The organism is Lysinibacillus macroides, assembly GCF_001281525.1.
Lineage (GTDB): Bacteria > Bacillota > Bacilli > Bacillales_A > Planococcaceae > Lysinibacillus > Lysinibacillus macroides.
This window is the reverse complement of record NZ_LGCI01000011.1, coordinates 200,406-258,076: the sequence shown is the minus strand read 5'-3', so window position 1 is coordinate 258,076 and position 57,671 is coordinate 200,406. Positions and strand designations below refer to the sequence as shown.

The 57,671-nt window shown below is 36.9% G+C and carries 53 protein-coding genes (2 of these 53 cut by a window edge); 12 read left to right on the top strand and 41 right to left on the bottom strand.

The features are described 5' to 3' along the window. Nucleotides 1–913, top strand: partial view of an IS110 family RNA-guided transposase gene (locus ADM90_RS21610; RefSeq protein ID WP_053995080.1) — the 3' portion only. It extends 326 nt beyond the left edge of the window; only the last 913 of its 1,239 coding nucleotides appear in the window; the start codon falls outside the window, past its left edge; the stop codon is at nt 911–913. A 411-nt stretch (nt 914–1,324) separates the two neighbouring features. Here ADM90_RS21610 and ADM90_RS21605 read toward each other — a convergent pair whose 3' ends face one another. From ADM90_RS21605 to ADM90_RS21595, 3 genes are all read right to left on the bottom strand, one after another. Next, nucleotides 1,325–2,080 carry an exodeoxyribonuclease III gene (locus ADM90_RS21605; protein WP_053996937.1) on the bottom strand — a complete coding sequence of 252 codons (756 nt, stop codon included), beginning with the start codon at nt 2,078–2,080 and terminating at the stop codon, nt 1,325–1,327. Nucleotides 2,081–2,133: 53 nt separating this feature from the next. Next, nucleotides 2,134–3,048: a UDP-N-acetylmuramate dehydrogenase gene (gene murB, locus ADM90_RS21600; protein ID WP_053996936.1), complete on the bottom strand. Its 915-nt coding sequence runs from the start codon at nt 3,046–3,048 to the stop codon at nt 2,134–2,136. 188 nt (nt 3,049–3,236) lie between these two features. Continuing rightward, nucleotides 3,237–3,542 (bottom strand): winged helix-turn-helix transcriptional regulator, encoded by a 306-nt coding sequence (locus ADM90_RS21595; protein WP_053996935.1) that lies wholly within the window; start codon nt 3,540–3,542, stop codon nt 3,237–3,239. Nucleotides 3,543–3,972: 430 nt separating this feature from the next. Here ADM90_RS21595 and ADM90_RS21590 point away from each other — a divergent pair, with 430 nt between their 5' ends. Then, nucleotides 3,973–4,500: a YceI family protein gene (locus tag ADM90_RS21590; protein WP_053996934.1), complete on the top strand. Its 528-nt coding sequence runs from the start codon at nt 3,973–3,975 to the stop codon at nt 4,498–4,500. Nucleotides 4,501–4,619: 119 nt separating this feature from the next. On the opposite strand, the gene ADM90_RS21585 is transcribed toward ADM90_RS21590, so the two are convergent. The 4 genes from ADM90_RS21585 to ADM90_RS21570 form a co-directional block, all read right to left on the bottom strand. Continuing rightward, complete coding sequence (locus tag ADM90_RS21585) at nt 4,620–4,811, bottom strand: hypothetical protein (protein ID WP_053996933.1); 192 nt, start codon at nt 4,809–4,811, stop codon at nt 4,620–4,622. A 161-nt stretch (nt 4,812–4,972) separates the two neighbouring features. Continuing rightward, the gene (locus tag ADM90_RS21580) at nt 4,973–7,333 is read right to left on the bottom strand and encodes a bifunctional 2',3'-cyclic-nucleotide 2'-phosphodiesterase/3'-nucleotidase (RefSeq protein WP_053996932.1); all 2,361 of its coding nucleotides are present in this window, start codon (nt 7,331–7,333) and stop codon (nt 4,973–4,975) included. Between the two features lie 302 nt (nt 7,334–7,635). Continuing rightward, a complete protein-coding gene (locus tag ADM90_RS21575) occupies nt 7,636–8,262 on the bottom strand; it encodes an FMN-dependent NADH-azoreductase (protein WP_053996931.1) in 627 nt (208 codons plus the stop codon). 137 nt (nt 8,263–8,399) lie between these two features. Further along, nucleotides 8,400–9,107: a DsbA family oxidoreductase gene (locus ADM90_RS21570; protein WP_053996930.1), complete on the bottom strand. Its 708-nt coding sequence runs from the start codon at nt 9,105–9,107 to the stop codon at nt 8,400–8,402. 122 nt (nt 9,108–9,229) lie between these two features. Between ADM90_RS21570 and ADM90_RS21565 the strand changes: the two genes are divergently transcribed. Continuing rightward, nucleotides 9,230–10,609, top strand: a complete 1,380-nt coding sequence (locus tag ADM90_RS21565; RefSeq protein ID WP_053996929.1) for an FAD-dependent oxidoreductase — start codon at nt 9,230–9,232, stop codon at nt 10,607–10,609. A gap of 34 nt (nt 10,610–10,643) precedes the next feature. On the opposite strand, the gene ADM90_RS21560 is transcribed toward ADM90_RS21565, so the two are convergent. Continuing rightward, nucleotides 10,644–11,570 (bottom strand): manganese-dependent inorganic pyrophosphatase, encoded by a 927-nt coding sequence (locus tag ADM90_RS21560; protein WP_053996928.1) that lies wholly within the window; start codon nt 11,568–11,570, stop codon nt 10,644–10,646. Nucleotides 11,571–12,148: 578 nt separating this feature from the next. Here ADM90_RS21560 and ADM90_RS21555 point away from each other — a divergent pair. Next, nucleotides 12,149–12,955, top strand: a complete 807-nt coding sequence (locus ADM90_RS21555; protein WP_235473780.1) for a GNAT family N-acetyltransferase — start codon at nt 12,149–12,151, stop codon at nt 12,953–12,955. 108 nt (nt 12,956–13,063) lie between these two features. On the opposite strand, the gene ADM90_RS21550 is transcribed toward ADM90_RS21555, so the two are convergent. Together ADM90_RS21550 and ADM90_RS21545 are read right to left on the bottom strand one after the other, a co-directional pair. Beyond that, nucleotides 13,064–13,930, bottom strand: a complete 867-nt coding sequence (locus tag ADM90_RS21550; RefSeq protein WP_053996926.1) for a MurR/RpiR family transcriptional regulator — start codon at nt 13,928–13,930, stop codon at nt 13,064–13,066. Nucleotides 13,931–14,193: 263 nt separating this feature from the next. After that, nucleotides 14,194–15,423 (bottom strand): MFS transporter, encoded by a 1,230-nt coding sequence (locus ADM90_RS21545; RefSeq protein ID WP_053996925.1) that lies wholly within the window; start codon nt 15,421–15,423, stop codon nt 14,194–14,196. 204 nt (nt 15,424–15,627) lie between these two features. Here ADM90_RS21545 and thrC point away from each other — a divergent pair, with 204 nt between their 5' ends. The 3 genes from thrC (at nt 15,628) to ADM90_RS25475 (ending at nt 17,959) form a co-directional block, all read left to right on the top strand. Next, nucleotides 15,628–16,680 (top strand): threonine synthase, encoded by a 1,053-nt coding sequence (thrC, locus tag ADM90_RS21540; protein WP_053996924.1) that lies wholly within the window; start codon nt 15,628–15,630, stop codon nt 16,678–16,680. Further along, entirely contained in the window at nt 16,677–17,594 is a 918-nt protein-coding gene (gene thrB, locus ADM90_RS21535) for a homoserine kinase (RefSeq protein WP_053996923.1), read from the top strand. The genes thrC and thrB overlap by 4 nt, the downstream gene beginning before the upstream one ends. 92 nt (nt 17,595–17,686) lie before the next feature. Continuing rightward, a complete protein-coding gene (locus ADM90_RS25475; protein ID WP_053996922.1) occupies nt 17,687–17,959 on the top strand; it encodes an HAD family hydrolase in 273 nt (90 codons plus the stop codon). A gap of 240 nt (nt 17,960–18,199) precedes the next feature. On the opposite strand, the gene zupT is transcribed toward ADM90_RS25475, so the two are convergent. From zupT to ADM90_RS21495, 7 genes are all read right to left on the bottom strand, one after another. Continuing rightward, nucleotides 18,200–19,009, bottom strand: a complete 810-nt coding sequence (zupT, locus tag ADM90_RS21525; RefSeq protein ID WP_053996921.1) for a zinc transporter ZupT — start codon at nt 19,007–19,009, stop codon at nt 18,200–18,202. 144 nt (nt 19,010–19,153) lie between these two features. Continuing rightward, nucleotides 19,154–19,762: a phosphatase PAP2 family protein gene (locus tag ADM90_RS21520; protein WP_053996920.1), complete on the bottom strand. Its 609-nt coding sequence runs from the start codon at nt 19,760–19,762 to the stop codon at nt 19,154–19,156. Nucleotides 19,763–19,995: 233 nt separating this feature from the next. After that, nucleotides 19,996–20,895 (bottom strand): hypothetical protein, encoded by a 900-nt coding sequence (locus tag ADM90_RS21515; protein ID WP_053996919.1) that lies wholly within the window; start codon nt 20,893–20,895, stop codon nt 19,996–19,998. Between the two features lie 411 nt (nt 20,896–21,306). Further along, complete coding sequence (locus tag ADM90_RS21510; RefSeq protein ID WP_235473777.1) at nt 21,307–21,894, bottom strand: response regulator transcription factor; 588 nt, start codon at nt 21,892–21,894, stop codon at nt 21,307–21,309. Nucleotides 21,895–21,904: 10 nt separating this feature from the next. Then, nucleotides 21,905–24,151, bottom strand: a complete 2,247-nt coding sequence (locus ADM90_RS21505) for a sensor histidine kinase (RefSeq protein ID WP_053996993.1) — start codon at nt 24,149–24,151, stop codon at nt 21,905–21,907. Nucleotides 24,152–24,198: 47 nt separating this feature from the next. Then, the gene (gene comX / locus ADM90_RS21500) at nt 24,199–24,357 is read right to left on the bottom strand and encodes a competence pheromone ComX (RefSeq protein WP_053996917.1); all 159 of its coding nucleotides are present in this window, start codon (nt 24,355–24,357) and stop codon (nt 24,199–24,201) included. A gap of 15 nt (nt 24,358–24,372) precedes the next feature. After that, a complete protein-coding gene (locus tag ADM90_RS21495; protein ID WP_053996916.1) occupies nt 24,373–25,275 on the bottom strand; it encodes a polyprenyl synthetase family protein in 903 nt (300 codons plus the stop codon). A 312-nt stretch (nt 25,276–25,587) separates the two neighbouring features. Here ADM90_RS21495 and ADM90_RS21490 point away from each other — a divergent pair, with 312 nt between their 5' ends. Continuing rightward, complete coding sequence (locus ADM90_RS21490; RefSeq protein ID WP_053996915.1) at nt 25,588–26,136, top strand: hypothetical protein; 549 nt, start codon at nt 25,588–25,590, stop codon at nt 26,134–26,136. 175 nt (nt 26,137–26,311) lie between these two features. On the opposite strand, the gene ADM90_RS21485 is transcribed toward ADM90_RS21490, so the two are convergent. The 12 genes from ADM90_RS21485 to putP all read right to left on the bottom strand — a co-directional run bounded on the left by ADM90_RS21485 (nt 26,312) and on the right by putP (nt 40,011). After that, nucleotides 26,312–26,626: an antibiotic biosynthesis monooxygenase family protein gene (locus ADM90_RS21485; protein ID WP_053996914.1), complete on the bottom strand. Its 315-nt coding sequence runs from the start codon at nt 26,624–26,626 to the stop codon at nt 26,312–26,314. 1 nt (nt 26,627) lies between these two features. Beyond that, nucleotides 26,628–27,656: a siderophore ABC transporter substrate-binding protein gene (locus ADM90_RS21480; RefSeq protein WP_053996913.1), complete on the bottom strand. Its 1,029-nt coding sequence runs from the start codon at nt 27,654–27,656 to the stop codon at nt 26,628–26,630. Between the two features lie 61 nt (nt 27,657–27,717). After that, a complete protein-coding gene (locus ADM90_RS21475; RefSeq protein ID WP_053996912.1) occupies nt 27,718–28,479 on the bottom strand; it encodes an iron ABC transporter ATP-binding protein in 762 nt (253 codons plus the stop codon). Then, nucleotides 28,476–29,429 (bottom strand): iron chelate uptake ABC transporter family permease subunit, encoded by a 954-nt coding sequence (locus ADM90_RS21470; RefSeq protein WP_053996911.1) that lies wholly within the window; start codon nt 29,427–29,429, stop codon nt 28,476–28,478. Before ADM90_RS21470 ends, ADM90_RS21475 begins: the two co-directional genes overlap by 4 nt. After that, nucleotides 29,422–30,372: an ABC transporter permease gene (locus ADM90_RS21465; RefSeq protein ID WP_053996910.1), complete on the bottom strand. Its 951-nt coding sequence runs from the start codon at nt 30,370–30,372 to the stop codon at nt 29,422–29,424. The genes ADM90_RS21470 and ADM90_RS21465 overlap by 8 nt, the downstream gene beginning before the upstream one ends. Nucleotides 30,373–30,634: 262 nt before the next feature. Then, nucleotides 30,635–31,690, bottom strand: a complete 1,056-nt coding sequence (locus ADM90_RS21460; protein ID WP_053996909.1) for a YkvI family membrane protein — start codon at nt 31,688–31,690, stop codon at nt 30,635–30,637. 18 nt (nt 31,691–31,708) lie between these two features. Next, the gene (gene menC, locus ADM90_RS21455) at nt 31,709–32,827 is read right to left on the bottom strand and encodes an o-succinylbenzoate synthase (RefSeq protein WP_053996908.1); all 1,119 of its coding nucleotides are present in this window, start codon (nt 32,825–32,827) and stop codon (nt 31,709–31,711) included. Nucleotides 32,828–32,849: 22 nt separating this feature from the next. After that, nucleotides 32,850–33,674 carry a GNAT family N-acetyltransferase gene (locus ADM90_RS21450; protein WP_053996907.1) on the bottom strand — a complete coding sequence of 275 codons (825 nt, stop codon included), beginning with the start codon at nt 33,672–33,674 and terminating at the stop codon, nt 32,850–32,852. Continuing rightward, nucleotides 33,674–34,822: a M20 peptidase aminoacylase family protein gene (locus ADM90_RS21445; RefSeq protein ID WP_053996906.1), complete on the bottom strand. Its 1,149-nt coding sequence runs from the start codon at nt 34,820–34,822 to the stop codon at nt 33,674–33,676. The genes ADM90_RS21450 and ADM90_RS21445 overlap by 1 nt, the downstream gene beginning before the upstream one ends. Nucleotides 34,823–35,026: 204 nt before the next feature. Next, nucleotides 35,027–36,514, bottom strand: a complete 1,488-nt coding sequence (locus ADM90_RS21440) for a peptide MFS transporter (protein WP_053996905.1) — start codon at nt 36,512–36,514, stop codon at nt 35,027–35,029. A 585-nt stretch (nt 36,515–37,099) separates the two neighbouring features. After that, complete coding sequence (hflX, locus tag ADM90_RS21435) at nt 37,100–38,386, bottom strand: GTPase HflX (RefSeq protein ID WP_083448653.1); 1,287 nt, start codon at nt 38,384–38,386, stop codon at nt 37,100–37,102. Nucleotides 38,387–38,523: 137 nt separating this feature from the next. Continuing rightward, the gene (gene putP / locus ADM90_RS21430) at nt 38,524–40,011 is read right to left on the bottom strand and encodes a sodium/proline symporter PutP (RefSeq protein ID WP_053996904.1); all 1,488 of its coding nucleotides are present in this window, start codon (nt 40,009–40,011) and stop codon (nt 38,524–38,526) included. Nucleotides 40,012–40,164: 153 nt separating this feature from the next. On the opposite strand from putP, the gene ADM90_RS21425 reads away from it, so the two are divergent. After that, nucleotides 40,165–41,328: a class I SAM-dependent methyltransferase gene (locus ADM90_RS21425; RefSeq protein ID WP_053996903.1), complete on the top strand. Its 1,164-nt coding sequence runs from the start codon at nt 40,165–40,167 to the stop codon at nt 41,326–41,328. A gap of 44 nt (nt 41,329–41,372) precedes the next feature. On the opposite strand, the gene ADM90_RS21420 is transcribed toward ADM90_RS21425, so the two are convergent. Together ADM90_RS21420 and ADM90_RS21415 are read right to left on the bottom strand one after the other, a co-directional pair. Continuing rightward, nucleotides 41,373–42,683, bottom strand: a complete 1,311-nt coding sequence (locus ADM90_RS21420) for an ABC transporter permease (RefSeq protein ID WP_053996902.1) — start codon at nt 42,681–42,683, stop codon at nt 41,373–41,375. A 2-nt stretch (nt 42,684–42,685) separates the two neighbouring features. Continuing rightward, nucleotides 42,686–43,372 (bottom strand): ABC transporter ATP-binding protein, encoded by a 687-nt coding sequence (locus tag ADM90_RS21415; protein WP_053996901.1) that lies wholly within the window; start codon nt 43,370–43,372, stop codon nt 42,686–42,688. 294 nt (nt 43,373–43,666) lie between these two features. Here ADM90_RS21415 and ADM90_RS21410 point away from each other — a divergent pair, with 294 nt between their 5' ends. From ADM90_RS21410 to ADM90_RS21400, 3 genes are all read left to right on the top strand, one after another. After that, a complete protein-coding gene (locus ADM90_RS21410) occupies nt 43,667–44,287 on the top strand; it encodes a DUF47 domain-containing protein (RefSeq protein WP_053996900.1) in 621 nt (206 codons plus the stop codon). A 21-nt stretch (nt 44,288–44,308) separates the two neighbouring features. Then, entirely contained in the window at nt 44,309–45,325 is a 1,017-nt protein-coding gene (locus ADM90_RS21405; protein WP_053996899.1) for an inorganic phosphate transporter, read from the top strand. A gap of 105 nt (nt 45,326–45,430) precedes the next feature. Beyond that, a complete protein-coding gene (locus tag ADM90_RS21400; protein WP_053996898.1) occupies nt 45,431–47,545 on the top strand; it encodes an MMPL family transporter in 2,115 nt (704 codons plus the stop codon). Nucleotides 47,546–47,593: 48 nt separating this feature from the next. Here ADM90_RS21400 and ADM90_RS21395 read toward each other — a convergent pair whose 3' ends face one another. From ADM90_RS21395 to ADM90_RS21350, 10 genes are all read right to left on the bottom strand, one after another. Next, nucleotides 47,594–48,202, bottom strand: a complete 609-nt coding sequence (locus ADM90_RS21395) for an alpha/beta hydrolase (protein ID WP_053996897.1) — start codon at nt 48,200–48,202, stop codon at nt 47,594–47,596. An 18-nt stretch (nt 48,203–48,220) separates the two neighbouring features. Then, entirely contained in the window at nt 48,221–48,412 is a 192-nt protein-coding gene (locus ADM90_RS21390) for a hypothetical protein (RefSeq protein WP_053996896.1), read from the bottom strand. 23 nt (nt 48,413–48,435) lie between these two features. Then, complete coding sequence (locus ADM90_RS21385; protein WP_053996895.1) at nt 48,436–48,900, bottom strand: hypothetical protein; 465 nt, start codon at nt 48,898–48,900, stop codon at nt 48,436–48,438. A 130-nt stretch (nt 48,901–49,030) separates the two neighbouring features. Then, the gene (locus ADM90_RS21380) at nt 49,031–49,654 is read right to left on the bottom strand and encodes an NUDIX hydrolase (protein ID WP_053996894.1); all 624 of its coding nucleotides are present in this window, start codon (nt 49,652–49,654) and stop codon (nt 49,031–49,033) included. Nucleotides 49,655–49,665: 11 nt separating this feature from the next. After that, nucleotides 49,666–50,754, bottom strand: a complete 1,089-nt coding sequence (locus ADM90_RS21375; RefSeq protein WP_053996893.1) for an AI-2E family transporter — start codon at nt 50,752–50,754, stop codon at nt 49,666–49,668. 303 nt (nt 50,755–51,057) lie between these two features. Then, on the bottom strand, nt 51,058–52,755 hold the full coding sequence (locus tag ADM90_RS21370) for a M3 family oligoendopeptidase (RefSeq protein ID WP_053996892.1): 1,698 nt from the start codon (nt 52,753–52,755) through the stop codon (nt 51,058–51,060). Between the two features lie 137 nt (nt 52,756–52,892). Then, nucleotides 52,893–53,468 carry a YdcF family protein gene (locus ADM90_RS21365; protein WP_053996891.1) on the bottom strand — a complete coding sequence of 192 codons (576 nt, stop codon included), beginning with the start codon at nt 53,466–53,468 and terminating at the stop codon, nt 52,893–52,895. Between the two features lie 131 nt (nt 53,469–53,599). After that, nucleotides 53,600–55,342 carry a methyl-accepting chemotaxis protein gene (locus ADM90_RS21360; protein ID WP_053996890.1) on the bottom strand — a complete coding sequence of 581 codons (1,743 nt, stop codon included), beginning with the start codon at nt 55,340–55,342 and terminating at the stop codon, nt 53,600–53,602. Between the two features lie 286 nt (nt 55,343–55,628). After that, nucleotides 55,629–57,362: a methyl-accepting chemotaxis protein gene (locus ADM90_RS21355; protein ID WP_235473775.1), complete on the bottom strand. Its 1,734-nt coding sequence runs from the start codon at nt 57,360–57,362 to the stop codon at nt 55,629–55,631. Between the two features lie 210 nt (nt 57,363–57,572). Continuing rightward, nucleotides 57,573–57,671: the 3' end of a YebC/PmpR family DNA-binding transcriptional regulator gene (locus ADM90_RS21350; protein WP_053996888.1), read on the bottom strand. The gene runs 621 nt beyond the window's last position; only the last 99 of its 720 coding nucleotides appear in the window; its start codon lies off the right edge, out of view; the stop codon is at nt 57,573–57,575.

Sequence of the window (57,671 nt, the reverse complement as noted above, 5' to 3'; positions counted from 1 at the left end):
ACCGAAAAACGACAAAATAGACGCCTGGGTTATTGCGGATCATCTACGCTTTGGACGATTGCCACATGAAATGCAAGAAACCTTAATTTACGATGCACTTCGTCGATTAACACGCACGCGCTTCCATTTAGTCCATGAAATTGCCCGTAATAAAACATACATGTTAAATCAACTGTACTTAAAATTTAGTGGCTTACGCCAAGATAATCCGTTCTCCGATACATTCGGTGCGACAAGTGTCGCGGTGATAGAAGAACTAGATCCAGGTATCATTGCCGATATGCCTTTAGAGGAGCTCGTAGAGTTCCTACAAGAGAAAGGCAAAAATCGTTTTGTGGCGCCAGAGGAGATGGCGAAATATCTCAAGCAGCTCGCTCGCAATTCCTATCGTTTAGATAAAGTGATGGCGGATCCCGTCAATCTTTCTTTATCAGTCATTCTGAGCACGATTCAGCACATGGAAACCCAAGTAAAGCGTTTAGATAAAGAAATCGAACGCATGATGAAAGGTATTCCGCAAACATTAACATCAGTAAAAGGCATCGGTCCCGTGTACGCAGCGGGCTTAATCGCAGAGATTGGCGATATCCATCGTTTTGATGATCACCACGCTTTAGCGAAATACGCAGGTTTCGTATGGACACAGCATCAATCAGGTGAATATGAGTCTGAAAACACCAGTCGGATGCGAACCGGCAATAAGTATTTACGCTATTATCTTGTACAAGCTTCAGACGCCATACGAAAACATGACACCGAATATAAAGCCTTTTATCAAAAGAAATATCAAGAAGTAACCAAGCATCAACACAAACGCGCTCTCGTCTTAACCGCTAGAAAACTTGTACGGCTCGTGCATTCGCTACTACGCACGAAACAGCTGTACACGCCCAAAGAAGAAAGGAGAGAATAACGAACACTTTCTCGCTTTTCTTTAGTTAATTTGTAACTTCCATTTTTTAACTTTTTAAGTTGGAAAACGTGAGGTTTATTTGAGTGCGCCTTAAAGTGGCGATGAATAAGCTTTCGCACTTAGGAATTTCCAATTTTGATGTTTTTTATGGTTGACATTTCACCACTGGGCTTTTTGCACTATATTCCCATACAACCTTGCTAAATCCTTTACACAGACCTCAAACAGCGAATTTTACTATGTTATGTAAATAAAATTGTCTTTCAGCATAAAATTTTATGCTTATCCGCTATGAAAATAGTATAAATAATAAAAAATATAGGGACTACTGAGCAATGTTAAAAAATCGTATTTTCTTGTTGAAAATACGATTTTTTTCAGGTGAGACACTTTCTTCAGTGAATTCGCCTGCTAGATATGCAATTGTAATTCAATTGGACAATGATCGCTGCCCATAATATGAGGATGAATTGTGGCTATATCAATTTGTGCCTTTAAGCGTTCTGACACAATAAAATAATCAATACGCCAGCCAATATTACGCTCCCGCACTTTATTCATATAAGACCACCATGTATAATGATCCGTTTCCTCAGGATATTTATAACGGAAGGAATCTACAAAGCCACTTGCCAATAACGCAGACATTTTTGCACGCTCTTCGTATGTAAATCCTGAATTGCCGATATTCGACTTAGCATTTTTTAAATCAATTTCTGTATGTGCTACGTTTAAATCACCACAGTAAATAACAGGCTTCCTGCTATCAAGCTCTTTTAAATACATGGCTAAGCGATCCTCCCATTCTAAACGTAATGGTAACCTCGCTAAATCACGCTGTGCATTAGGCGTATAAACATTTACCAAATAAAAATCATTATACTCTAATGTAATAATTCTGCCCTCCTCCTGAGCATCCTCATCGCCCACTCCATAGCGAACAGATAATGGTGTGTGCTTGGTAAATATAGCCGTTCCTGAATAGCCCTTCTTCTGTGCATAATTCCAATATTGCTGGTATCCATCAAGCGCAAGCTCTACTTGTCCAGCCTGACATTTAATTTCTTGCACACAAAAAAAGTCAGCATCTATCTGATGAAAAAACTCTAAAAAGCCTTTACTGATACAGGCTCGTATCCCATTGACATTCCAAGATATAAACTTCATCCTATCTCCACTCCTTAAAAAAACGCCCTTCGACAATAGCGAAGGGCGTTATATTATAGATCATCACCAACAATTTTCACTTCTGTCTCTAAATCAATGCCAAACTTCTCCTTAACAACACGTTGAACCATTTGAATTGTTGCAATATAGTCAGAGGCAGTGGCATTTCCTTTATTCACAATAAAGCCAGCGTGCTTAGTAGAGACTTCTGCACCGCCTACACCCTTACCTTGTAGGCCGCTATCTTGAATGAGCTTACCTGCAAAGTGACCTGGAGGGCGTTTAAAAACACTACCTGCCGAAGGATATTCTAATGGCTGCTTAGACTCTCGCTGAAATGTTAAATCAGCAATCTTTGCATCAATTTCCTCCTGTACACCTGGTGCTAACTGAAATTCAGAAGACAGCACATAGTAGCCTTTTTTAGCAATAATACTTTGTCGATAGCCAAGCTCAAGCTCATCTTTGGCTAATGTTAAAATATCGCCTTCTTTTGTTAACACTTTAGAAGACACAATAATATCTTTAATTTCACCACCATAAGCACCGGCATTCATGGCCATCGCTCCACCAATTGATCCAGGTATACCACAAGCAAATTCAAAGCCTGTCAAAGAGGCCTGTGCAGCAAGCTTTGAGACATCCTTAATAAGTGCCCCACTTTGTGCATAAACATGTGCATCATCGATGCGAATGGCAGCTAAGCGTGAAAATGTAACAACGATGCCTCGATGACCGCCATCGCGTACAACCAAATTGGACCCGTTACCTAACATTAATAAAGAAATATTATTTGTATATGCATAGCGAATAACGGATGCTGCTTCTTCCTCTGTTTCGGGAAGCACAAAAACATCTGCTTTGCCACCTAATTTTGTCATTGTGTATTGTCGTAATGATTCATCCAGCTTAATATTGGCAGGATTAATGCTCTTCGCTAAATCCTTAACCCATTGTTCTTTTGTCATAAGAGCTAATTCCTTTCTAACGTCCTTCTTACTCTACACTAGTATGGATTTAGAACCCCAATTTGACAAGTAAAATGAAGGGTATTTTTATCGCTTATTATCGCTCTGTGTAGAGGCGATACATAATTACTAAAGAAAATGGACAGTCCTTCCAATTTCAAGGGCTATGTTGGCACAATTAGCTTACATTAGAGCCAGTTCGTTGCCCATATTTCAATATTGCGTATAGCTCCCTCTAATGCCTGCCCTTTATCCGTTAAGGAATATTCAACACGTACAGGAACCTCAGTGTACACTTTTCGTTCAACAATCCCTTCCTTTTCAAGCTCTTTTAGACGCTCGGATAATAAACGTCCACTTACAGGTAGTGCAGATTCTATTTCATTGAAGCGCTGTGGGCCATCAAGTAATTGATATAATATTAATCCGGTCCATCGTTTTCCGATTAAATCCATTGCTTTTGCTAGACGAGGACATAAAGTTGTCTCATTCATGATTTTTCACCTCTATATAACCTATTGTAACGATTATTATAACAAATGTAAATTTAGCGTAACTTATGTATCTATTATAATTTATATACCTTTATTTATTTAATTACTAAAAGTAACTAATCAAAATATAGACTGGTTAATGTGTGAAAGTTGTTGATAAAATACAGTTCTTTTCTAGCATATGCCCCATTTATCACGATATACATCTTTAAATAGAAAAAAAGCCTACTGTTCTTATATAATGGAGAACATCTATGCAAGCATATTCCCTACATATAGAAAGAGACGGAAAGCTGTTCTCTATCAATAGAATGTCAATAAATGTTTTGGCATTTGCTGATTGTGCGTTTATTTTGTAAAAACTCATTGAATATATAAATTTTTTAATTTATTATTCGTTGTAGAGTGCTGTTTTTAGGGAGGTTTTCTAATGAAGAAATATGCGATTGATTATAGCCATTCTACTATTGGCTTCTCTGTACGTCATATGATGGTTTCACGAATACATGGTACGTTCGAATCGTACAGTGCAGAAATAACAGCAGCTGATATTGTAGAAATGCAGGATGCTGCTGTCACTATTATCATTGCTGTAGCTAGTGTCTCCACAAAAAATCTTGATCGTGATGTCCATCTTGTATCTCCTGATTTTTTTGATGCAGATGTCTATCCAAAGATAGTATTTACCTCTACATATATTGAAAAACTAGATGATCGAAAGTTTGCCATTCACGGAGATTTAACAATTAAAAATGTCACAAAGCCAATCGTATTTACAGCCGTGTATACAGGAAACGGTATTAATCCGTGGACACAGGAAGTATATGCTTTCCAAGCAAAGACGAAAATTAACCGCCGAGACTTTAATTTACTTTATAATACAGCTCTTGAAACAGGTGGTGTATTAATTAGCGAAGATATAGATGTTGTTGTAGATTTGGAGTTAAACCCTCTTTAAGTAAATATTTATCCATATAAAAGGAGAGCAGGGATGGATTCGCACTCTCCTTTTTAAAACTTATAAGCATGTTATAAAATACCTTTTAGAGAAATAAACAACAAAATATATGGATTTTTTCATTCCTTTGACTGTGGAAAAAGCAGCTTCGATAAGCCTCCACCGAGGAACATAGCCATACTATTAAATATCGTAACAAACAGATGCAGATTCTCACCCACAGGTAATAGGATTAACATGAATAGGGTTGTAATAATGATGCAAACAGACGTAAAAATAGCCTGCTTCGTATCTAGTTTCATTAAGTTCATAATACACCCAGTCTCCGTATATTACATGTTTTGGTAATTTTACTTTAGTTAATTTTATCATACTATCTTTGTCTCATGCGTATTAAGTGATGCTAAATGTCCTAAACAAAAGCCCCTCTTTTAAAAAATTCATTAAAAGAGAGGCTTAGATATTGCTTACATTATTTAATTAAATATTTAGCAAATCCAGCTTCTGTATCTTCTAAATATTCAATACCACTACCTGCTGGTATGAACTTTTGTGCATCTTTTGCAGATAGGTAGATAACCTTTGTATTGGCTGGGAACGGTACAAATGACCAGTTATTATCCGCAGCTGGGTTAATTGTTTTATTCGCCATAATATAATCTACAACAGCTTGTCGATTTTCATAAGCATAGCTAGTTATGTTAGAGCCTTCTGCATTTTTAAATGTCGCCCCATATGATCCACCAACACGATAATTGTTTGTAATGATGATGAATTCTTGTTTTAAATCGATTGGTTTACCATTATATTGTACATTCTTAATACGATTTGCCTTTCCATCAGTAAGATTACCGCGGCGGTCATATTTTGCTGGCGATGTGACATCAATTTGATATGTTAAGCCATCTAACACATCAAAGTTATAAGAACGTGCTTCTGCATCGATAATATTTTGCTCTTCTGTTTTAGTCGGATCAATTGTTGCAAAAATACCAGCAGCCATCTCTAACCACTCGATTGCTTGTGCGCCTGTCACTTTAATCGTAGCAACAGTATTGTCATAATGATAAATGTCGGCCATATTTTTAATAGCAAGCGGTCCTACAGGAATATTTGTATAATCTAATGGATTATTACGAGATCCTGCTTTGAAAGGTGCTCCTGCTGAAAGAATTGGTGTCTTTTCATCAGCCGTACCTTTTAGCTCTTGTTCGATAAACCATTTTTGAGCTTGCGTGACGATTTGAATGGATGGATCATCTTGCACCATTGAAAAATAACTATGGATTGGTGCAGTTGTTTCTCCAACAGGCTGACGGATATACGTTAATGTGCCATCATGTGCCTCTTTAATAGCCGCTAAAACCGTTGTGGATGGTTGTAAACCTTCTTGCTTGATCGATTGCAATGAACCTTTACCATCTACCACTACCCACTCTGATCCTTGTTGTTCTAGTTTTAAATCAATTACACCAAGATGACTACCATAGCTACCTGCCATAACAGTAGGAACACCGTGAATTGTACCCTTCTCTTGGTCAACATCTTTCAAATCCTTATAGTCACCAGGGAATGTTAAATGAGAGTGCCCTGTAATTAAAGCATCAATACCATCAATTTCTGCTAATTGGTAACCAACATTTTCAGCACCCTTCACATAAGTATCTTCACCGATACCTGAATGTGACAGAACGACAATCACGTCTGCTCCAGCCTTTTGCATTTCTGGTACTACCTCTTTCACAGCTTCTACTGGCTCTTGCATTTCCACTTTACCTGCTAAATGAATGGCATCCCATTCAACAATTTTCGTTGGAACAATCCCTGTTACACCAACTTTAAGTGTATGCTTTTTGCCTGAACTATCTACCACTTCTTTATCAAGAATGACATAAGGTGTAAACATACGCTCTTTTGTTTTTGTATCATAAGTATTAGCATTTACGACTGGATACTTTGCATCGTTTAATACTTCATCTAAAAAGTCTAGACCATAGTTAAATTCATGATTCCCTAAAGTTCCACCATCGTATTTTAATGCATTAAGTGCAGCAATAGCTGGATGAACTTCACCTGGCTTTAATACGCTTTCTAATGCTTTATATGAGCCAAGTGGTGTCCCTTGAATTAAATCACCATTATCAAAAAGTAATGTGTTTGGATTTTTAGCTCTTGCTTGCTCAATTAGTGTTGCTGTATTAGCCAAACCAAGCTCTGATGATGGAGCATCTAAATAGTAATTGTAATTAGCTAAATTGGTATGAATATCTGTTGTCCCTAAAATCTGAAGATCTACTGATACGCCAGTTGAAGGTGCTTTGTATTCTGCTACAAAGCGCTCCACAATACTCTCCATCTGTTCCTTTGTCACATAGTCACGAGGGCGAATAGTGTTATCCTCAAATGCTTGTAAAATGTTTGCTGCAACAGCATTCGCTAAATCTTGTTTATATGCCGCTGCAATTTGATCTGCATCCTTAAATTGCTCTAAAACTGTGAGGGAAGCGTTTTCACTCACTAGTCCGCGAGCAGAAATAACAAATGCTTGTTGACGTGTTAATTTGTCATATGGACCAAATGTCGTTGCTGTTTTACCTTTAATTAGTTTTAATTGAACAGCTTTTTCTACATAAGGTGCTAAATCCTTGGAAACATCTTTAAAGGCTAGAGAAGATCCATCGCCTATCTCTACATCTAAGCTTTCTACCAATTCCTTTACATAATCTGCACGTGTTACATCATTGGAAGCAGCATCAGCAGAAACTCCAAATGGTATAAACGCGAAAAGGACTAGTAACATCACTAAGAAATTAGTTATTAATTTCTTATTCATACAACAACCCCCCTGATAATCTATTATTTCCCTACAAATCCTATTATATTAAAACCATATTAATTTTTACTGAATAAATAGTCCTGATTATATGTATTTTTAAAAGAATGGTTAATTACTTTCCCTCAAAATCACAGATTGCTATCATTTTTCATTTTTCTATCTAATAGGATGTTAGTAAATGTAAATTCTAAATAATAAGTTAATGTCAATATGCCCGACCTCCATACCACACCATACATCTGTTCATAAAATAAAAAAGTCCTCCCAAAAATGAGAGAACTTTTATTAAAAAATATTTTTTATGCATTCACAGTTTGTAGTGATTGAGCAACTTTTTTCACTTCTTCTAGGCCATTTGCAATAATTTCTTGTGCTTTATCTGGTGAAGCATTGTGCCCTTCAATAATGACTTCTTCGATAATTTCCATACCGAATACGCCACCTACTACGTTTTTAATATAGTTTACTGACATTTCCATTGGTTGAGCTTCTGGTGATGAATAGTAGCCACCACGAGCATTTAAAATAATTGCTTTTTTGTCAGTCATTAAGCTAATTAGTTGACCATTTTCACCATATTTGAATGTGAATCCCGCTTGGTATACATAGTCAATAAATGTTTGTAAAGGTGCTGGAATTGTTAAGTTCCATAGTGGGAATGCAAATACAACTAAATCAGCTGCAGTTAATGCATCCATTGCTTTTTGTTTTGCAGCTAATAGACGTGATTCGATGTCTATTAACTCTCCACCATTTTGTACTTTACCAAAAGCATTGAAAAGATCTTGTCCAAAATAAGGCATATCTTCTGCAAATACATCAAAAGTTGTGACATTCACGCCTTGGACATTTTCCATAAATGTATCATACATTTTTGTTGAAATACCGTCTGGACGGTTGTTAGCTTTTATTACTAAAACGTTCATTATATAAATTCTCCCTTAAAGTGCATAATTTAATATCTCGAATTCGAGATGTATATTTATCTTAAAAAATTTCATGCAAAATGTCAACGCTCCCTGCCTCATACTTTTGGCTGAAATGCGATGCTAATATACGATTTCTAAAATTTACAGCTATCATCTGTACAAATACCACTATCTTCGGAACCAGCCATTGTTAACTTTGGTTTTAAGCCCTCTTCCTCAGCTACTTTGTGCAATGTTTCCTCAAAAACCTGTTGTGGCTGTGCACCTGATATACCGTATTTACGATTTAAAACAAAAAATGGTACACCTCGTACTCCTAGCTGGAGCCCTTCCTGAATATCCGCTTCTACTTCCTCTTTAAACGTATCTGCTACAAGAATCTTTGCTACCTCCTCACGTTGTAGACCCACCTGTTCAGCGATAGTTAGTAATACCTCGTCTTGTCCAATGCGCTTACCTTCAATAAAGTGACTGTATAAAAGTGACTCTACAAGCGCTGTAACATCCCCTTGCTGTTCTGCCCATTTTACAAGTCGATGAGCTTTTAGGGTATTCTCTTCCATCAAATTACTAAAATTGTAGTTTAAACCCACCTCTTTAGCACGAGCTGTTACGCCTTCTGTCATTTCTTGTGCTTTTTCAAAAGATATCTCGTACTTTTTCGCCAATGATTCATAGACCGAAACATTTGAATCTACTGGTGTTGTTGGATCAAGTTGATAGCTTTTATAAATGAGCTCTACCTGCCCATCATAGCCTGTATCCTGAATTGCCTTTTCTAGCTGTTTTTTACCAATATAACAAAATGGACATACATAGTCAGACCAAATTTCAATTTTCATCATCCACACTCCTTTTGTTACATTGTAACGATAGAGCAAAACGCAAGGCAATTTTTATGCCTCTTGCATAAATCTTCAAGCGAACCTACATACTGAACATAAAAACATTGTGAGGATTATCTATGACACAGTCTCTTTGGATCGCAACATCTGAATCTGTCTCCCTATCGTCACTGACTTCATCCATTACTTGTGATGTCTGTATTATCGGTGGCGGTTTAACTGGACTATACACGGCCTATACTTTAGCAAAGGCAGGCGTTGATGTAGTATTACTTGAAGCAAATACTCATTTTGGCCACGGTACAACTGGTCATTCAACAGGAAAATTAACAGCGCAGCATAGCCTTATTTATGCAAATCTTTTAGAAAAGCTTTCATTGGAGGAGGCAAAGCTTTATTATCAGCTCAATCAGCAAGCCATTGAGCGAGCAAGACAATTACTTCCTCAAGAAAGTGTGCGCCAAGTAGATTCATTGCTATATTGTCAAACAAAGGAAGGCTATGCGCAATTATTAAAAGAGTGGAATGCCTATAAGGTATTAAATATCAAATCAACACTTACTTCTGAGACTGAGCTGCCTTTTCCTATTACAAAAGCGTTAAGCATGTCTCAGCAAGCTCAAATAAATCCTATAGAGGTTAGTAACTTCCTTGCCAAAGAGGCACAATCAATGGGGGCAAGACTATATACAAATACACGTGTACAGCAATTAAACATCTCACAAAATAACTTATATACCGAAAAAAACATGTCGGTTCAATACAGTAAGCTTATTTTGTGCTCCCATTATCCAATTGAGGCATTTAAAGGGCTTCAACTTTTTAAACTATCCAATAGTCGCTCTTATATGGTAGCAAGTAAAATCTCTGAAACCATGCAGGGTCAATATTTATCTGTCGACTTTCCTTCACGTTCTATTCGAACGACTACTATTAAGGATGAGCATTATTTAGTGTTAGGAGGAGCCAATCATATTGCGGGGGAAACAGTTCATACAGAGCCCTATTATGAAGGGATTACGAATGAGCTAAAAGAACATTTTGAGCAACAGCCACTTTATCGCTGGTCTGCTCAGGATATTGAAACACCTGATATCGTGCCGTATGTGGGGAGAATTACAAATTCCTTACCAAATGTACTAATTGCCACGGGCTATCGCAAATGGGGTATTTCCAATTCCTTTGTGGCTGGTGATATTTTATCCTCATTAATCACCGGTGCACAAAGTGAGGAGGGCGCTATTGCTCTTTATTCACCATCACGTACAAAATTCGGTGCTCAATTTATGCAAATGCTGAAAGTCGGTGGCTTTGTCGCAAAGGAATATATCGCTGGCTACATGAAGCATGCTGCTGCCCCTACCTGCACGCATTTAGGCTGTAAAACAAAGTGGAATAAGGCTGATGAAACCTGGGATTGTCCATGCCATGGCTCACGCTTTAATGCCAAAGGCGAGGTGCTGGAAGGTCCTGCAGTACAACCATTAAAGCTAGATTAAAAAAGAGGTTGCCCTATAGACAACCTCCTTCACATTATTTTAAAGCTTCTGTTAATACTGGTACGATTTGCTTTTTACGAGACACAACGCCTGGTAATACAACACGGCCCTGGCTAAGCTCAGCACCAAAGCCTTTCGCTGCTGCTTCTGCTACTTGCCCAATAGCAATAGCTGTAGAATCATTGTTTAAAATATCTGTTACAACGAAGAAGAATAAATCTAAACCATTGTCAGCAACATTTTTATTTAATAATGCCTCTAGTTCCTCTTGACGATGTAGCACATCATTAATATCCACTGCATTCACTTGCGCCACAACGGATTTGTACTCACCAAATTGGAACTCTTTAGCATCTAATGATAAGAGATCTTCTAAAGATTTATCAGATAGATCAGCACCTGCTTTAAGCATAGCTAAACCATACTCAGCAGTATCTACCCCAGCAATTTTTGCTAACTCTTCACCAGCTTTTACATCCTGCTCTGTGCAAGTTGGTGATTTGAAAAGCAATGTATCTGAAACAATTGCAGATAGCATTAAACCTGCAATATTCGCTGGGATTTCAATATTATTTTCTTTAAAAATTTTATTTAATATAGTAGCTGTACAGCCCACTGGTTCTGCGCGATAGTATAGCGGGTCTGCTGTTTGGAAGTTGGCAATACGATGGTGGTCGATTACCTCTGTAATTTGAACCTCCTCAATGCCATCCGCTGATTGTTGGAATTCGTTATGGTCCACAAGTATAACCTTGTCCGCTTCTCCTGCTATAGATGCGATTAAACGAGGTGCTTCAAAGCCGAATTTATCCAGCGCAAATTGTGTTTCATTATTAACATCTCCAAGACGTACTGCCTCAGCCTCTTCACCTAGTTGCTGCTTTAAATAGGCATATACAATAGCAGATGTGATTGTGTCTGTATCTGGATTTTTATGTCCAAAAACTAAAACTTTACTCATTGAATCAATTCCTCCTAAAGTGACACTTACATTTATATTTTATTTTATCATACATATTATTGAAATACGATGGGATCAATGGCAGAAAGATGTCTTTTGTCAAGCAAGTGATTTCCATTATAATGAGGCACGCCCATTTTTTATTTTCCTACAAATCTGTGACCTCTTACCCTGTGCACAAAGATAGCCATTCACTGTCTGTGTTATCTTTTAATAACAAAGTCATAATAGACAAAACGAAAATAGTAGCATAGCATGAGCCCATACAAATAAGGTGTAAAAGCTTCATCTCGATACTCTAAAATCTTTATCTCAAAGCTACTTTAATATCCTAGTTTGCAAATAAACTATATATATATTATAACTTATTTGAGTACTATTTCATATATCTTTCTTTCAATTTATGATTTCCCTAATTATCTATCCTTTATTTAACATTTAATAGTAAAAAATGCATCTTTTTTTTTAGTAAATTAGTATATATAGATATTTAGTTGGGTTTTATATTTAAGTAAGCATAATTTTATGCTATCATCAAATAGTCTATATTTTTAGATATACAAGAAATGGGGATTACGATGATAAAAAAGATGGAAAAAAAGTATATTCCTTTAGCAAATTATTTTGAAGTAGCCTTACAACAAGAAATCACACTATCCTTTAATGAATTAGAAAATATTATGGGACAATCCTTACCAAATGCTGCATACTTAAATAAAAGCTGGTGGAAGAAAACCAAGCCCCCTCTTTCACACTATTTGTCATGGACAAATGCAGGTTATTATGTCATTGAAGTGAAACTCGGTAATAGTGTAACATTCTCACGTACACAAATGAAGTCTACTGAAAGCAATGCTTCTAAAAATGAAGAAAATCCATCTGCATATATAATTCGAGGGATTGAAGCATCTGACGCTAGATCGTTTATTCACTTACAGGAAGAAATTCTTCAACAAACCGACTTCATGTACAATGTACAAAATGAATTAAATTTAACAGTGCAGCAGCTACGTAAAAATTTAACCTATTGGAAACAACTAAAAAATCGCACAATATTACTTTGTGTATTAAATGGTATTTTTGCAGGCTATGCTGTGATACATGGCTATAAGCAATCAAAGGTACAGCACGTAGCCTCTGTGCGCGTAGCAGTAAAAAAAGAATATCAGCAAAAAGGCATTGGTTCTGCCTTGATGAAAGCAGTTGAAAACTGGTCTAAACAACGTGATATTTCGCGACTAGAACTATCTGTTATGGAGCATAATGAAATTGCCTTACATCTCTTTAATAAACTAGGCTTTCAGCAAGAGGGTATTCGACAAAATGCTATAAAATTAAATGATTATACCTATGTTAATGAGTATAGCTTAAGTAAAATGATATAATTCACTCTTCCTAGCTAGATGTCTAAATCATATTTGGACATCTTTTTATTATATAAAAAACGCATAGAGCTGTGTGGATCACACGTTATCTATGCGCAGTTGTTTGTATTAAAATATCTGCTTCTCTCTAGCAGCGTCAAGGAATAGTACATTACTCTCTACTTGCTCATAGGATTGTTGATATTTTTCATATTGAGCTTTGTCTTGACTGATCATTTCCTCTATCAAAGCATGCAAAAATGACACTAAAACAGGAGCGATATCTAGGGAAGAATGACTTTTTGTGCCAAGCGCAAATAATGCACTAGCATATTCTCGAATAGGTGAAAATGCAGAGCCTGTGATGACAATAATTTTTACTTTTTTCATCTTGGCAATTTCAACAATTGTTTGAATATCCTTTATCTGTTTATCAAAAGTGAATACAATGAATGTTGTATGTTCACCCATATTATTTATTTGTTGTAAAATATCATCAGAATTTAAACGCAGCTCCTTAATATTGGAACGTAACGTTTTTAATGTATGTGATAGCCAATCTGCCATAGATGCCACGTGATGAGTACCTAAAATATAAATATTGTCTGCCTCATGCATCCATTTTGAACTTTTTTGAATAAGCTTATCATTAATAAATTGAATCGCTTCCTGGATATTTTGACTATCACCTTGCATAACCTTTCCAAAGCTAGATTGACTTAACTTATTAGCAGCATGTGAACGTTGTAAATGCATTCCATCATTTTGAGACATCACATAATTTCTTACCTCTTCCTGCAGTTCTACATAACCCGAAAGATCCATCGCATAACAAAAACGAATAACAGTTGACTCACTTACATTTGCCATCCTCCCTACTTCTGCTGCACCATTAGCAATAACAGTTGTGGGATTGTCCATTACAAATTGCGCTACCTTACGCTGCCCCTTTGACAGCCTTACAAATCTTTTCTTTATATCCTCTTGAATACTCATATCTAACAACCCTTCTTTCAATGACCTTATCACGAACAGGAGATTGTTTCCTACTGCCTCAAAATTCGATTAGCAATACAGTATCACGATTACAATTTGAATACAATGACTTTTCTGAAAAAACTTTAGCGCTTCAACCTGCTAATACGATAATACGTTTTAATCCTTGTTTTATACGCATTTGTAATTTCAACAAATTTATGAACGAAATAAAAAATGCCCTGAATCATCTATTTATGAGCCAAGGCATTTATGATGTATGACTATTCTAATTCTAGTTGTTTGGTTTCTTTTCCTAAGAAAACTACGCCTATAACCCCAATCATGATTGCTACACAGAAAATGGCAAAAATAAAGCCAATTGTATAGCCTGCTGTTAATAAAAAGCCAACTAACAGTGGTCCAAAGATACCACCAATACGTCCAACGGCTGCTGCCATCCCCGCACCAGTTCCACGAATAATAGCCGGGTACTGTTCAGGTGTATAAGCATAAAGGGCACCCCATGCACCTAAGTTAAAAAATGATAAAAACATGCCTGAAGCTAAGAGTATACTGAGCGTTTCTGCATTACCAAAAATAGCAGCACTAATTGCTGTACCTATTAGATAAGAAACTAGCACAAATTTCCGTCCAATTTTATCAATAAACCATGCTGCTGTAAAATACCCTGGTAATTGAGCTAATGTCATAATAAGAACATATTTAAAGCTAGTGATCATATCAAAGCCCTTACCAACCATCACACTTGGTAGCCATAAAAACATGCCATAATAGGAGAATACAACCGTAAACCATAATACCCATAGCATTAGCGTGGAACGCGCATATTTCTTCGACCAAACATCCTTTATATTTTGACCAATACTACGCTTCTTGGATTCTTCCTTCACCGTAAATTGCGGTGAATCAGGGAGATGCCAGCGAAGATAAATGGCATAGAAGGCTGGAAGTGCTGTTAATATGAGGGCTACTCGCCATCCCCATGTTGGAATAACAAAATAGGAAATCAATGCCGCAATTAACCAGCCTGCTGCCCAAAAGCTTTCCAGTAAAACAACGACACGTCCTCTTTCCTTTGCTTTTACACTTTCAGATACTAATGTCGATGCAACCGGCAATTCTCCGCCTAATCCCATCCCTACTAAAAAACGTAGTAGTAAAAAGGCTACTAAGGTCGTTGTAAAGGCAGATAAACCACTTGCTACTGAAAAAAGTACAAGTGTCCACATAAAAATTTTCTTTCGCCCTACTTTATCAGCAAAAACACCGAATACTAGCGCTCCTACAGCCATTCCGATTGAATTAACACTACCAATCCAACCAGATTGACTCGGCGATAGTCCCCAATCAGCTGCCAATGCAGCAATCACAAAGGATAATATCCCAACATCCATTGCATCAAAAAGCCAGCCTATTCCTGCTACACCTAAAAGCTTATTTCTCGAAATAGGTTGTTGAGATTTATTTGTTCCTATAGTATTTGTTGTCATCCTAACCACCTGTCTTTACATTTGACATTACAATGTATAATTACTATACAGTTGTTTCAAGAAAGTGACAAGTAAAATTCAAATTACCAAATTGTTTCGACAATTTATGAAATGCTATTGAAATTACAGGGCTGTTTGCGTTAAAATGTCTTTTATACAAAAACAGCTGTTCTTTCTATAAGAACAAAAGGAGATCATACTATTATGTGGAAAGGCCTTATTGAAGAATATAAACAATTTTTACCCGTAACAGACAACACACCTGCATTAACGTTAAATGAAGGCAATACGCCTCTTATACATTTAGTGAATTTATCTAAAAAATTAGGTATTGAGCTTTATGGAAAAATTGAAGGTGCAAATCCAACTGGTTCATTCAAAGACCGAGGCATGGTATTTGCTGTGGCAAAGGCCATAGAAGATGGTAGTAAATGCGTTATTTGCGCTTCTACTGGAAACACTTCTGCTGCTGCTGCTGCCTATGCAACACGAGCTGGTATCCAGTCTATCGTTGTAATTCCCAAAGGAAAAGTCGCTCTTGGTAAGCTTGCACAAGCAACAATGTATGGTGCAAAAATCATTGAAATCGATGGTAACTTTGACGACGCTTTAAATATCGTTCGCCAGGTAAGTGAAACAACACCTGTCGCTCTTGTTAACTCAGTCAATCCATATCGCATTGAGGGACAAAAAACAGCATCCTTTGAAATTGTTGATGCGTTAGGTTCAGCACCTGATTATCTCTGCATCCCTGTTGGTAACGCGGGAAATATTACAGCATACTGGAAAGGCTTTAAAGAATATCATGCTGCAAAAGATAGCGGTCTTCCAAAAATGTACGGCTTTGAAGCCGAAGGTGCTGCTGCAATTGTAAAGGGAGAGCCAATTGCAAACCCTGAAACAGTGGCAACAGCTATTCGAATTGGTAATCCTGCTAGCTGGAAACTTGCAGAGGCTGCTCGCGATGAGTCTGGTGGTATTATTGATTCCGTTACAGATGAAGAAATTCTAGCTGCCTATAAACTAATTGCAAATACAGAGGGCATTTTCGTTGAGCCAGGTTCGGCTGCTTCATTAGCAGGTGTCATTAAATCAGTGGAAAATGGCAAAATTTCAAAGGGCGCTAAAGTAGTAACTATTTTTACAGGCAACGGACTAAAAGATCCTGATACAGCGATGGACACATCTACTGTAGAGGTTGTAGCCCTAAAAAATGATGAACAAGAAATTCGCACGTATATTGAAGGTGTACTATGAGTAAAATGTGGCAAATCTCAGTTCCTGGAAGCACAGCCAATTTAGGGCCTGGCTTCGATTCAATAGGACTTGGCTTGTCTCTTTACTTAAAGCTTACAGTTTCTTTGCAAGATACATGGGAGATTATTCACCTTGATGACAACGGTCCTAAAGAGTTTGAACTTGAAGAGCATTTACTATACGTGATTGCTAAAAAAATTGCAGATCAATATGGCAAACAGCTACCTGCCTGTCGGGTTGAGATGGCGAGTGAGCTCCCATTAGCACGTGGTCTTGGAAGCAGTGCAGCCGCTATCGTTGCAGGTATTGAACTGGCAAACCAAGTATGTGAGCTTGGCTTAACCGTTCAAGATAAGCTTAATCTATCTTCACAAATTGAAGGTCATCCTGACAACGCAACAGCCTCTGTCTTAGGCGGTTTAACTATTTCTTCGATGGATGAAAACGGCATTGTCGATACATTTCATATAAATGATATCCATGCATCCTTTGTTGTATATGTGCCAGATATTGAGCTTAAAACAAGCGAGGCACGCTCTGTATTACCAGAGAAATTCGACCGAGCTTATGCTGTGAGCGCTTCAGCAAATGCAAATATGTTAGCAGCCGCTTTAATGGCACGTGATTTTGAACGTGCTGGTCGTTATATGGAAGCTGATTTATTTCATGAGCCATTTCGCGCCAAGCTAATTCCTGCCTATACAGAGATTCGCACGGCTGCAAAGGAAAATGGGGCTTATGGAACAGCACTAAGTGGAGCAGGCCCAACATTAATCTCTATTATTCCTACTACCATTGCTGATGAATTCGTACAAACAATGAAAACTAAATTCCCAACGCATCGAATTATTCTAACAAAAGCGGATGAACATGGGGTACAAATAAATGAAACAGGAAAACGTCTGCTATCATAGTAGGCGTTTTTTCTTGAATGCTTATCCATATACATCTATCATTGTAACGCAGCATGATTGGAATGGATGCTTCACTTAAAAGGGGAATGATCTTGAAACCAATTATTTTCTGTGATTTCGATGGCACGATAACAGAAACGGATAATATTTTTTCCTTGATGACTCAATTTGTGCCAGAAGAGTCTCAAAAAATTGTAGAGGCTATGATAACACAAACACTCTCATTTAAAGATGGTCTCTCAGCTATGTTTCAGCTACTCGCTACACAACAAAAAGATGACATCATTCAATATCTTACGGATACAGCAAAAATTCGTGAAGGCTTTGGAGAGTTTGTTCGCTATGCGCAAGGTCGCCACAGATGATCATTTTAAAATTGTGATTGGCGATTCTCTATCGAATTTTGAGGCAGCCAAACAAGCAGGCTAGAGATCACCTTATTCATCGCTGTGAGGAGCTTCAAATTCCTTATAAACCCTTTACTACTTTCTATAATTGCTTACAAGCTACACAGAAAATTATAGAGTCACACAAGACAATGGCTACATCCTAAAAAAACAGGAAAGGGAACCGACTTTTACGTAGTTGGCTCCCATTCTTCTTTATTATGCAAGTAATACTAGACTAATGGCCATAACCGCCATTCCTCCTACCAAACCATACATCGATAAATGAGTTTCATCATATCGCTGTGCTGCTGGTAATAATTCATCTAATGAAATAAAAACCATTATACCCGCAACACCTGCAAAAACAATTCCGAACATGACATCCGTTAAAAACGGCATAAGGATTAAAAATGCTACTAATGCACCGACAGGCTCTGCTAATCCTGATAAAAATGATAACTTAAAGGCTTTTCGCCGATTACCCGTGGCAAAGAAAATCGGAACAGATACAGCGATTCCCTCTGGAATATTATGAATAGCTACTGCAATGGCAATTGCTATACCTACATTTGGATCATTGATCGCTGACATAAATGTTGCAATACCCTCTGGGAAATTATGAATGGCAATCGCAAGGGCTGTAAAAATCCCCATCTTCATCAAATGATCCTCATTGACCTCTGGCTTAATCGCATTTACCTCTTCAACAAGCTTTACCTCATGTGGATTAGTAGCCTTTGGAATAAATTTATCAATAAGCGCAATAAATAGCATGCCGCCAAAGAATCCAAGAATGGTCATCCAATAACCATTAGTTGTGCCTAATGCATTGGTTAAAGCATCTTTTGCTTTTACAAAAATTTCAACAAGTGATACATAAATCATGACACCCGCTGAAAAGCCTAGTGCTAATGACAAAAATTTTGTATTTGTTCTTGAGGTGAAAAAGGCTATTAAACTGCCCACACCTGTTGCCAGCCCAGCAAAAAGGGTTAGCCCTAATGCTAGTAAAACGTTTCCTTCCATTGCCTTCTTCCTTTACTCTTTTTCTTATTGTACTCATCTTAACGCAAAAGTTTCCTATACGCAATTCTCTTTTATAAGGCAAATATCGTTCTTTACAATATAAAAAGCAGTATTGATTCATGTGAATACAAATACTGCTTTGACTTATTGATGATTTGATTGAAACAATTTCTTGCGACGTTCATACCAAATAACACAAATGATAAACCAAGTATAGCCCATACACCAGCCAGCGAGAACATCTGACGCAAAATGCCTAGCTCCTGCAACACGAGATAATCCAATAAGCATTGTTAATATGATTGCTCCAAGCCATAATAATACTTTACGACCTTTACTATTATGCTCAGCTAAAATATAGGCTGTGGTGAATAAATATAAAATACCCGTCATAGCATGTCCCGATGGAAAACTAAAGGATGTTAGCTGGTCTTCAATTTCAGGTCGTGGTCGTTGAATCCATTTTTTTAATAGCTGATTTAAAACATTCCCTGCTGCAAATGTGAAAACAACCAATAACATGGCACGGTAATTTTTTACCCGCCAAGCTAAATACGCCAGTAAAACTACCGCTACAGCGACCACAAATTCAGGTTCACCTATATAATGAAAAACATCAATTAAACGATTACCAAAAAGCACCTCTGCTATAGCAGCATCTAATTTATTCACAAAATTACCTTGATAAGTAACCCTTAATACAATAAATACAATGAACGTTATAATTGCTAATGGATATGCCCATTTTTTCATCTATTTCTTCACCTCAAAACATTCATAATATGTTGTTCACATCATAACATAATTCAGATTATTCGAGATGATGAATAGGTGTAGTTTTTAGAAAAATATATATCCTTATATTCTCGGGCAAAAAATAAGCAATATTTCCTTCACTCTATGCAAATAAGTAAATACAGCCAATGAAGGAATTACTACAATCAGGTCGTATAACCTTTTTATATCATTGTTCAACATCCACTACACTACTGTATTAACACAGGATCAAATAGCCAATCTTTCGGTCCAAAGTTTGAATCCTTTTCTCCTCTTACATCACGAGAAATATTATGTCTAATAATTGCTTCTCTAAATCTTTTACTAAATAATGTTTTCCTATACAAATATCTTCCATCATGGCTCCATTCAGCCGCATAAAAAACATCGCCTTGTACATTGCTTAAATCCTTACGATGATAAATATCTGGACCATTAATGACACCATTTAAACCACAGCTACATGGAGGCTGCTCAGTAGCAAAATATAATTTGATTCTATCACTACTACATGAGGGTAAAATTTGTGTCGGAATAATTTGATAGGCAAGTTGTTTACCTTCCTCAGGCCCTTGATGAATTACCTCTAGTAACTCATAGCCCCCTAGGTTTTCCTGTTTCATTATTGATACTAAATTCTGAGAGGCAACCCAATAACCACTTACATGTACTAAATGACGGTCCTTCATTTGCGATGTATCGATCACAATTGGTGATAGTTGTTCTTTGGCCATAAGTCCACAAGATTTACAATGTGTACTTAAAGAAAATAATGTACCCTTATCCTCGACAAACATTTCTGGTGAATTGCCTGTCGAATTTAAAGTAAATAATGGAGCCTGCTTATATTCTTGTTCTGAAAACTCAAAGTAAAAACGTTCTCCTATTGAAACAATACCTAATTCACGCTCTAAAGATTCATATAAAGCGGTTACGTGTTCATATGTTATTTCTTCATTTAATGTAAAAATGGGATTAAATTTTGTTTTTAAATTTCTTTTTTTAATTTCAGGCGCACCAACTGCAATACCATGACGATTATAAACATTAATCACTTGATCTTGGCTAGATTCGTCTATAGAAAATAAATTTTCGAGTTCTACTTTCACACTACACGCCTACCTTTATAAAGTTTTATGGTGAAGTATATTTTTACTAGCTAGTAATATTGGGCAATCTACGTTTCCTACTTTATGCACAGATAGTCTGGCTGCTTATTTTAAAGCATTTTTTTATAGCAAATCTACTTAACCATCCTTAAATTAAGCGTACCAGTAGTTATACCACCATTTCAACTTCGGGTTTACGCCAATTTTTTGGCGGTCTTTGCATATATTTCTGGCGGGATTTGGCGGGCATATAAAAAACACCGCCACTTTTTGGCGGTGTTACAATTTAGTGATAGGCTATTTCTCATAAGAAATAAGCAATATTTACTAATGGAAATATACGGATTTATTAATTCCCAAAAAGGCCCCTATTAATTGAAAATTATACCAATAGTATAACATAGAAATAGCTTACAGTAAATTCATTTTTTCAGCCAGATTTACAGCTTCTGTACGTGAATCTACATTAAGCAAAGAAAAAAGTTGTGTTAAATAACGTTCAGTTGTTCGCTGCGGAATATTTAGTTCGATGGCAATTGCTTTATTTGTATGCCCTTCTGCAATGAGCCGTAATATTTTCTTTTCTTTTTCATTAAGATGAATATCAAATTTGGCATTTTGCAATTGAAATTTATCATCCAGAAAATCCAAAAAATTTTGGGGTAGAACAATTTCACCATTGGCAATGGCTCTTACTGTTCGTATAATTTGCTCTTTAGAAGCCGTTTTAGCTAAAATGCCTTCTATTTTTCTTTCTAAAATAAGGTGATAATAATCAGTAATATCATCTCCCGTATAAAGGATAACAGAAGCATTTGATTGAATTGATTTAATATGACGAGCTAAGTTTATCCCATTTTCTAATGGCATATTAATATCAATTAAATAGATATCATATGGCTTAGTTTTTATTCTTTGGATAACACTCGTTGCATCGCTTTCTGTATCAATAATAATATCTTCGTTTTCTTGAAATAAATTTTTCGTTCCCTCTAACACAATTGGGTGATCATCCACTATGAGCATCGTAATCAAGTGCTTCACTCCCTTCTTTTACCATAATTTGAATAGACACTCCTTGATTTATATGTGAATCAATGCAAAATTGTCCGTTAAATGCTTTTACACGCTCCTGCATACCTCGAATCCCCATCGATTCTGCTACAACAATGTCTTCCATATTACACCCTACACCATTATCCTCATAAATAATTTTAAAGCCATCCGCCTTCTCTTTAAGATGGATCTCGACTGTTGTTGCACAGGAATGCTTTAATGCATTATTTAACAATTCCTGAAACAATCGATAGATCATTAAATTCATGCGTTCATCCTCTAAATAAAGGCGATCAATTGTGTAGATTAAGACAAAGTTTGCCCGTTCCGTCACATTTCTTATTAACTTTTCTAATGCCGCATTTAAGCCTAATGTATCCAATAATGGGGGCTTTAAATTTTCGCAATATGCTCTTAGCTCATGTAGGGAGGCAACCATTTGCTGATGAATCTTTGCAAGCCTGGCCTGAATATCTTCTGTATCCTTTGCGTTTATTAACACATCTACCTCTCGTGCAATATGTAACTGCTCCTGTAGATTAGTGTCATGTAACTCTTGTGCCAGCTGATATTTTTCTTCTTCAAACCTTAACCATAATAGCTTATTTAGCCAAGGTAGCTGGCTATTATCAGTCTGTTTCATATGCTTTAGTTCCCCTAGTAACTCTTCTACCATTTTTGTATTTTCAATAAAATTATTCACATACAGCAGAAGCAATTCAAGCCATAATAGCTTGTCATCCTTGAGATAAATGGTCGTATTATACCCTAGTGCTAAGGCTCTTTTATAATGTGTATCCTGATGGAGAAATGCTACATACACTTTATCAACCTTTCGTATTTCTCCTAATCGTATTTCTTCTATCACTTCAGGTAATATAGTGATGTTTTCCCCAGCCTTTGTTATAAATTCATGGGTTTCATAGCTATATGTTAAGACAGAGACATCATCTAGTTCGAGATGTATAGAAACTTCATCGGCAAACTTCTCTAACAATTCATCAATCTTAATGGTTTTTCCAATTTTATCAACAGCCGTATATAGTTGGTGGATATAATCGCCCTTTGTTGAAAATAAAATTTTTCGTTTTCGGTAATCAACCTTTTCTTTTATATAAAAAAGCACAACTAATGATAAAAATGTAAAAAGAGTAATGCCTGACATAGCAGAAATGCCTAATTTTTTTCCTGCAAATAAATATAGCCCACCTGCAAACCACAGTGTAAAGATTGTTGAAAAGATAGTATAATAGCGCAACCTTGTAATATGATATTCAATATTAAATAATCGCTCGGCTAATTGCGTAAATATAAAGCTAAATGGGATCATCAATAAAAACAATGCACTAATCTCGGTTGAAAGAATATATGTATTAAATAGAATTTTAGGGAGTGCATATAAAAAAAGAAATGGTAGAAACGGTATCAATATACTATTCAATAAAATTTTCAACTGAGGTGAGCTATATTTGAAATAGCTTAGCAGTAAAATGCTAAGAATCAGCACAAGGAGAATAAAGAAAAATGCTAATACAGTGTAAGAAAGAGCACCGTTTAAAGCAGGATAAATAGCACCCACACACCCTAGTATAAAACCAAGCAGGGGCAATACATAAAAAAACTTTATCTGACTGGTAAACATCCAATTTGTTTTCACAAATGAATAATAATTTCTTAAAAAGTGTAATAGTATCACTAAACATAACAACATACTACTACGATTAACAATAATTGCAATTTCATCTAATTTACCCGAAGCGCCACTACTTACATAGGCTAATGAAACTGTTAACATAAAAAGAATCAGCAAATTCGTTAATGTTGTATTTCGTTGTTTAAAATGTAAATATAAAGCCACGAAGAATGTTATAAAAAAATAGCACGCTGGGATCATTAATATATAAGTAAATTGCTGAGGAATATCTAACTGTTTAATATGTATAGTGATAAGGGCTCCATCTGGCTTCATAATTGTTAATTCATTCGCAGATAATATGCTAGATTTATACTTTAACTGGTTGTGATCCTCAAATGGGCCTCCATCTACCGCTAAAATTGTATCACCAATAGCTATATTTTGTCTGGTTGCCCAGTCTTGATAATAGAGTTGAGATACGAGCCATCGATCATCCTCTTGTTCTACCCCTATTTCTATATAAGGCGCGCTATAATTTACGTAATTAAGATAAAGACCTATCATTAAATAGAGAATTATAGCGGGCCAAAATAACTTACTATACAAAGTTTTTAGTTCCAAATTTGGCTTTCTGTATTCAGCTCACCATTAAATGCTTCTAAAATGGCTTGCTGCTCTATAGATGAGATTCCAATTAATGAGGCTTTATTCTGTTCCTTTAATAAAGTTACTAGGCTCGAATTCTGTTCTAAATACTGAATTACATTCATTCTACTTATTTCTCCTCATTTCATTAGTTTTTGCAGGTAATCTTTACCCAACTCATTTATAGCTACTTGTTCCAGATCCTTCAATGCTTTAAACTTGTAGACATTTTTAATGGTAATTGCATAACGTATGGCTCCACCATTTTTCAACTCATTTTCGATTGAATTATTATCCAAAACTGTAACTATATTATCATTATAATAGTTCACAACTGATTTTGAAATATCATTTTTTTGTGATAAAAGATAAATAATAGGGAGAGAATATCTTTTATTTAGCAGATCATTTTTAGGTCCCCAACTTTTTAAACTTTGAATATCATTTTTGATTTGTTGGATAATGCCTATGTATTTCCCATATTCCTGTACTTCTCTCGATACCTCTCCTTTTGCAAGCACTTCCCCAATCAAGCAGCTCATTGCTGTTAAAGAACCTGATTTCTGCGTAATCATTTGTACATAGGAATCTTCATCACGACAATTATTAAGTAAATCTAATTGCTGACCATTTATACTTTTCAATGCGTATTCCTCAAGCAGTCTAATAGCAGACCTTTTATGTTCGAAGGAAGTATCCTCTATTGTTTTTGATGCCATCACTAGCATGGCTAAGGCTACATTTAGTGAGAACTCAGGTATTTTACACCAACTATAATCTGAATCCTTATCTTGCAGATCATCAATAATATCAAAAGATAATATTAGTAGTTCGACGGCTGCAGCAACCTTATAAATATCCTCATGTACGTTATCTACAAATGCTTCATAATGCAAAAAACATAGCTTGCCAAAGGAAAAACCTACAGCTATTTTTTCTTCTTTAAAGCTATGAAACAGCGTTTTTAACTCACGTCCAAGTAACTGCTCATTTTCAATAAGAAAGTCTAATGATTCATTAATGCGTTTATCTAATCCCTTCAATAGTCCCCTCTCCCCTCTACCTTTATTAACAAATATTATATAGATTAATGGGAAAAAATACTAGACCCGCCCCTGTATAATACAGTTAATCCCATTATTTCCTTCATAAAGATAGAGACCGCCAAAAAATGGCGTTATTCTTGCAAACCACGCCAAATTATTAGCAATTATTAGCAAAAATTTGGCGGTGTAGTATCAAACACCGCCATAAAAGTGGCGTGAACTCCCCATTGAAATGGCGTTCTTACTAATGTTACGCTTATATAAGAGCATTGGAGAAATGAAAGTCTTTTGTACTAGGAGTGATTCATAATGAAAAATGCACTAAATGAAAATGTTTTTATACTTACTGCTACTTTTTCCTGTAGCATCGTTGTTACAATGGAAGAAATTTCGATTAAAAAACCTACAGCCGAACAGTTACAGATTGAGAAAATCATTATTCAATCCGAGTTAACAGCCTATCGAGAGACGCTAGCGACCTATAAAAACATCTCAGCCTTTTCGAATTTTATTAGTGATACTCCTGGATTTGAAGAGACTTTTCAACAAAAGAGGGATTATTATATTGCACAATATGGTATTCACAGAATCTCGAACGAAAATTTCTCCAATATATCCATGGTAAACCCAGACACCTTTGGCTTGGCCATCGATTCACCAACAATCTATTTAACACCACATTATACAATTATTAATGCACGAGGGTTGGAAGTAGAGAAAGACTCTAGTAGCAATGCCGAGAACAAGAACGAGACACACTATACAAGTATCTCTGGGTTATCAATTAATGAAAGTACCATTTCCTTTAATATGGGCACAACCTGTCATAGATGGCGAAAAACATCAATGGAGCATTAACTAAAAAACGAACAAAGTAGAACTGACTTAATCCACTTAGATTTTCACCAGATAGTGTGACCCTCAAAGAGAAAACTAAGTGGTTTTTATGTATTTTTCTTGATTTTATCGATTTTTAATTTAATCATTCTAACAGAAAAAGAGGCCTCAAATAACTTGAGACACCTTTTTATCATTAGCCTTTTATATAATAGACCTCTTGTCCGCTTTCAATTACATACTCAGGCTTTGGTTTGCCTGCATTTGCCTTATGACCAGCGATATGCTCGGGGCTCTTCTCCCAATTTTTCCATGCTTCCTCTGATTCCCAACGAACCATTACTAGCACTTCTTCATCGCCACGTCGTACCTTCTTGACAAGCACTTGCTTATCGATGAAGCCAAGCTGTTGTTCAAGCAATGATGGTCCATCTGCTTTAGCACCAAAACGCTCTACAACCTTATCCGAATTCCCTTCCGTTACAACAATACGTTTAATTTGTACAAACATATTAGTTAAACGCCTTTAACACATCATCAGCTTTTAATGATTCTGATTGTAAACCACCGCCTGAAAGATACCAAACTTCTGGGTCTAAGTAGAATACTTTACCATTTTTAATTGCATTTGTTGCACTTACGATTTCATTTTCAATTGCAGCTTTTGTACCAGATTCGCCATTTTCGTTTACTACTGCGTCACGATCAACTACGAATAAAATATCTGGGTTTTTCTCACGTACAAACTCAAAGCTTGCATTATCACCATGTGAGTCAATTTTAAAGCCATCAGCTTCAGCTACAGCTTTTACACCGAATACATCATGAACAACACCAAAGCGTGACCCAGGACCAAATACAGATAATGAACCTTCGCTACCTAAAACGATTAATGCTTTTTCTTCTGATGCAGCTGCTTTACCTTTTACTTCTTCTACTTTTGCTTCATAGTCAGCAAGTGCAGCTGCTGCTTCTTGCTCTTTACCGAAAATTTTACCTGCTAATTCTACATTCACTTTAAACGATTCTAAGAAGTTTTTATTATCTACACCAACATATACTGTAGGTGCAATTTTAGATAATTCAGCATAAGCTGCTGATGCACGGCCAGAAATGAAGATTACATCTGGGTTGATTTCAGATAATTTTTCATAATCAGGCTCAAATAATGTACCAGCATTCACATACTTGCTATCTTTATATTTGCTTAAATACGCTGGTAATGAATCTTGTACAACAGCAGTAGGCTCAACACCTAAAGCGTCTAATGTATCTAGGAAACCATTATCAAACACAACTACTTTTTCTGGAATTTTGTCAAGTGTTACTTCTTCAAATGTAGTGTTACCATCGCGTCCTTCAACTGTGCTACCTGGAATTGTTAATGGGAATATTGAAGACTCTTCGCTTTGCTCCTCTGCTGGCTTAGCAGCTGAATCATCACCTTTATCTTCCTCTTTTGAGTCTTCTTTTGAGCTACAAGCAGCTAATACTAATAGCATCATTGCCATTAAAACCGTAAGTAATTTCCACTTTTTCATTTAAACTTTCTCCTTTTCCTTTTATATAATTAATGGATGGTTATTCCATCTGTTACTACCTCTAAGAATTAAAATAAACACAAATTCTACAGCCATCTTGCTCTTGAACAGGAATATCCATATCATAGATTTCCTTTAAAGCATGTGAGTTGATGATGTCATTTGTAGGACCATTTCTCACAACACGTCCATCTTTTAATGCCACAATATGATCTGAGTAGACAGAAGCAAAGTTAATATCATGTAACACAATAACAACTGTTTTCCCTAACTCATCAACCAACTTGCGTAAAATTTTCATAATCTGTACAGAGTGCTTCATATCTAAGTTATTTAGCGGCTCGTCCAGTAATATATATTCAGTATCCTGCGCAATAACCATTGCAATAAAGGCACGTTGACGTTGACCTCCTGATAACTCATCTAAGTAGTTGTGTTGAATTTCCTGCAAATTCATATAGAGAATAGCTTCGTCAACCTTTTCTTCATCTTCTGGCTTGAGATTGCCCTTTGAATATGGGAAACGTCCAAACGATACAAGCTCACGAATCGTTAAACGTACATTCATAAAGTTAGATTGCTTTAAAATAGATACTCGTTTCGCAAAATCATCTGATTTCCAGCGACGCACATCTGCCTTATCGAGTAGCACCTCGCCTGTATCTGCATTCAATAATCGGCTTACCATCGAAAGTAGTGTCGATTTCCCTGCACCATTGGGGCCAATAAATGAGGTAATCTTTCCAGAAGCAATATCAACGCTTACATCTTGAACAACAGGTTTTTTTCCAAAAAACTTGGTAATCTCTTTGACTTGAATCATCCCGATGACCTACTTTCTTTTAATAATAAGTAGATGAAGTATACTCCACCAACAAAGTTAATAATCACGCTAAGTGTTGTATTGAAGCTGAAAATTCGTTCCACCAGCCACTGTCCACCGACCAAAGCAATAATACTCATCACACAGGCACCAGCAATCAATATGGAATGCTTGTATGTTTTAAAATATTGATACGATAGATTGGCAACGATTAAACCGAAGAATGTAATTGGTCCAACAAGTGCTGTGGAAACAGCAATGAGGATAGACGACAAAATTAACATACGCTGTACTAATTTATCATACGGCACCCCTAAATTAATCGCTGTATCTCGCCCTAAAGACATAACATCTAATTGATGCATATGACGCCAGCCATAAATAAATGCTAATACAATAATAATACCTGCTGGCCAAATCAAATCAGAATTGACATTATTAAAGCTTGCAAACATCTTACTTTGTAAGCCTAAAAATTCATTAGGATCAATCAACACTTGGAGGAATGTTGTAATACTACCTAAAAATGTACCAACAATCATACCAACAAGCAGTAAAAAATGAATTGGGCGCTTGCCTTCTTTAAACAATACTCGGTAGAAAATTAACGCAAATACAACCATAGCTGAAACCGCTACTAAGAAATTGTAGTGAACATTAATAACCAAGATAGATATCGAGCCAAAGAAGAAATAGATTAATGTTTGGATTAACATATACAAAGAATCTAATCCCATAACACTTGGCGTTAAAATACGATTATGTGTAATTGTTTGGAAAACAACTGTCGAATAAGCAATTGCTATACCTGTTAATCCCATCGCCAATACTTTCATTAAGCGACGTGGAAATGCATAGTGATAGTTTCCATTTAACTGATAAAATACATATAGTAAAACAAAAGCTACTGCTAGTCCTATTAAAATGAACATTCTTGTACGATTACGCATATGCTCTCCCCCTAAACAGCATGAATAGGAAGATCGCACTTCCGATAACACCAACCGTCATACTAATTGGTATTTCATAAGGGAAGATAAGTACGCGCCCTAAAATATCACAGAATAACAAGAAGGACATGCCAAGCAATGCTGTATGCGGCAATGTTTTTGCTAAATTATCACCTTTAAACAGTGAAATAATATTCGGAATGATCAAACCAAGAAAAGGTATTAAGCCAACTGTCAGCACCACTGTTGTTGAGATCAGCGCTACTAATACTAACCCAAAGTTCATCACAAATTTATAGGAAAGCCCAAGGTTTTTAGCAAAATCTTCGCCCATTCCAGCCACTGTAAAGCGATTTGCATAAATGTAAGCTAAAATAAGTACTGGTACACTTATGTATAACAGTTCATAGCGACCTTTCATGATTAATGAGAAATCTCCTTGTAACCATGCAGAAATGTTTTGGATAATATTCGCCTTATACGCAAAAAATGTTGTAACCGACGATAAAATATTTCCGTACATTAAGCCAATAAGTGGTATAAAGATCGCATCTTTAAACTTAATTCGATTTAATATTTGCATAAATAATAGTGTGCCGGCTAAAGCAAATATGAAAGCGAAGGAAATTTTTTGAAAATACGTGACATTTGTAAAAAACATCATCGAAATCAAAACACCTAATCTAGTGGCATCTAAAGTACCCGCTGTTGTTGGCGATACGAACTTATTCCTACTTAAGCTTTGCATAATTAAACCAGCAATACTCATACCTGCACCTGCCAGCAAAATTGCTACAAGCCTAGGTACACGACTAATTAAAAACAGTCTCGTTTCTTCTGAGTGGAAGTCTAATAGATCACTTGGTTTAATATCGGCTACACCGATAAATAGTGACACAATAGACAGCACAATCGTTGCTGTTAAAAGATATCTTATTTTCATATGTAATCCCCGGTAGATTTCATTTTTGTGTGTAACGTACTTTTAGTGAAAATGATTATCATTACTCACGATTCTCATTATAAGCATGTTTTTATTCTCAGTCAACCAACAAATGAGAATTATTCTCGCTTTATTTAAGAATTTCTTAAAAAGACGTATTATCGACAAAATCTCCGTAATTCCGTTAGCCTTTCAACGTTAATTAATTTATCATTCAAAAAAAGGTAGCTGAGAACAAACGAATTTTCTCAACTACCTTTTACTAACCATCCGATTTTTTTATTCCTCTTATCCATGCTCCAACAATAAAGATAATTAACACTAGCCCTACATAACCCATCACAGCATAAAGCTTTGAAACAAGCGTTGTAAAACCTACCAGACTTGCTAGAAAGCCTAGACCTCCTATAACAATAGCAGCTCGTTTAAAATGCGATTTACTAGGTTCAATAAATCTCACTATAAACGAATAGAGCATGCCCACCGCAGTATTATAAATCATGCCTAAAAGAGAAAGTGTCATCAACAGTCCAACGATTGGATGAATTTCATTTGCTAATGCTAGCATTGGAATATCTAACCCAATGACAATATTCATTTTTGCTAGCAATGATAAATGAATAAGCAAAATTAGCGCACCTAACAAAATGCCGCCGATAATGCCACCTATTCCAGCCACCTTATCATTGCGTACTGCTCCACACATCACCGTGAGGAGAGAAAAGCTCACTCCTATATTAAAGGACATATATAATAATGCAGTAAGCCACCAGCTATTCGTGCTAATTTGAGCCTGCTGTGCAATAACTGCCTGCTCCGCAAAAGTAAGATCCATCGTAGCAATTGCGTAGATAGCAATAATGGATACAATTGTTAACAAATATGGTGTGGCAAGCGCGATTATATTAATAATGCTTTTCACATTCAACATAACCGTCGCTACAGTCAACACAACCATAGATATACTCCCTAGCCAAACTGGTAATGCAAACATTTGTTGAAAGGTCGCTCCTGCCCCAGCAAACATAATGACCGCAACCCCAAATAAGAAAATTGATAATAGAAGGTCTAATAAAAAGCCCATAAAATTCCCGGAAATTTGATAAATCAAATCCTTATGGGATGTTGTGCGTAACCTTGAGCTAACCTGAGCAATGCACATACCAACAAGTGAAAAGCCAAAAGCCGCTAATAATGCACCGTAGACCCCTTTAAGACCAAAGCTTGTAAAATACAGAATAATCTCCTGTCCAGAGGCAAATCCTGCACCAACGATAATTCCTACATAGGCACCACCGATTTGCAAGCTTTTTTTCAAGCAGTTCTCTCCTCGTTTTTATATGGTTGATGATCGATAAACCTCTGTACTAATTGTTAGTTTATCAATAACAGCTCGATTAGGTGCATAACCAATACCCGCTGATTGCGGCACATCAATATAGCCGCTTATTGCCTTTACTTCAGGTACAATAATATCCTCATACCAATAATGGCTTGAGCCCGCAGTATCCCCAGGCAAAACAAAATTACTAAGCGATGTTAGGGCAATATTATGTGCTCGTCCGATACCCGCCTCCAGCATACCACCACACCAAACAGGAATATTGTTGTTCTGACATAAATCATGAATCCGTTTTGCCTCTGTTAAGCCACCTACTCGTCCAATCTTGATATTGATGACACCACAGCTGCCAAGCTCAATAGCCTTTCTGGCATCTTCCACGGACGTAATGCTTTCATCGAGACAAATAGACGTTTGTAGCTGCTTTTGCAATGTTGCATGGTCAACAATATCGTCAGTCGCTAACGGCTGTTCAATCATTAATAAATTATAGGCATCAAGTTGCTGCAATATCTTTATATCGTTCAATGTATAAGCTGAATTAGCATCAACCATTAAAGGAATGTCTGGTAGTTCAGTACGTATAGCTCGTACCACCTCAACATCATGATTAGGCTTAATTTTTATCTTCACCCGTTTATAGCCATTATGCATATGTTCCTTTATTTGATCGATTAATTTAGCCGTAGATGATTGGATACCTACACTTACTCCCACCTCAATGCGTTGCTTGTTTCCGCCTAAAGCCTGTGCAAGAGATTGCTTTGTTTGTTGGGCATAAATATCCCATACAGCACCTTCGATCGAAGCTTTTGCCATGCAATTTCGGCGAATAGACGCAAACAATGCAGATACCTCATCAGGATGCTTGATCTCTTTATGTAACAAGAGGGGTATTAAAAAATCCTTCAACATATGCCATGTTGTCTTTACTGTCTCCTCTGTATACCAAGGTGCTACAAAAGCAACTGTTTCTCCCCATCCTGTTATACCTGATTCATCCATTGCCTCTATTAATAACAGCTCTTTTTCAGCAACTGTACCGAAGCTCGTTGTAAATGGTGCTTTCATCGGCATTTTTAAGTGCCTCAATGTTATTTCTGTTAATTTCACAGTAGTCACTCCCTACTCTTTATTATAAAGCTAATAAGGAGCGTCTGACTAATAGATAGCTATGGACATATTCAGGGTGCTTTTTCATGCGTACAATTGCATAATTTTGATTGAATAATGTTGTTAAAATTGTTCGTACCTTATAGCGCCAATCCTCTGCAAGCTTTGGGCTCTCGACTTTCATTTTCTGTAAATATTGAGGTATTGGCAATAAATAGGCATCTCTGTAAAAGGATTGGTTTAGTTGAAACGTATTATCCACATCAAGCACAGGCAAGCCATCCACCGTTAATGTCCATGGTACAATTTCCTGTGCAAGTTCCTCTAGTTCATCCAAGCTATCTGTCCCTCGTTCACGTTCAATCCACCATTCAACAACGAGTCTATCAGAAGGGAGCCCTTCATTAAAATCATCCTGTAGCGCGCCATAATAATCTATATTATAGTGATAACTAATGGTATTGAGCTTGAAAAATGCTAGATTAGCTAAATGCGCTTCTAGTGGATCAATTAACCAACGAATTAATTGAAAGCCATGCTCTTTTGCATATTCTTGTTGTGCGTGCTTCAATAACTCACCTACACCTTGTTCACGATATGCTTTCTCTACACCAATCATGTGTGAATGTAAGTACATTTCTTCATCCTGGTAGCCAACAAAGCAATAGTTAAAGCCAATAAGCTGTTCTTCTAAATAAGCACCCAGTACTAAGCCACCATTTTGTACAGCAGCCAATAGTTGATGGGAGGGTATAGCCTGAGTTCCCCATATCTCAGCATTTAGCTTTTGTACTTCTGCAATCTCTATAGGTGTCATGATTTTATGAATACGCACTTTTTCTAACATTATGCCGACGCCTCCTTCGTATGTCCTCCTGATTCTAACGCTAACAACACTGCTTTGGTAAGAATTTCAACACCTGTAACAAGTCTAGCCTGTTTAAATCTCATTTTTGGATGATGTAGCCCTGGTGTTAAGCCACAGCCTAAGCCTAACATGGTCGTTTTCACACGAGGTCTCTTTACTGCATAGTGATGAAAATCCTCTCCTCCCGGTGTGTGTACAGGCTTTCTTAAATTTGATAATCCTGCTGCCTGTATAATTGCCTGCTCCATAATATATTGTGCACTTGCATCAACCTCAGCCGCCACGATATTTGCTACGGTGCGTAAATCGATTTGCACCTTATGCAAAATCTTAGCAGAATCAATAACACGCTTTACTCCTTGTGCTAAATCGTCCATTACATTATTTTGCTGTGCACGTATATCAATTGTAAACGAGGCATTGCCAGGAATTATATTGCCTGATTCTCCCCCAGCTTGGAATTTTGTCATTTTAATAGAGACAGGAACCATTGGGTCTGTGTGAATTGTTCGTAGGTCTTCAATAATGGTTGCACCGACTTCAATTGCATTGACACCAAGATGTGGTCTTGCAGCATGAGCATCCTCTCCAATAATTTCTCCTTCAAGTAAACGAGAAGCTCCATGATATAAGGCAGCACAGTATGTACCATCCTCCAGTTCATGAACAGGTCTTACATGAACACCAAATAAAAAGTCCAAATCATCAATCACGCCTTCTTCTAAAACAGCTAATGCCCCTGTTCCCTTTTCTTCAGCAGGCTGGAAAATAACACGGATTGTTCCATTAAATGATGATTTTTGCTCCTTTAAAAGTAATAGCGTACCAATGGCCATTGTCATATGTCCATCGTGTCCACAGGAATGGTTTGCCCGAAAAGTACCATCAACCTCCTGCCATAAGGCATCGATATCTGTTCGTAATCCTACCTTTGGTGTCCCATGTCCGACATCAACATAAAGCCCTGTAGAATTTTTAAAACGTTGAGGAGAAAACCCTTCTTGTGTCAATAAATTGAATATATAATTGGTTGTTTCTATCTCATGCCAGCTAATCTCTGGATAGGCATGTAAATGTGCAAAAATCTCCATTAACCTTGGCCTTAAACGATTCAACTCTTCTTTCATGACGTTCATCCCCCTGAATTTTCATATTATTAAGATTATTATAACGAAAATAATAATGTTCTACATAAAAACTTATACCCTTATTCAGCAAAATAACTACTTAAAATATAATATTCATGCCAAATTTTAATGGCTGATGAGTTTATAACAACATAAAAAAGATGTAAGTCTAGTCTTCGTGAAGACCATACTTACATCATAACGTTAGTTAATGCCTCGCATCGCTTTTGAAATAATCGGTGAAATGATTAATAAAATAATGCCAATCACAATGGATAGTGACCCTAAAAAGCCAAAATAAGTAAACTCACTTACTACCTCATAGACCCTTACAAGCTGTGCATTAATAGCTTGTGCTGCGGCGCTTGTTAAAAACCATAATGACATTGTTTGTGCCGCAAAGGCTTGTGGTGCTAGTTTTGTCGTAGCAGATAAACCAACTGGTGATAGTAATAACTCTCCAACAACGACCAAGAAGAATGACAGCACTAACCACCATGGACTCACCAATGTTTCCCCACCAGATAAATGTGCCGGAATCATCATAACTAAGAATGATAAACCTGCAAAGAATAACGCATAGGAAAACTTACGCGGTGTTGTAGGTTGCTTATTTCCCCATTTTAACCATAGCATCGCAAATAAAGGTGCCAATGTGATGATAAATAATGGATTCAACGATTGGAACCACGAAGATTGAAGCTGGAAATTGCCAATGCTTAATTGTGTGCGTTCATCTGCATAGGTTGCCAAAATTGTTGCCCCCTGCTCTTGAATAGCCCAGAACATAACCGCTGCTAAAAATAATGGAATGTAAGCAAGCAGGCGTGATTTTTCATCCTTTGTTGTTTTTTTACTACGATACATATAGATAAAAAACACAGTGGGAATTACCACACCTAAAGTCGTAATGATTAAACTAAATACATTCATGGTTAATGTACCTGTTTTAATACCTATAATCCCTAGAAGCACAATAAGTAACGCTACAATCCCAAATTGTGTAAAGATTTTTTTGCGCTCTTCAGGCTTTAAGGGGTTATTTACTTGCAACCCTGCTAAGCCTAAATATTTTTTCTCAGTTAATTTATAAATTATTAAACCAATTAGCATCCCAAGCGCTGCTAAGCCGAAGCCAAGATGGAAGCTGTACTTTTGTCCAATTGTTCCGACAATAAATGGTGCAATAAACGCGCCCATATTAATACCCATATAGAAAATTGAAAAACCAGCATCACGACGACTATCTGTTTCCGCATAAATGTCCCCAACAATACTTGAAACATTTGGTTTTAACAAACCAGTTCCCATAACGATAAATGCCATTGAGGCAAAGAGCATCGTCACACCACCTGGCAGTGCTAACAGTAAGTGACCGACCATAATTAATACGCCACCATAAAAAATAGTTCTACGTGTTCCTAAAATTCTGTCAGCAATCCAGCCACCTATAATACCAGACATATAAACAAGTGAACCGTAAATGGCCATAATCGAGTTCGCTGTTCCTCGCTCTAAGCCTAAGCCACCTTCATTGAGTTCATAATACATAAAGAAAATAAGAATGGCGCGCATCCCATAATAGGAGAAACGTTCCCAAAATTCTGTGAAAAATAAAGTAAAGAGCCCTTTAGGGTGTCCAACAAAGCCCTTTTGAGGGACGGATTTTACCACTTCATCTTTACTAGACATATAATACCCTCTCCTGATTTTTTAATATAATTATTTCACAAAAATATAATTACCCTATTTTAAGGGTAAAAAACTTTGTTTCATCATACTAAAGTCTTTTATAAACTTTCGCAAGAGTTTTTAAAAATGTTGAAAATTTATCATTTTTCTATAAATTCCGATTGATTATTTAGGTAATTATTTTATCCTTTGATATATCTAAGTTTTCTTACTCTTTCCTAAAGAAAAAATGTTACGCAGTCATCAAATTATTCTAAAATATAAAAAAATCAGATTTACAACTCTTTATACAAATTTAACCTATTTATACTATAATAGAGAGTAATTATGAACTCCTATCATTTTTTTAAAATCAAATACGCTAATATGTTTAAGTTATCCACAAGTATAAATTTTATTCCCTACGAACAAGCAAAGGCCAAGACATTATTTAATGATTTCTTTGTTATTTCTTTCACAAAAATAAAGAAGGCTGACTAGAAAGAAAGCTCTTTCTAGTCAGCCTAAACTTCCATTAAAATTAGGTACTTCTATAGTGGTGACAAAGGAGCTATCTCAAAATGACTTTTCAGACAGCTCCTTTGTTTAGTTCACAACATAGTGTTGATATTTTCTGTAGTCTGCTTGCTTTAGCTCAAGTGAAAGCCATGTACCATTCTCTTCGTATGCTGTTTGATGCACAGAGGCATGCTCATTCAAATAGGAAACAATATTGCCCTGGTCATAGGGTATTAACATTTCACATGTGACATAATCAGAGAAGATATGCTGACGGATTAGCTGTAAGAGCTCCTCTAAACCTATCCCTTGCTTGGCGGAAATCCAAATATTATCACCGCTGACTACAGGATACGGCACATTCGCTATATCAGCCTTATTGTAGACATAAACAGTTGGAATGGCTTCAACACCAACAGCTTTTAATGTTTCATTTGTTACATCCATCATAAAGCCATGCTCAGCATTTGAAACATCGACAACATGAAGTAAAAGGTCTGCATCTCGTGCCTCTTCTAATGTAGAGCGAAATGCCTTTACTAAATGATGCGGTAATTTACTGACAAAACCGACTGTATCTGTTAATAGAAAAGTCTTTTTATCAGGTAGCTCTATTTGACGTACAGAGGTTTCCAGTGTGGCAAAGAGCATATCCTTTTCAAAGACTTGTTTATGCTCCTCTTGTCCAATTTGTGTAAGTAGCTGGTTCATGATTGTTGATTTCCCAGCGTTTGTATAACCTACAATTGAGACAATGGGCAATGCATTTTTACGGCGCTGTTTCCGCTGTGTGTCGCGTTGCTCTTGGACATGCTCAAGATCTTTCTTTATCTTTGCAATCTGGTCCTCAATTTTTCGTCGATCCAGCTCAAGCTTCGTTTCACCAGCACCCCGGTTTTTAAAGCCGCCTCCAGTTCCTCCACCCTGACGACTTAGAGACGCATGCAAGCCCACTAAACGCGGCAGCATATATTGTAGCTGTGCTAATTCCACCTGCATCTGTGCCTCACGGGTTTTTGCGCGTCGCCCAAAAATATCTAAAATTAGCATCGTGCGGTCAATCACCTTTGCCGCTAAATCACGCTCTAAATTACGAATTTGCGAAGGAGATAGCTCATCATTAAAAATGACAAGATTTGCTTGCGCTTCCTCATAGAAATTTTTAATCTCCTCTATTTTACCTGTGCCCACATAATGAGATGGTGTAACACGCTCTAAATTCTGTGTCACAACTCCAACTACTTCTACATGCAAAGCCTCTGCTAAGTTTTGCAGCTCCTCCATTGAATACTCGAAATGCTCATCATTTCGTATATTAACGCCCACTAATATGGCTTTTTCCATCAATACATCGACTTCTTTCATTCTATCCATTCGCAACCTCCCACAAAAGCCTTGCTGTCTCTACAACAAATTTCCTTTATCTTACCATACAATATATTACTCGTATTCATGAACAATTATCAATTTTCCAAAAAATGCGCCTCTTCAGCAAGGCGCATTGACGTTGTTTATGTTCTTTCTTCTTTTAATAATTGCTCTGAGCGATTAAATTCCTCTTCAATTTCTGGATTTGGTTTGTATGTCATGATACTGACAACAACTGCAACAATTAAACAAACAAAGAAGCCTGGTACAATCTCATAAAGCGTATCAGATAAAGCATCAACCTTCCCCCAAATAAAGGCCGTGATCGCACCTGTAATCATTCCACCAATAGCTCCATAATTCGTTAGCTTGCGCCAATATAAGGACAGCAGGATAATCGGACCAAATGCAGCTCCAAAGCCTGCCCATGCAAAGCCAACTAAATCTAAAATTGAATTATCCGGATTCCATGCTAAGATAATGGAAATAATGGCTACGACAAGTACAGCCATACGACCAGCAAAAACATAATGTTTATCGTCTGCCGTTTTATTAAATAAAGCCTTATAAATATCCTCGACAAGCGCTGAGGACGTTACAATTAATTGTGAGGAAATGGTACTCATTACAGCAGCTAAAATCGCTGCTAGCATAATACCTGCTATAAACGGATGGAAAAAAATTTGTCCCATTACAATAAATACTGTTTCAGCATCCTTTAATTCGCCAGCATTTTGCTCATAGTACGCAACACCTACCAATGCCGTGCCAATCGCACCAAACAAACTTAATATCATCCAGCCAATCCCAATACGTCGAGCCTGCTTTGTTTCCTTTACAGAGCTAATCGCCATAAAGCGTACAATAATATGCGGCTGGCCAAAATAGCCTAAGCCCCAAGCAACAGAGGAAATAATACCAGCTGCTGTTGCTGTAGCAGGTAATAAATTTAAATGATCAGGGTTAACTGCTTTAATGGAGGTGATTGTATCTCCTAATCCACCTGTTACAAACATACCGAATATGGGTACACTAATAAGGGCTAAAAACATAATAAGTCCTTGTAAAAAATCTGTATAACTTACTGCTAAAAACCCACCAAATAATGTATAAGCAACTACTACGCCTGAAACAATTAGTAAACCTACATGATAATCATAACCAAAGGAGCTATCGAAAAACTTGCCCCCCGCAACCATCCCTGATGATACATAAAATGTGAAAAACACTAAAATAATAATTCCCGAAGCAATTCGAATCAGCTTTGTATGATCACGTAAGCGACTATCTAAATAACTGGGAATTGTAATCGAATCATTTGTCACCTGTGTATACACCCGCAGCCTTGGTGCTACCAATAACCAGTTTAAATAAGCGCCGATTGTTAAACCAATAGCAATCCATGCCTCTACAAGACCTGATAAAAAGATCGCACCCGGTAAGCCCATTAAGAGCCAGCCTGACATATCCGCTGCCCCTGCACTTAGCGCTGTTACCGCTGGCCCTAAAGAACGTCCGCCAAGCATATAGTCTGTTAAATTGGATGTTTTCGCAAAAGCATACCAACCAATCGCCAGCATAGCGACCATATAAATAATAATGGCTAATAATTGATACATGTTGTCTGACATATGTTTCCCTCCTTGATCTATGTTTAGTATCACCCATTTTTGCGATAATAAATGTCCTTATCGAGATATTTAACAAAACTATAACCGTCTTGATTATCGTAAAATATGTTAAACTAGGGCCATCTATCACAAAATAAAGTAGGCGAAAAATATATGACATTTGAGGAAATGAAAGCTCAACTTATCGAGCAAATTTTACAGCAGCAACTTATTACTGCTACAATCAGTCAACCACGCATGAAATCCAATGACATCAAACGCATTAAATTAAAACCTTTAATGCTTAAAAATACTTACCATATACAAATGGAATACCAATATGAACGGATTTTGAAACATGAAAATATCCTTTTAGCAGACTTTCCCGCTAGGCTTGAAGCATTTTTTGAGAATTATCGTCAAGCCCATATTGATTTTATAGATGAAAAAGTACATGTACAATTATCGAAAAAAAATAAGGTGCTTTGGAAGTCTGATAAAGCTGCTGCACCAAAGCAGGTCAGTCTTACCCATAATCGTAAAAAGAATTATTTACTCTCTGATAACCAGCCCTATCCTTTTTTAATTCGACTTGGCGTACAGACAACAGAAGGAAAGGTTAAAAAGCAAAAGTACGATAAATTTAAACAGATTAATCGCTTTATTGAATTTATTGACGATGCTTTAGCTTACTTACCGCAAGATCGGCAGGTGCGAATTTTAGACTTTGGTTCGGGTAAATCTTATTTAACATTTGCTTTATACCATTATTTAAAAATTGAAAAGGGCTTAGATATTCGTGTGACGGGCTTAGACTTGAAAAAAGAAGTGATTGAGGAATGCTCACAAATTGCACAGGATTTAGGCTATGACCAGCTTGAATTTCTTGTAGGGGATATTAATGATTATAACGATGAATCTGCTGTTGATATGGTGGTAACCTTACATGCCTGTGATGTTGCTACAGATATGGCTTTAGCTCGCGCAGTTAAGTGGGGAGCGAGCGTTATTTTAAGTGTCCCTTGCTGTCAGCATGAGCTAAATCGCCAGCTTCATACACCAGCTCTCGATATTATGCTACAGCATGGGCTTGTGCGCGAACGCTTTGCTGCACTTGCGACAGATGCTATTCGAGCAGAAATATTATCATTGGTTGGCTATGAGGCACAGCTATTGGAGTTTATTGATATGGAAAATACGCCAAAAAATATTTTAATTCGTGCCTATCACACAGGTAAAAAGCCAACTACACAACAATGTGCCAACTATGAAGCCTTTTTAAAACTTTTAAATGCCACACCGTTTTTAGCAAATGAACTAAAGGATTATTTAGAGTAGGTATATAAAATGGGAGCTCAAAAGTTTTTCTGAGCCCCCATTTCTTATAATTCTTGTCGTAAAGCTTGAATCACATCAATTTTTGTCGCCTTGCGAGCTGGTCGATAGCCAGAAATCATTGCTACTCCAATACTAATAGCCGCTGCAATTACTACTAGCTGCCATGGAATCAGTGAAAACGTAATATCATTCGTTGCAAAGACATCCTCACCTGTTGCTGCTTTTAAAATTAACGGCAATGCTAGATTAGCCGTAATACTGATCGCATAGGAAATAATAACCGCAATCAGCGTTCCTAAAATACCAATAAATGTACTTTCCATTAAAAATAGACGTTTGATAAGCTTTGGACTTGCGCCAATTGCCTTTAGCACACCAATTTCACGTGTACGCTCTGTAACAGCCATGGTCATTGTATTAAAAATACCAATGGAAGCAATTAATACCGCAATTGTCCCAACAAAAATTAAACCAATTTTTAAGACAAGGAAAAAGACATTCATTTGTTCTAATTGCTCTGTCACCGAATAAACACTGTAGCCTTTATCTTTTAATGTTTCTAAAATTGGCTTTACATTTTCCATTGTATCCGCAAAAATATTAAATTCTGAATAAAACAGCTCATCCTCTGGAAGTGCTAAGCTCTGTGCTAATGCTGCCTTTTGTGCTTTATCCATATGAATAGAGCTATCAATCATCCAGTCATAAGAAGGCTTCTCCATAATCCCAACAATTGTATAGGTCATTTTTTCTGTTTCATTATTTGGGGCATCATGAGTTGCTAAGGACAAGTCAATCTTTTGACCAACAAGTGATTCCTTATAGCCTTCTTCTCTTCCATCATAATAAGTGCCTTCAGCTTCAGCCTTTTTACTTTTCTCAGCCATTACATTGCGCTCTTCTTCATTCAATAATGTTTGAGCAAAATGGTAGCCTACAATAATTTCATTGGGCTTTGATGGATAGACACCTTCTGCTAATTTGCCATTGACTTGCTCAAAATCCTGCATATCTGTCAATGTGACATTTGAATGTGTATCACGGTCTTCAAAAAATGAATGTGCCGCAGCATTGACGTTTATCGTTTCCAACACTGTTTCCACATGCTCTATTTTTTTTATCTCTTGTATTTGATCTTCTGTTAATTGTGTAGTATCACCGTACACTTGAATTTTTGTTACTGTTTCATTTGAAAGAATTTCATTGCGTAATGATTCCTGTAAGCCAAAGCCCACTGATGCTAAAACAATTAAAAAGGCACAGCCCATGGTTGCTGCTAATATCGTCATAAAAACACGTAATTTATTTTTCTTAATATGCTGTGTCACAAAATCTACTTGATCCTTAAATAACATAATTAAGCCTCCTCCTTTACAAGTTCCCCATCATACATACGGAAGCGTCTATGTGCTATTGTCGCAACCTCTTCATCATGGGTAATCATCACAAAGGTTAGCCCCAATTCTCGATTTAAACTTTGAATCAGTAGCAAAATATCTTGCTCTGTTTCAGAATCCAAACTTCCTGTTGGCTCATCTGCCAGCAATATCGGCGGATTGGTAATTAGGGCACGCGCAATACTTACGCGTTGCTGCTGACCACCTGATAGCTCATTTGGATAATGATCTGCAACCTCTGTTAAGCCAACCTTGTCCATTAACTTTTTTACTTTTTCTTGTCGTATAGCCTTGCGTAAACCTTGTAGCTTTAGCGGAAGCTCAATATTTTCAAAAGCCGACAAACCCGGCATCAACTGAAAGTTTTGAAATATAAAACCGAATTGGCGCAAACGAAACGCAGCACTTTCTGTTTCATTGAGATTAGCGGTTTCCTTACCATTCACTAAAATAGAGCCCTTTTCTGCTTTCATAAAACCAGCTAAAATTTGTAATAAGGTGGATTTACCAGAGCCACTTTTACCAACAATGGCGACAATTTCCCCTTTATGAACCTCAAAGTTTACACCTTTTAATACAGGAACTTGTTTTTCCTTCCCTCTTTTTCCAATTAAAAATGTATGTTGTAAGTTTTCAACCTGAATCATTCTTTATAAACGCCCCTTTCTTACTTATTTTCCATTGTAGAAAATAATTCTTAATAAAAAGGAAGGATAAAAATGAAGATATTCTTAAGAATAAGAAAACATACGGATTTACATTATCTCTTCAATTCTACATACAATACCTATAATTACTGTTATTTTGTGAACAGCTTATATTACAAGAATGTAAATTTTCATGTCAAATATAAAGTTTTTATGTAGAAATCCTAAAGATTTTGTTATGATAGTAAAGTTTAGAAGCTGATTAATTTTTATATCCAGGAGGATTCGATTTACATGCTTAACTCAAAAAAACAGGACCCTTTCTTTATATCTCTGCATAAAATTGCTGAAAATATGAGAGAGGCTGTCCATTACGCAAATGATTTTCGTATTAACAGTGTAGCTGACCTAAAAGAGATTAGCATTACGATGAAAAACTACGAAACTGCTGGCGATAAGCTTATTCATGAATTGATTGTCATGCTCAACAAATCCTTTATGACACCTATTGAACGAGAGGATATTTTAGAGTTTGCCATTCGTATGGATGATGTATTGGATGGTACAGAGCACTGTATCGCACACTTTGAAATGTTTTCACTGACAGAGATTGACGAATCTATGCGTATTTTCTTAGGCTATATTTCTAAAAGTGCTGATGAGATCGTGAAGGCAACAGAGGAGTTAAAGAAAAAGAATCTAATTGGCATGCGTCCACATGCAATTCTTATTAAAGACTATGAACGTGAATGTGACGAAGTCCAACGTTCATCCATTAAACAACTGTTTTTAAATGAAAAAGATCCAATTCGTATCATTAAATTTAAAGATATATATGAACAACTTGAAGATATCGCTGACTATTGTCAAAATGTAGCAAATACAATGGAGACAATTATCATGCGTAACGCATAATTAGGAGATGGGCATTTTACAATGAATACAATCATTATATTAACCGTATTGGTCGTCATCTTTGCCCTAACATTTGACTTTATCAATGGTTTCCATGATACAGCAAATGCTATCGCAACTTCGGTTTCCACAAGAGCGTTGCCGCCTCGAGTGGCAATCATCATGGCAGCAGTTATGAACTTTATTGGTGCAATTACCTTTGTAGGTGTTGCAAAAGCGCTGACAAAAGACATTGTAGATCCGTTTTCTTTAAATGCCTTTGCAGGAGATACAACAGGCTCAGTCGTTATATTAGCGGCCTTAATTTCAGCCATTATTTGGAATTTATTAACATGGTATTTCGGTATTCCATCCAGTTCTTCCCATACATTGATTGGCTCGATTGCTGGAGCCGCTATTGCATCGGCTGGCTTCAATGTTTTAAACTATGGCGGCTTTACTAAGATTATTTTGGCTTTAGTTATATCGCCAATACTTGCTATTTGTGCAGGCTTTATTATGATGACACTGTTTAAATTATGGTTTAAAAACTTAAACTTGTATCGCACAAATAAAGGCTTTCGTACATTGCAAATTTTCACAGCGGCCATCCAATCATTTACACATGGTACAAATGATGCCCAAAAAGCAATGGGTATTATGACAATGGCGTTAATTGCTGGGGGCTTGCATACAGGAGATGAAATTCCTTTCTGGGTACGAGCAGCGGCAGCTACAGCAATGGGGTTAGGTACTTCCATAGGTGGCTACAAAATTATTAAAACGGTGGGCGGAAAAATTATGAAAATCCGTCCTGTTAATGGGGTTGCAGCTGATTTAGCATCAGCTACTGTAATTTTTGGCGCTACATTAATTCACTTACCAGTATCCACAACACATGTTATTTCTTCATCCATTATGGGTGTTGGATCTGCACAGCGTGTACGTGGTGTAAACTGGGGCATGGCTCGAAAGATTGTTACCACTTGGGTTATTACAATGCCAATTTCAGCCGTTATGGCATCCGTTATTTATTTTGTATTATCATTATTCTTTTAACAATAAGACTTCTGCCCAAAAGATGGACAGGAGTCTTTACTTTGTCACACGACAAAATACGACACATCCTTTACACTAATTGAAAAGGAGGATACTGAATCAACTATGAAAACTTTTTCAGCTTTTATCACAGCACACGCTAAAGCAATCGTTATGATTTGGCTTATTATTTTTCTGGCAATGGCTTATTTTGCTTTACAGCTTCCAGGCAAACTTCAAGGTGATGGCTTTTTTGTGGAAGCCGATCATACCTATGTGACAAATGAGCTAGCAGAAAATTTTGATTTACCATCTGATACGATTTTGATTGTCTTTGATCCAGTAAAGGATCAAAAAATTGAAGACACTTTAAAAAAATTAGATAGCGTACAAGAGATCCATTCCATCCAGTCACCCTTAGAAGATCCCTCTTTACGTAAAGATGACATTGCCTATGCGATGGTTCATTTAAAAAATGATGCGGAAAACCTTTCTGGCATTGTTGAGGAATTTCGTTCATTAATTGAAGAAGACGGTATTCACATTACCGGAGGGCCGGTTATTTCTGCTGACATAAATACAGCCAGCCAAAAGGATTTAGCATCTGCTGAAACCATTGGGCTACCAATTGCCATCGTTGTGCTCTTATTGGCGTTTGGTACAGTAATTGCTTCTATTTTGCCCATCATTATTGGTGTTGTAACAGTTGTTACGGCGTTCGGTATAATGACGCTACTTAGTGGTAGTGTAAATAATCTATCTATATTCGTTTTAAATATTGTCCCAATGCTTGGTCTCGCCTTAAGTATTGATTTTGCGCTATTGTTCATTAATCGTTATCGTGAGGAGCGGGCTCGTAGCTCTATTGCACAAGCTATTCAAATTGCTATTCAAACAGCTGGACGCTCGATTATTTTCTCAGCAGTCTGTGTCATGATTGGCTTAGGTGCAATGATTGTAATTGATGTAGAAATTTTTCATAATATCGCCCTAGGAGGCACAATCGCCGTCCTGTTAGCCGTTCTTTCTGGCTTAACACTATTACCAGCTACAATGATGCTCTTAGGTGACCAACTAAATAAATGGCGCTTAATACGTGTTAAACCAGGTGGGGCAAATCGTTGGCGCGGCTTTGCAGGCTTTGTGATGAAGCATCCTGTTGCCATTGTGATTGCAGCCTTGCTATTACTTGGTGTTGGTATGCTTCCATTAAAGGATATTCAATTAACGATTCCACAGGTTGATTCTTTACCAACTAAATATGATGCCCGTACTGCCTATGATCAATTAGATGAAGCATTTGGCCTTGGTGAATCCTCTACTGTCTATTTATTAGCTGAACGACAAGAAGGCTGGGAGGATAATGAAGGAAGACAGCTTATTTATGATATCCAGGAAAAGCTATTAAAAGACTCGCTAGTTAGCGAGGTTTCAACAATCTATACGGCCGCTCATATCCAAACACCTGAGGAGCTAGCTGCAACGTTAGCCATTCCACAGGCTGCGGCACAATTACAACCGGTTATAGATACATTTTCAAAGGGTTCCCAGCTCTTTATGCCCATTACCATCGATGCAGCAGGCTCCTCCCCGACTGCTCAAGATTTTGCTCGTACGTGGATGGACAGGGATTTAGGTGTAGAATTTGCACTTGGCGGACCTGCTAAATTTAATCAGGAGATATTTGATGAAATTGCCAATAAAATCGTGTTGGCACTAGCGATTATTATCATTTCAACATTCTTTATTTTAATGCTGGCATTTCGCTCTATTTTAATTCCACTCAAGGCCATTATTATGAATATTATTGGCCTATCCTCTGCCTTTGGGATACTAGTTTATATTTTTCAATATGGACATTTCGGAATTGAAGCAAGTTCAATTGTCTTAATTATCCCGGTAATTGTTTTTTGTCTTGTGTTTGGCTTAAGTATGGATTATGAAGTCTTTTTAATTTCTCGTATCCAGGAGGAATATTTAAAGGGTGCCGATAATACACGTGCTACTGTAGATGGATTAACTTCTACAAGTCGTATTATTACATCGGCTGCACTTATTATGATTGTTATTACAGGAGCATTCGCCTTCACAGATGTGATGCCTGTGAAGCAAATTGGCGTTGGGATCGCTATTGCTGTTGCTATTGATGCCACGATTATTCGTCTGATGCTTGTGCCAAGTCTTATGAAGCTATTTGGCGATTGGAACTGGTGGCTACCATTCTCAAAGAAAAGTAAATAAGATAATGAAAATCCGCCTCCTTCATATAAAAGGAGGCGGATTTTTCAATTAAGCGTAGATGCTGTTATACCATTCTTTTGCCGCTTGTACTTCAGGCATTGTTAGCTGATGACCAAAATTAAACCATTTCGTCGTTACCGTTGCACCGGCCGAACTTAAAAGTGTTTCTAAATCCTCAGATTCCTGTGGTATACACATCGGATCATTTGTACCTGCGCCAATAAAAACAGGAGTAGCGGAAAGCTTTGGCAGTTCAATTCCGCGTCTTGGCACCATCGGATGGTGTAAAATTGCGCCCGCTAGCGCATCCTCATAATGGAATAATAAGCTCGCTGCAATATTCGCCCCATTTGAATAGCCTATTGCTACAATTCGCTGACGATTAAAGCCATACTGCTGTGCTGCTGTGGGTAAAAAGTCATTCAATTCCTTTGTACGGAAAATTAAATCCTCTATATCAAAAACACCTTCAGCTAAACGACGGAAAAATCTCGGCATGCCCTGTTCAAGTATATTTCCTCGAACACTTAATAGATTTGCTGTCTCATCTATTTCCTGTGCAAGGCCCATTAAGCTTTCTTCATTACCACCTGTACCATGTAACAATAATAAAGTCGGTTTTGTTTCATCTGTGCCCTTTTTAAAAATATGCTGCATGAACAGCCCACCTTTCAACTATCTTGAATTCGAGATAATTGTAGCCTGAGGTAGAATTAAATTCAAGCTCTTTGACTTATTAATTTCACGATTTTCACTATTTGGCTGTTCCTGATGTTTATCATAAAAGTTTTTAATCGTAAAAACTGAAAATAAACATGCCGCAATCACCACAACAATCACAATAACGACTAATTTCTTACCATTCATTTTATACCTTTCCCCCGTATGATTTATTTCTTTGTACGAAAGCCTTCTTCCAGTAAATATTCTTTTGCCGCGTCATATGTACCGAATGCTTCCTCGAGATTGTCCTCATGATAAACATTCCAAGAACGCTGCTCAAATGCTAGCTGTAATTGCACACCTTCTCGGTTATGCCAAATCTCTACAATCGGCTCCTGCTCCTCAGCTTCTTCTGATAAATACTGAATGGCCTCCTCAATAATTTCACGAAGCTGTTGCTCATTGTAATCACGGATATTGACTAATCCTTTATCATTAGCCTCATTCTCATAGCGTAATAAATCTCCAGCAAAGACAAAGCCATTGCCATTTGGGTGTAGCTTTTCAACGACAATTGTCTTTTCATAAAGGCTGTCCATATAGTGATAATTTAAGCGCTTTAAAGAAATTTCCTTTTTTGTTAGCTTAGAAAACGATTCAATAATTGCTTGCTTTTGTTCAAATGTTAGCATATAAAAAATGCTCCTTTTCTTTACAATCTATCTAACAGTATAACTCATTTTTTCCTATTATATCGTGTCGTTTCTAAATCATTTTTACGCAAGAAAATAGGACAAGCACTATAGCTTATCCTATTTAAACTTATGAGGTTTGATTAAATATTTTTTCACGCGTAAATTTTATCACCTGTGCAACATACAATTCCCGATAAGGAACAAATTGTGCGTTACCTACTGGTCTCACAATTCTCACACGTTGACCATCAGGGAAATATTCGTATCCTTCAATATTCAGTGTCGTTGTTTCTCCCAAGAAGAACGCCTCCGCCTCACTTAGCCTCGCTCTCACTACACCGGATACTTCCTCATACTGTAAGACAAAGGCATCCCAATCATGCTTAAAATGATATATGTAGACATGACAAAATTCATTATCAATCATATTTTCAGAAACGATACTACAAGAGGTCATGCCCATTTTGACAACTTCATGGACATCGACATTAAGCCCCAATTCTTCTTTTACTTCTCGAATGCCGGACTCCACTGTCTCGACCGCTAAAAGATGACCTGCTGCGGTAATGTCAAGTAACCCTGGATAATCCTTTTTTTGTGAGCTACGTACTTGAAAATAAATATAATCTTCATTGACAAGCCAGCAATGAAAAGTCTCATGCCAAAGCCCTTTCTCATGAACTTCTGCTCTCGTAGCTGTCCCAATTTGCTGATGCTGCTCATTAAACACCTTTACAATTTCTTGTTCCATTGTTTCGACTCCTATACTGACTTCGTCGCTTTTTTCTTAATCGCATTACGCTGATCATAAATATTGGATGCAATCACCTTTAATACGGCATAAAATGGCACAGCGATAATAATCCCAACAAAACCAGCAATATTCCCTGCTGCTAAAATAATTGTAATAACTGTTAGTGGATGAATATCGAGAGATTTCCCCATCACATTCGGGGTAATAAAGTTACTATCTATTTGCTGTGCAACAAGTGTCACAACGGATACCCAAATGACTAAAACAGGATCCTGAATAACTGCCACAATAAGCGCTGGTGTAAAAGCGATCCACGGTCCAATAAACGGAATCATATTCATAAAGAACGCAAAAATGACTAGTAATAATGAATATTCTAAGCCAATAATTAAATAGCCTACGTACATAATAAGTGCTAATAGGAAGCTAATTTGCAGTTGTCCTTGAATATAGCTACGCAATACATCATCAATTTCACTTAAAGTCTTCTTTACCCATTGTTGACGTTCGCCACTGAAATATTTATAAATGGATGGCGCAAACTTCTCATGATCCTTTAGCATAAAAATAAAGAAGAATGGAATTAAAATGGCTAATAATGATACAGATACAATGGATTGTAAAAAGGAAACAAGCCCTTTACTCGCCACTACTGCGATATCTTGTACAGAATCTGCCGTTTTTTCAATAACATCATTTAACTGCTTCGGAAAGTTATCCTGGTTTTGCAGCACATAGATGACCTCTTGAATGCTTGAACTAATGCTCGCTCCAATCATAGGTGCATTTTTCACTAGCTTATTGACCTGTTCGGCAATTGGATTCCCAATAATCCAACCAAAACTACCGACAATGGCAATTAACCCAACAATAATCGTTAATATGCTCGCCCATCTTGGCCATTTCCGCTTTTCTAAAAATCTTTGAATAGGTTCAGTTACATAATACAATACCCCACCAAGTAGTAAAGGCACAAAAATGGCTTTTAAAATAATAACTAGTGGTGAAAAAATCCAATGAATCTCTATAAAATATTTAATAATTAATAGGGCAAGGAGTATCCCTACACCGACTTGAAACCAAACCTTCCTCGTCACTTCTATTCACTTCCTTTTATTCGATATTAACAATCGTTTTTTGTACCAAAAGCATCATGCCCGGTACGGCCTATAAAAACCCGCTTACTGAAACTAACAATCCGCGAGGGATGAAGAAGACCCTCTCATGGATTGAAGGTTCACTTTATCACAGTTACTGAAAATACTACTGATATATTAACCATTTCGCAAGTATCCTAGTATTTATTGTCAAAATAAAGTTACAAATAGCGAACAAACTAAAAAATCCGCTTACTTCCACAACTTTTATATCGTGGAAGTATTGCGAATTTTAATTATCAATTATAGTGACATATCGTCTACTGAATTTAAGTATGCCTCAATTTCACCAATCACCGATTCAACACAACCATCCTCGAATGGGGAAATTAGGCCTGCCTCTTTCACAAGCTTTGTAAAGGACATAGAGCCACCTAAACGACATAGATGAAGATAATCCTTCCAAGCGGCCTCAAATTCTTCACGTGAACGTTTCCAGAACTGGAATGCACAGATTTGTGCTAGTGTGTAATCAATATAATAGAAGGGACTTGCATAAATATGTCCTTGACGCTGCCAAAAGCCACCAGCCTCTAAATAGCGATTATGATCGTAGTCACGATGTGGTAAATATGTTTCCTCAATCTTTTTCCATGCTGCCTTACGCTCAGCTGGGGTCATTGTTGGATTTTCATAAATCACATGCTGGAATTCATCAACCGCCACACCATAGGGTAAAAATAATAAGCTACTGCTTAAATGTGTAAATTTATATTTTTCTGTATCCTCTTTAAAGAATAGCTCCATCCATGGCCAAGTGAAAAATTCCATACTCATCGAATGAATCTCACAGGATTCATAGGTCGGCCATAAATACTCAGGAATACCAATATTACGGCTTGAATAAACTTGGAACGCATGTCCAGCCTCATGTGTTAACACATCAATATCGCCTGACGTACCATTAAAATTAGAGAAAATAAATGGAGAATGATAGTTTTCAATAAACGTACAATAACCACCGCTTTCTTTCCCTTTCTTCGCCACTAAATCCATCAATTCATGATCAATCATAAAATTAAAGAATTCTCCTGTTTCAGGTGATAGTGCCTCATACATTTTTTTACCGTTTGCCACAATCCACTCTGGATCTCCTTTTGGCGTAGCATTGCCTGATAAAAAGTTTAAGGCCTCATCATAAAATTTCAAATCTTCAATACCAATACGCTTTGCCTGACGCTGATATAGCTTAGTCGCTACAGGAACAATTAACTCACGCACTTGATCACGGAATTTTTTCACCATTTCTGCATCATAATCAATACGATTCATGCGAATATAACCCAATTCCACATAATTGTTGTAGCCTAGCTTCTCAGCGATTTCATGGCGCACCTTTACAAGCTCATCATATAAACGGTCGAATTCCTCTTCATGTTCAGCAAAAAATCCAAAACGAGCATCCGTAGCTGCCTTACGTGTAGCTCGATTAGTTGATTCCGCAAATGGACCAAGCTGTGCCAGTGTTAAGCTCTCTCCATTAAATTCAATTTGTGCAGAAGCAACAAGCTTATTATACTCAGAAACAAGCCTATTCTCTTTTTGCATTAAATCAATCACTTCTGGTGCAAAGCCTTTAATTTGATAGGTTGCTAAATCAAATAGCTGCTGTCCCCATTTTTCTTCTAATTGCTCACGGAAAGGTGAGACGATAAGCGCTTTATAATATTCTGTGGTCACTTCTTCAAGCTGTGGGCCCACTTCATCAAAATAATCACGCTCTGTTTGATAAAATTCATCATTTGTATTAATGGAAGCACGAATATATACTAAATTAGCCATTGTGGCAAAGTCATTGCTTATAGCATTTAAGCTTGCAATAATACGGTTTTGCTCGTCCATCGTCTGTGCATTTTTAAATCCTTCGATTAAAGCTAATTGCTGCTCCTTCATCGCTTCAATATTTGGACGGCTATATTCATAGTCTTTAAATGTTTTCATAAGTTCCCTTCTTTCTTGTCATATAACTCGTAACATTTCTATTATATGCCAAAATTTTATTATTAACCAATTATGTCTCAGGGTAATTACGTCCATAGGCTTATTTTACTTTAATCGATGTTCAGCGACTTCCTTGTTTAATATCCCACAATGTATGTTTTTAATAAAGCAGCCCTTTCTCTCAGCCTTAATTTAGCCTCTACCGATTTCGGCGTTTCGGCTGCTAGAACATCTACCTCAAAATCTAATGATTGGGCTAGGTATGTTGCACGTTTGAGATGGAAGTCATTCGAAACAATCGTAATTTTCTTCGTTTCTTTTGGTAATAATTCTTTAGAAAATGCTAAATTTTCAAAAGTAGATGTAGATTGATCCTCCACAATTATTCTCGTTGTATCAATCCCATGTTGCTCAAGATATTCCTGCATAACAGATGCTTCTGTACGATCTTCATCTGGTCCTTGCCCTCCTGAAACAACAACCTTGACATGTGGATAGTTCGTCAAATATTGAACAGCTGTCTCTAAACGGCTTTTTAATGACAGCGAGGGCACGCCACCAGGCTTTACTTTAGCCCCTAATATGATCATATATTCTGCTGAACCATCTGCATTTGATGTAGCATTTCGCTCAATTTCTTCCCCCAGCCATATATAAAGTAGCGTTCCTGCCCCTACCAGTAGAATACTTACACTAATCACCCATTTTTTCACAAACTATCCCTCCTTTACCTTTTATTAACGTTTAGAAAGAAAAAAGGATGCTTGTACACAAAGCATCCTGATGTTATTAAAATATTATTTTTAGCAATATATATTAAATCAAGCAAAACAATCTCTTCAAATTATCTTAATACAAAGCGCTTAATAGATTCCTGAAGAGCCACTATTTCATCTGTTAAATCATTAGAGGACTCGCTCACCAATTGAATTGCTCGTTGCTGCTCGTCCACAGAAGCTGTTACTTCCTCAGAAGAAGCAGCATTTTTCTCACTAATTGTAGCAATACTTTCAATGGATTGAATGATATGGTTTTTGGAGCTATTCAAATGCTCTACACCATTTGTCATTTCTCCAATAATAGAAATAATTTTTTCCACAGCCAGCTTGATTTCTTTAAAAGATGACTCTGTAATCACAACAGAATCGTTTTGTTGACGCACAATAACATGTGTTTTCTGCATTTCATCATTCACTAAGTTTGTCTCACTTTCAATACCCTTTAACGTAGTGTGAACAAGCTCTGTGGCAGCTGATGTTTGATCGGCAAGCTTACGTACCTCCTCTGCTACAACCGCAAACCCTTTCCCATGTTCACCAGCTCGTGCTGCTTCAATAGACGCATTTAGTGCCAGTAGATTTGTTTGATCAGAGATTTCCGTAATTGTGCCAACAATGCCTTCTATCTCTCGCACCTTGACAATTAAACTACCGAATACAGCTTGTATATTTTCGATAAGTGTAGAAGATTCTTGTGATTTCGCTTTTAAGCTATCTATATTCATAAGCCCTTCTTCATTTGACTTTCGCATATGCTGTGAAGCATCATACATTAATTCATTTTTATCATGCAATAATTCAATTTGCTGAGCAAAATCGATGGCTGTTCGATTTGTATCCTCCGCATCTGATGCTTGCTTTACCGCACCCTTTGATACTTCATTAATTGCTTTGACAATTTCATCACCATAGGCATTTGTTTCTTCCGCGACTGCCGTTAAATTCGTCGATGTAGACTGGATTTCTACAATGGCTTCCTCCACATCTGAAATCAGTGTTTTCAGCTGATTAACCATTTCGTTAAAACCATCATTTAACTGTCCAATTTCATCTGAACGCTGTAAATGCTCGATTTCTACCGTCAAATTCCCCTTTGCTACTTCACGTACACGCTTTGATAACTTTAGCACCGGTAAAGCTAAATGCCTTGACACTAAAATGACAATGATCGTACCAACAATGATCGCTCCAACCAATGTCAGACCAATAACAAATAATAAAGAATTTGCTTCTTCATTAAAATCTTGCATATATGTACCTGATGCAACAATCCATCCCCAATATGGATCTTTTGCCGAATAAATAATTTTATCCGCTAGCACATCCTGACCCGGTAGCTCAAATTCATACTCTGTAAAACCGCCACCATCAAGCGCCTTTTCCGTTACCTCTCGAATAAAGTACTTGCCACTGCTATCCTGATCCTCCCAAAGATTATCTCCTTCACGAGTAGGGTGTGTTGTTAATGTCCCCTTATCATCTAACACATAAATATAGCCATATTCGCCCAAATCGCCAGGATAATTAATAGGTCTTTTACCTTCGTTATCTTTAGGACCAAGAAACGCTTCACGTACTCGCTCCTGTGCCTCCTCTAAAGAGATATCGCCCCTTTCAACACTTTCATTTGCCAATTCAATTAATTGCAATGCTGATTCAACACTGTTATGAATGACTTGTTTCCCGATTTCTTCCATACCATTCTTTGCTTTACCATAACTCACTATACCAATAATCAAGCTTGGTATAATTAATAGTGCTAATGAAATAATAATGAGTTTCCCCTGGATTGAACGTAAAAACTTCATATATGTACCTCCCCCTATTTTCTTCGTTCAACAATATATTAATTTCTATTATGTTATGGTTTGAAAGTTTTCTCAATGGGTAAAGCACAAATTATTTTCTTAATTCCCTTAATATGGATCAACTCTATATAGAAGGATTCATAACTTTAGTAAGAAATTCACTTACTCAGCTTTGAGGAAAAGCCTATAATAATGGCTTTTCATGCATAGAAAAACCGAACTTTTTTGAAACGCTAAAAGGTAAAGTGTTTCAAAAAAAGTTCGGCTTTTTTAATGTAAACATTCATTAGTTTAGTTTAAATGTATTTATCACTTTCATCACTTCTTGGGATGTTTGATCTAAAATGACTACTACTTCATTTAATTCAGAAACCATGGCTACTTGTAAATCTGAGGCTGTTGCTACTTCCTTTGTACCTTGTGCACTACGCTGTGCAATATTACTCATCTGTTCTGTAGTCGCTAATACTTCCTCAGAGCCCGCTGACATCTCTTCAATGACCGCTGAATCATCCTGAATTTTATTGTTGACCTCAATGACAGATTGCAGTATTTGCTCTAAGCTTTCACCAATGTGCTGTACTGCTCGATTGCCCGCCTGAACATCCTTCGTACTACTAGACATTTCCTGCAATGCTCGATCTGTAATATTCTTAAAGCTTGCCAATTGCAGGTGTATCTTATCTGCAGATGCTTTCGACATTTCCGCAAGTTTACGCACTTCATCTGCTACTACAGCAAAGCCCTTACCCGCTTCCCCAGCTCTTGCTGCTTCGATTGCTGCGTTAAGTGCCAATAAATTCGTTTGCTCTGCAATGCTTGTAATAATGGTGACCATCTCCTCAATAGAACGGAACTTTTCGCCCATTTCCTCTACATGATTGGCAGTGCGGAAGACAGAAGACTCTACATTTTGAATTTGTGAGACAACCTTTTGAGAATGACCAAAGCTAGTTTCTACTAAATCGGTCATCATGGAGGAGGATTTGGCAATGTCAGATGTTGTATCCGCTAAACGTTGAATCCCCATCGACATTTCATTCATCGTTAAGACAACCTCTCGATTGCTTTGCTGTTGCTGTTCACTACCAGCAGCAATTTCAATAATACGATCAGCAATTTGAGAATTGGAGGCCTCCACACTATGTGTCGTTGTATCTATTTTGTGAATAACATGTTGTAAAGCTTCGGCTTTCTGTTGAATGGTTTGGAATGTTTCTTTTAATTTTTGCAATGATTCCTTAAAGGCTTCGGCAAAAATCGTAATTTCATTGTTTCCTTTCAGGTGAATCATTTCAACTTCCTTCGTTGCCTTTACAATATCTCCTTGTGCAAAGCTTTCAGCCACTGCTCCTAGAGTCGTTAATGGCTTTAAAGCTCGATTTATGTACCTATATATAATAAACATAATAATGCTTATTAAAATTAATATCACTGTAATTAATGTAGGCAAAATAGAGGTTAATACATCGCTCGCCACAAAGCTTACCTCTGTTGCCTCAATATCTACACCTACAAAGGCAACAATATTACCAGATGTATCCTTAAGCGGTACAGTACCCGATATATAATCACCAAAATCACTATGCAACATCTCGCTATAATAACTGCCATCATTCAATACTTTTTCAATATCTTTATAGGTTGTAGAAGATGACTCCTCCCCTATAGCCCCAGCATTTTCTACATCATCTGCAGGCATACCATCTACTAAAAATCGAACCTTTTTATCATCCTGTGGTACTGCGAAAGTATAGGCATAGAGAACACCATTCATTTCACGCAATTCATTCAGTTCCTCTCGCAATTGCCAATATAACTCCGACTCTGCTGGCTCTTTGGAAAGTTGGGCATACTTATCTGTATCTAAATACTTTGCAATATTTTCAGCTACCACAACTGCCTGTATCCCCATTGTTTTATTCACAGAAGATTTTGCCGTATAAATCGCCATGATAATAAAAAAGACTAATAAAGCTCCTAACATCACGAGTGACATTAACACGATTTTATTACTCAACTTATGAACCCTCATACTTTCCTCCTTTAATACATTGATATCTTACCATTACCTATTGTACTATTTTTTCATCTCATTGGACAAAAAACTATGGTAATAGTGTTATTCAAATAACGATTAATAAATAAGACTAACTTGCCCATCTAATTGTTTCCCTAACAAAAAACCAGTAGCCATATGATAGCTACTGGTTCCTTTATTCGTATAGGTTTATTCACCTAGATCTGCATTATGGAAAACGTTTTGTACATCCTCTAAATCTTCTAACGCATCAATTAATTTTTCAAATTTTGCTACATCGTCACCAGT

Bases quoted from the DNA above. Each gene is read 5' to 3' on its own strand.
- ADM90_RS21605 (WP_053996937.1), bottom strand. From the start codon at position 2,080: ATGAAGTTTATATCTTGGAATGTCAATGGGATACGAGCCTGTATCAGT.
- murB (WP_053996936.1), bottom strand. From the start codon at position 3,048: ATGACAAAAGAACAATGGGTTAAGGATTTAGCGAAGAGCATTAATCCT.
- ADM90_RS21595 (WP_053996935.1), bottom strand. From the start codon at position 3,542: ATGAATGAGACAACTTTATGTCCTCGTCTAGCAAAAGCAATGGATTTA.
- ADM90_RS21590 (WP_053996934.1), top strand. From the start codon at position 3,973: ATGAAGAAATATGCGATTGATTATAGCCATTCTACTATTGGCTTCTCT.
- ADM90_RS21585 (WP_053996933.1), bottom strand. From the start codon at position 4,811: ATGAACTTAATGAAACTAGATACGAAGCAGGCTATTTTTACGTCTGTT.
- ADM90_RS21580 (WP_053996932.1), bottom strand. From the start codon at position 7,333: ATGAATAAGAAATTAATAACTAATTTCTTAGTGATGTTACTAGTCCTT.
- ADM90_RS21575 (WP_053996931.1), bottom strand. From the start codon at position 8,262: ATGAACGTTTTAGTAATAAAAGCTAACAACCGTCCAGACGGTATTTCA.
- ADM90_RS21570 (WP_053996930.1), bottom strand. From the start codon at position 9,107: ATGAAAATTGAAATTTGGTCTGACTATGTATGTCCATTTTGTTATATT.
- ADM90_RS21565 (WP_053996929.1), top strand. From the start codon at position 9,230: ATGACACAGTCTCTTTGGATCGCAACATCTGAATCTGTCTCCCTATCG.
- ADM90_RS21560 (WP_053996928.1), bottom strand. From the start codon at position 11,570: ATGAGTAAAGTTTTAGTTTTTGGACATAAAAATCCAGATACAGACACA.
- ADM90_RS21555 (WP_235473780.1), top strand. From the start codon at position 12,149: ATGATAAAAAAGATGGAAAAAAAGTATATTCCTTTAGCAAATTATTTT.
- ADM90_RS21550 (WP_053996926.1), bottom strand. From the start codon at position 13,930: ATGAGTATTCAAGAGGATATAAAGAAAAGATTTGTAAGGCTGTCAAAG.
- ADM90_RS21545 (WP_053996925.1), bottom strand. From the start codon at position 15,423: ATGACAACAAATACTATAGGAACAAATAAATCTCAACAACCTATTTCG.
- thrC (WP_053996924.1), top strand. From the start codon at position 15,628: ATGTGGAAAGGCCTTATTGAAGAATATAAACAATTTTTACCCGTAACA.
- thrB (WP_053996923.1), top strand. From the start codon at position 16,677: ATGAGTAAAATGTGGCAAATCTCAGTTCCTGGAAGCACAGCCAATTTA.
- zupT (WP_053996921.1), bottom strand. From the start codon at position 19,009: ATGGAAGGAAACGTTTTACTAGCATTAGGGCTAACCCTTTTTGCTGGG.
- ADM90_RS21520 (WP_053996920.1), bottom strand. From the start codon at position 19,762: ATGAAAAAATGGGCATATCCATTAGCAATTATAACGTTCATTGTATTT.
- ADM90_RS21505 (WP_053996993.1), bottom strand. From the start codon at position 24,151: ATGATAGGTCTTTATCTTAATTACGTAAATTATAGCGCGCCTTATATA.
- comX (WP_053996917.1), bottom strand. From the start codon at position 24,357: ATGAATGTAATTCAGTATTTAGAACAGAATTCGAGCCTAGTAACTTTA.
- ADM90_RS21490 (WP_053996915.1), top strand. From the start codon at position 25,588: ATGAAAAATGCACTAAATGAAAATGTTTTTATACTTACTGCTACTTTT.
- ADM90_RS21485 (WP_053996914.1), bottom strand. From the start codon at position 26,626: ATGTTTGTACAAATTAAACGTATTGTTGTAACGGAAGGGAATTCGGAT.
- ADM90_RS21480 (WP_053996913.1), bottom strand. From the start codon at position 27,656: ATGAAAAAGTGGAAATTACTTACGGTTTTAATGGCAATGATGCTATTA.
- ADM90_RS21475 (WP_053996912.1), bottom strand. From the start codon at position 28,479: ATGATTCAAGTCAAAGAGATTACCAAGTTTTTTGGAAAAAAACCTGTT.
- ADM90_RS21470 (WP_053996911.1), bottom strand. From the start codon at position 29,429: ATGCGTAATCGTACAAGAATGTTCATTTTAATAGGACTAGCAGTAGCT.
- ADM90_RS21465 (WP_053996910.1), bottom strand. From the start codon at position 30,372: ATGAAAATAAGATATCTTTTAACAGCAACGATTGTGCTGTCTATTGTG.
- ADM90_RS21450 (WP_053996907.1), bottom strand. From the start codon at position 33,674: ATGTTAGAAAAAGTGCGTATTCATAAAATCATGACACCTATAGAGATT.
- ADM90_RS21445 (WP_053996906.1), bottom strand. From the start codon at position 34,822: ATGAAAGAAGAGTTGAATCGTTTAAGGCCAAGGTTAATGGAGATTTTT.
- ADM90_RS21440 (WP_053996905.1), bottom strand. From the start codon at position 36,514: ATGTCTAGTAAAGATGAAGTGGTAAAATCCGTCCCTCAAAAGGGCTTT.
- hflX (WP_083448653.1), bottom strand. From the start codon at position 38,386: ATGGATAGAATGAAAGAAGTCGATGTATTGATGGAAAAAGCCATATTA.
- putP (WP_053996904.1), bottom strand. From the start codon at position 40,011: ATGTCAGACAACATGTATCAATTATTAGCCATTATTATTTATATGGTC.
- ADM90_RS21425 (WP_053996903.1), top strand. From the start codon at position 40,165: ATGACATTTGAGGAAATGAAAGCTCAACTTATCGAGCAAATTTTACAG.
- ADM90_RS21420 (WP_053996902.1), bottom strand. From the start codon at position 42,683: ATGTTATTTAAGGATCAAGTAGATTTTGTGACACAGCATATTAAGAAA.
- ADM90_RS21415 (WP_053996901.1), bottom strand. From the start codon at position 43,372: ATGATTCAGGTTGAAAACTTACAACATACATTTTTAATTGGAAAAAGA.
- ADM90_RS21410 (WP_053996900.1), top strand. From the start codon at position 43,667: ATGCTTAACTCAAAAAAACAGGACCCTTTCTTTATATCTCTGCATAAA.
- ADM90_RS21405 (WP_053996899.1), top strand. From the start codon at position 44,309: ATGAATACAATCATTATATTAACCGTATTGGTCGTCATCTTTGCCCTA.
- ADM90_RS21400 (WP_053996898.1), top strand. From the start codon at position 45,431: ATGAAAACTTTTTCAGCTTTTATCACAGCACACGCTAAAGCAATCGTT.
- ADM90_RS21395 (WP_053996897.1), bottom strand. From the start codon at position 48,202: ATGCAGCATATTTTTAAAAAGGGCACAGATGAAACAAAACCGACTTTA.
- ADM90_RS21390 (WP_053996896.1), bottom strand. From the start codon at position 48,412: ATGAATGGTAAGAAATTAGTCGTTATTGTGATTGTTGTGGTGATTGCG.
- ADM90_RS21385 (WP_053996895.1), bottom strand. From the start codon at position 48,900: ATGCTAACATTTGAACAAAAGCAAGCAATTATTGAATCGTTTTCTAAG.
- ADM90_RS21380 (WP_053996894.1), bottom strand. From the start codon at position 49,654: ATGGAACAAGAAATTGTAAAGGTGTTTAATGAGCAGCATCAGCAAATT.
- ADM90_RS21370 (WP_053996892.1), bottom strand. From the start codon at position 52,755: ATGAAAACATTTAAAGACTATGAATATAGCCGTCCAAATATTGAAGCG.
- ADM90_RS21360 (WP_053996890.1), bottom strand. From the start codon at position 55,342: ATGAAGTTTTTACGTTCAATCCAGGGGAAACTCATTATTATTTCATTA.